Origin of the sequence: Rhizobium atlanticum (assembly GCF_030182485.1) — a bacterium.
Lineage (GTDB): Bacteria > Pseudomonadota > Alphaproteobacteria > Rhizobiales > Rhizobiaceae > Rhizobium.
Genome location: NZ_JAQJCJ010000011.1, coordinates 169,823 through 227,493, shown reverse-complemented (window position 1 = coordinate 227,493; position 57,671 = coordinate 169,823). Strand labels below are relative to the sequence as shown.

Annotated in this window: 51 protein-coding genes (1 of these 51 cut by a window edge); 31 read left to right on the top strand and 20 right to left on the bottom strand. The window is 61.7% G+C overall.

Translation table 11 applies throughout. The features are described from left to right. Nucleotides 1-5: 5 nt before the first annotated feature. The 6 genes from PH551_RS17940 to PH551_RS17915 all read right to left on the bottom strand — a co-directional run bounded on the left by PH551_RS17940 (nt 6) and on the right by PH551_RS17915 (nt 6,307). Nucleotides 6-932, bottom strand: a complete 927-nt coding sequence (locus PH551_RS17940) for a ribokinase (protein ID WP_285194031.1) — start codon at nt 930-932, stop codon at nt 6-8. After that, a complete protein-coding gene (locus PH551_RS17935; RefSeq protein ID WP_085780676.1) occupies nt 929-1,390 on the bottom strand; it encodes an RbsD/FucU family protein in 462 nt (153 codons plus the stop codon). The genes PH551_RS17940 and PH551_RS17935 overlap by 4 nt, the downstream gene beginning before the upstream one ends. Nucleotides 1,391-1,496: 106 nt before the next feature. Further along, nucleotides 1,497-2,546, bottom strand: coding sequence for a LacI family DNA-binding transcriptional regulator (locus tag PH551_RS17930; protein ID WP_285194027.1), 1,050 nt, complete (start codon nt 2,544-2,546; stop codon nt 1,497-1,499). Between the two features lie 17 nt (nt 2,547-2,563). Beyond that, complete coding sequence (locus tag PH551_RS17925; RefSeq protein WP_285194025.1) at nt 2,564-3,475, bottom strand: carbohydrate ABC transporter permease; 912 nt, start codon at nt 3,473-3,475, stop codon at nt 2,564-2,566. Beyond that, nucleotides 3,475-4,593, bottom strand: a complete 1,119-nt coding sequence (locus tag PH551_RS17920) for a carbohydrate ABC transporter permease (RefSeq protein WP_285194022.1) — start codon at nt 4,591-4,593, stop codon at nt 3,475-3,477. The genes PH551_RS17925 and PH551_RS17920 overlap by 1 nt, the downstream gene beginning before the upstream one ends. A 73-nt stretch (nt 4,594-4,666) precedes the next feature. Beyond that, on the bottom strand, nt 4,667-6,307 hold the full coding sequence (locus PH551_RS17915) for an extracellular solute-binding protein (protein WP_285194020.1): 1,641 nt from the start codon (nt 6,305-6,307) through the stop codon (nt 4,667-4,669). A gap of 331 nt (nt 6,308-6,638) precedes the next feature. Here PH551_RS17915 and PH551_RS17910 point away from each other — a divergent pair, with 331 nt between their 5' ends. Both PH551_RS17910 and PH551_RS17905 read left to right on the top strand, forming a co-directional pair. Continuing rightward, a complete protein-coding gene (locus PH551_RS17910; protein ID WP_285194019.1) occupies nt 6,639-7,706 on the top strand; it encodes an ABC transporter ATP-binding protein in 1,068 nt (355 codons plus the stop codon). Between the two features lie 191 nt (nt 7,707-7,897). Continuing rightward, nucleotides 7,898-8,200 carry a hypothetical protein gene (locus PH551_RS17905; RefSeq protein WP_184460002.1) on the top strand — a complete coding sequence of 101 codons (303 nt, stop codon included), beginning with the start codon at nt 7,898-7,900 and terminating at the stop codon, nt 8,198-8,200. 191 nt (nt 8,201-8,391) lie between these two features. Here PH551_RS17905 and PH551_RS17900 read toward each other — a convergent pair whose 3' ends face one another. Both PH551_RS17900 and PH551_RS17895 read right to left on the bottom strand, forming a co-directional pair. After that, nucleotides 8,392-8,976 (bottom strand): cysteine hydrolase family protein, encoded by a 585-nt coding sequence (locus PH551_RS17900; RefSeq protein ID WP_097599142.1) that lies wholly within the window; start codon nt 8,974-8,976, stop codon nt 8,392-8,394. 75 nt (nt 8,977-9,051) lie between these two features. Next, complete coding sequence (locus PH551_RS17895) at nt 9,052-11,421, bottom strand: putative bifunctional diguanylate cyclase/phosphodiesterase (RefSeq protein WP_285194017.1); 2,370 nt, start codon at nt 11,419-11,421, stop codon at nt 9,052-9,054. Between the two features lie 119 nt (nt 11,422-11,540). On the opposite strand from PH551_RS17895, the gene PH551_RS17890 reads away from it, so the two are divergent. After that, nucleotides 11,541-12,347, top strand: coding sequence for an ABC transporter substrate-binding protein (locus PH551_RS17890; RefSeq protein WP_285194016.1), 807 nt, complete (start codon nt 11,541-11,543; stop codon nt 12,345-12,347). Between the two features lie 79 nt (nt 12,348-12,426). Here the strand turns inward: PH551_RS17890 and fdhA are convergent, their stop codons facing one another. Beyond that, nucleotides 12,427-13,617: a formaldehyde dehydrogenase, glutathione-independent gene (gene fdhA / locus PH551_RS17885; RefSeq protein ID WP_097599176.1), complete on the bottom strand. Its 1,191-nt coding sequence runs from the start codon at nt 13,615-13,617 to the stop codon at nt 12,427-12,429. Nucleotides 13,618-14,335: 718 nt separating this feature from the next. Here fdhA and PH551_RS17880 point away from each other — a divergent pair. Then, nucleotides 14,336-14,770 (top strand): hypothetical protein, encoded by a 435-nt coding sequence (locus PH551_RS17880; RefSeq protein ID WP_285194014.1) that lies wholly within the window; start codon nt 14,336-14,338, stop codon nt 14,768-14,770. Nucleotides 14,771-14,924: 154 nt separating this feature from the next. On the opposite strand, the gene PH551_RS17875 is transcribed toward PH551_RS17880, so the two are convergent. Next, entirely contained in the window at nt 14,925-15,821 is an 897-nt protein-coding gene (locus tag PH551_RS17875; protein WP_097599139.1) for a DMT family transporter, read from the bottom strand. Nucleotides 15,822-15,931: 110 nt separating this feature from the next. On the opposite strand from PH551_RS17875, the gene PH551_RS17870 reads away from it, so the two are divergent. Beyond that, nucleotides 15,932-16,807 carry a LysR substrate-binding domain-containing protein gene (locus tag PH551_RS17870; RefSeq protein WP_285194011.1) on the top strand — a complete coding sequence of 292 codons (876 nt, stop codon included), beginning with the start codon at nt 15,932-15,934 and terminating at the stop codon, nt 16,805-16,807. On the opposite strand, the gene PH551_RS17865 is transcribed toward PH551_RS17870, so the two are convergent. Beyond that, nucleotides 16,782-17,780 carry a GlxA family transcriptional regulator gene (locus PH551_RS17865; protein WP_285194010.1) on the bottom strand — a complete coding sequence of 333 codons (999 nt, stop codon included), beginning with the start codon at nt 17,778-17,780 and terminating at the stop codon, nt 16,782-16,784. The two genes, PH551_RS17870 and PH551_RS17865, sit on opposite strands and share 26 nt — an antisense overlap. 97 nt (nt 17,781-17,877) lie before the next feature. Here PH551_RS17865 and bcoG point away from each other — a divergent pair, with 97 nt between their 5' ends. The 10 genes from bcoG to PH551_RS17815 all read left to right on the top strand — a co-directional run bounded on the left by bcoG (nt 17,878) and on the right by PH551_RS17815 (nt 31,578). Continuing rightward, a complete protein-coding gene (gene bcoG, locus PH551_RS17860; protein WP_085780692.1) occupies nt 17,878-18,780 on the top strand; it encodes a 3-dehydrocarnitine:acetyl-CoA trimethylamine transferase BcoG in 903 nt (300 codons plus the stop codon). A gap of 7 nt (nt 18,781-18,787) precedes the next feature. Beyond that, nucleotides 18,788-20,278, top strand: a complete 1,491-nt coding sequence (locus PH551_RS17855; RefSeq protein WP_285194009.1) for a carnitine 3-dehydrogenase — start codon at nt 18,788-18,790, stop codon at nt 20,276-20,278. Between the two features lie 10 nt (nt 20,279-20,288). Continuing rightward, nucleotides 20,289-21,449: an acyl-CoA dehydrogenase family protein gene (locus PH551_RS17850; RefSeq protein ID WP_285194039.1), complete on the top strand. Its 1,161-nt coding sequence runs from the start codon at nt 20,289-20,291 to the stop codon at nt 21,447-21,449. A 4-nt stretch (nt 21,450-21,453) separates the two neighbouring features. After that, the gene (locus PH551_RS17845; protein ID WP_285194008.1) at nt 21,454-23,508 is read left to right on the top strand and encodes an acetate--CoA ligase family protein; all 2,055 of its coding nucleotides are present in this window, start codon (nt 21,454-21,456) and stop codon (nt 23,506-23,508) included. Between the two features lie 7 nt (nt 23,509-23,515). Continuing rightward, a complete protein-coding gene (locus tag PH551_RS17840; RefSeq protein WP_085780696.1) occupies nt 23,516-24,298 on the top strand; it encodes a carnitinyl-CoA dehydratase in 783 nt (260 codons plus the stop codon). Between the two features lie 115 nt (nt 24,299-24,413). Further along, nucleotides 24,414-26,003 carry an ABC transporter substrate-binding protein gene (locus PH551_RS17835; RefSeq protein ID WP_085780697.1) on the top strand — a complete coding sequence of 530 codons (1,590 nt, stop codon included), beginning with the start codon at nt 24,414-24,416 and terminating at the stop codon, nt 26,001-26,003. Nucleotides 26,004-26,098: 95 nt separating this feature from the next. Then, on the top strand, nt 26,099-27,106 hold the full coding sequence (locus PH551_RS17830) for an ABC transporter permease (RefSeq protein ID WP_085780698.1): 1,008 nt from the start codon (nt 26,099-26,101) through the stop codon (nt 27,104-27,106). Further along, nucleotides 27,103-27,930 carry an ABC transporter permease gene (locus PH551_RS17825; RefSeq protein WP_085780699.1) on the top strand — a complete coding sequence of 276 codons (828 nt, stop codon included), beginning with the start codon at nt 27,103-27,105 and terminating at the stop codon, nt 27,928-27,930. Before PH551_RS17830 ends, PH551_RS17825 begins: the two co-directional genes overlap by 4 nt. Continuing rightward, nucleotides 27,923-29,554 (top strand): ABC transporter ATP-binding protein, encoded by a 1,632-nt coding sequence (locus PH551_RS17820; protein ID WP_285194007.1) that lies wholly within the window; start codon nt 27,923-27,925, stop codon nt 29,552-29,554. The genes PH551_RS17825 and PH551_RS17820 overlap by 8 nt, the downstream gene beginning before the upstream one ends. Nucleotides 29,555-29,574: 20 nt before the next feature. Then, a complete protein-coding gene (locus tag PH551_RS17815; protein WP_285194006.1) occupies nt 29,575-31,578 on the top strand; it encodes a CocE/NonD family hydrolase in 2,004 nt (667 codons plus the stop codon). Nucleotides 31,579-31,581: 3 nt separating this feature from the next. Here the strand turns inward: PH551_RS17815 and PH551_RS17810 are convergent, their stop codons facing one another. Then, nucleotides 31,582-32,493 (bottom strand): alpha/beta hydrolase, encoded by a 912-nt coding sequence (locus PH551_RS17810; protein ID WP_085780702.1) that lies wholly within the window; start codon nt 32,491-32,493, stop codon nt 31,582-31,584. 263 nt (nt 32,494-32,756) lie between these two features. Between PH551_RS17810 and PH551_RS17805 the strand changes: the two genes are divergently transcribed. After that, a complete protein-coding gene (locus PH551_RS17805; protein ID WP_085780703.1) occupies nt 32,757-33,281 on the top strand; it encodes an RNA polymerase sigma factor in 525 nt (174 codons plus the stop codon). Further along, entirely contained in the window at nt 33,278-35,389 is a 2,112-nt protein-coding gene (locus PH551_RS17800) for a vWA domain-containing protein (protein WP_285194005.1), read from the top strand. Before PH551_RS17805 ends, PH551_RS17800 begins: the two co-directional genes overlap by 4 nt. Before the next feature lie 56 nt (nt 35,390-35,445). On the opposite strand, the gene PH551_RS17795 is transcribed toward PH551_RS17800, so the two are convergent. Then, on the bottom strand, nt 35,446-36,372 hold the full coding sequence (locus tag PH551_RS17795; RefSeq protein ID WP_285194004.1) for an SMP-30/gluconolactonase/LRE family protein: 927 nt from the start codon (nt 36,370-36,372) through the stop codon (nt 35,446-35,448). A 220-nt stretch (nt 36,373-36,592) separates the two neighbouring features. Here PH551_RS17795 and PH551_RS17790 point away from each other — a divergent pair, with 220 nt between their 5' ends. Next, nucleotides 36,593-37,666: a LacI family DNA-binding transcriptional regulator gene (locus tag PH551_RS17790; protein WP_085780706.1), complete on the top strand. Its 1,074-nt coding sequence runs from the start codon at nt 36,593-36,595 to the stop codon at nt 37,664-37,666. 13 nt (nt 37,667-37,679) lie between these two features. Here PH551_RS17790 and PH551_RS17785 read toward each other — a convergent pair whose 3' ends face one another. Next, the gene (locus tag PH551_RS17785) at nt 37,680-38,711 is read right to left on the bottom strand and encodes an L-idonate 5-dehydrogenase (RefSeq protein ID WP_285194003.1); all 1,032 of its coding nucleotides are present in this window, start codon (nt 38,709-38,711) and stop codon (nt 37,680-37,682) included. Between the two features lie 10 nt (nt 38,712-38,721). Beyond that, a complete protein-coding gene (locus tag PH551_RS17780; protein ID WP_285194001.1) occupies nt 38,722-39,663 on the bottom strand; it encodes a 2-hydroxyacid dehydrogenase in 942 nt (313 codons plus the stop codon). Between the two features lie 135 nt (nt 39,664-39,798). On the opposite strand from PH551_RS17780, the gene PH551_RS17775 reads away from it, so the two are divergent. The 9 genes from PH551_RS17775 to PH551_RS17735 all read left to right on the top strand — a co-directional run bounded on the left by PH551_RS17775 (nt 39,799) and on the right by PH551_RS17735 (nt 50,255). After that, nucleotides 39,799-40,563: an SDR family oxidoreductase gene (locus tag PH551_RS17775; protein WP_285194000.1), complete on the top strand. Its 765-nt coding sequence runs from the start codon at nt 39,799-39,801 to the stop codon at nt 40,561-40,563. Nucleotides 40,564-40,576: 13 nt separating this feature from the next. Further along, nucleotides 40,577-41,134 carry a gluconokinase gene (locus PH551_RS17770; RefSeq protein WP_285193999.1) on the top strand — a complete coding sequence of 186 codons (558 nt, stop codon included), beginning with the start codon at nt 40,577-40,579 and terminating at the stop codon, nt 41,132-41,134. Further along, nucleotides 41,124-42,017: an NAD(P)-dependent oxidoreductase gene (locus PH551_RS17765; protein ID WP_085780710.1), complete on the top strand. Its 894-nt coding sequence runs from the start codon at nt 41,124-41,126 to the stop codon at nt 42,015-42,017. The genes PH551_RS17770 and PH551_RS17765 overlap by 11 nt, the downstream gene beginning before the upstream one ends. Nucleotides 42,018-42,114: 97 nt before the next feature. Next, nucleotides 42,115-43,611, top strand: coding sequence for a sugar ABC transporter ATP-binding protein (locus PH551_RS17760; RefSeq protein WP_285193998.1), 1,497 nt, complete (start codon nt 42,115-42,117; stop codon nt 43,609-43,611). A gap of 18 nt (nt 43,612-43,629) precedes the next feature. Continuing rightward, entirely contained in the window at nt 43,630-44,670 is a 1,041-nt protein-coding gene (locus PH551_RS17755; RefSeq protein WP_183699998.1) for an ABC transporter permease, read from the top strand. A gap of 50 nt (nt 44,671-44,720) precedes the next feature. Continuing rightward, complete coding sequence (locus tag PH551_RS17750) at nt 44,721-45,818, top strand: ABC transporter substrate-binding protein (protein ID WP_085780713.1); 1,098 nt, start codon at nt 44,721-44,723, stop codon at nt 45,816-45,818. Between the two features lie 95 nt (nt 45,819-45,913). After that, the gene (locus PH551_RS17745; RefSeq protein WP_085780714.1) at nt 45,914-46,252 is read left to right on the top strand and encodes a hypothetical protein; all 339 of its coding nucleotides are present in this window, start codon (nt 45,914-45,916) and stop codon (nt 46,250-46,252) included. 313 nt (nt 46,253-46,565) lie between these two features. Beyond that, nucleotides 46,566-47,636 (top strand): LLM class flavin-dependent oxidoreductase, encoded by a 1,071-nt coding sequence (locus PH551_RS17740; protein ID WP_285193995.1) that lies wholly within the window; start codon nt 46,566-46,568, stop codon nt 47,634-47,636. A gap of 645 nt (nt 47,637-48,281) precedes the next feature. Beyond that, nucleotides 48,282-50,255: a HAMP domain-containing methyl-accepting chemotaxis protein gene (locus PH551_RS17735; protein ID WP_285193994.1), complete on the top strand. Its 1,974-nt coding sequence runs from the start codon at nt 48,282-48,284 to the stop codon at nt 50,253-50,255. Nucleotides 50,256-50,333: 78 nt separating this feature from the next. On the opposite strand, the gene mctP is transcribed toward PH551_RS17735, so the two are convergent. The 5 genes from mctP to PH551_RS17710 all read right to left on the bottom strand — a co-directional run bounded on the left by mctP (nt 50,334) and on the right by PH551_RS17710 (nt 54,844). Further along, the gene (gene mctP, locus PH551_RS17730; RefSeq protein WP_285193992.1) at nt 50,334-51,809 is read right to left on the bottom strand and encodes a monocarboxylate uptake permease MctP; all 1,476 of its coding nucleotides are present in this window, start codon (nt 51,807-51,809) and stop codon (nt 50,334-50,336) included. Then, complete coding sequence (locus PH551_RS17725; protein ID WP_085780717.1) at nt 51,799-51,996, bottom strand: DUF3311 domain-containing protein; 198 nt, start codon at nt 51,994-51,996, stop codon at nt 51,799-51,801. Before PH551_RS17725 ends, mctP begins: the two co-directional genes overlap by 11 nt. A gap of 245 nt (nt 51,997-52,241) precedes the next feature. Next, complete coding sequence (gene mctR, locus PH551_RS17720; RefSeq protein ID WP_085780718.1) at nt 52,242-52,913, bottom strand: two-component system response regulator MctR; 672 nt, start codon at nt 52,911-52,913, stop codon at nt 52,242-52,244. Continuing rightward, nucleotides 52,910-54,295 (bottom strand): two-component system sensor histidine kinase MctS, encoded by a 1,386-nt coding sequence (gene mctS, locus PH551_RS17715; RefSeq protein ID WP_085780719.1) that lies wholly within the window; start codon nt 54,293-54,295, stop codon nt 52,910-52,912. Before mctS ends, mctR begins: the two co-directional genes overlap by 4 nt. Before the next feature lie 84 nt (nt 54,296-54,379). Continuing rightward, the gene (locus PH551_RS17710) at nt 54,380-54,844 is read right to left on the bottom strand and encodes an Lrp/AsnC family transcriptional regulator (RefSeq protein WP_064807195.1); all 465 of its coding nucleotides are present in this window, start codon (nt 54,842-54,844) and stop codon (nt 54,380-54,382) included. A 162-nt stretch (nt 54,845-55,006) separates the two neighbouring features. Here PH551_RS17710 and PH551_RS17705 point away from each other — a divergent pair, with 162 nt between their 5' ends. The 4 genes in view from PH551_RS17705 to PH551_RS17690 are tightly spaced (at most 49 nt apart) and all read left to right on the top strand, a layout consistent with a single transcriptional unit that may run on beyond the window. Next, nucleotides 55,007-55,786 carry an ABC transporter ATP-binding protein gene (locus PH551_RS17705; protein WP_085780720.1) on the top strand — a complete coding sequence of 260 codons (780 nt, stop codon included), beginning with the start codon at nt 55,007-55,009 and terminating at the stop codon, nt 55,784-55,786. Nucleotides 55,787-55,835: 49 nt separating this feature from the next. Beyond that, nucleotides 55,836-56,609, top strand: a complete 774-nt coding sequence (locus PH551_RS17700; RefSeq protein WP_285193990.1) for a transporter substrate-binding domain-containing protein — start codon at nt 55,836-55,838, stop codon at nt 56,607-56,609. Between the two features lie 12 nt (nt 56,610-56,621). Then, entirely contained in the window at nt 56,622-57,347 is a 726-nt protein-coding gene (locus tag PH551_RS17695) for an ABC transporter permease (RefSeq protein ID WP_085780722.1), read from the top strand. A 12-nt stretch (nt 57,348-57,359) separates the two neighbouring features. Further along, nucleotides 57,360-57,671, top strand: partial view of an ABC transporter permease gene (locus PH551_RS17690; RefSeq protein WP_085780723.1) — the 5' end (the start) only. 378 nt of this gene lie beyond the right edge of the window; only the first 312 of its 690 coding nucleotides appear in the window; its start codon is at nt 57,360-57,362; its stop codon lies off the right edge, out of view.

Sequence of the window (57,671 nt, the reverse complement as noted above, 5' to 3'; positions counted from 1 at the left end):
AAGCATCAGGAGCCGAGCAAGGCGGTGATCTCGGCGCGAGAAGGCATGGCGGGAGCCGTGCCCGGCCGTGTTACCGCAATTGCGGCGGTCGCGCAGCCGAAACGGACGGCCTGGATTGGCGCCTGGCCTTCCGAAATCGCCGTCGCGAACCCGCCAAGGAAGGCGTCGCCGGCCCCGGTTGTGTCGATGACATTTCCCGCCGAAAAGGCGGGCACGAATTCGCTCTGCCCGGCGGTGTGATAGAACGCGCCGCGGGCGCCGAGCGTGATGACCGCTGCTTTCGCACCCCGATCGACCAGGGTGCGTGCCGCTGCACGTGCCTGCTCATCGGTTTCGATCGCATGGCCCACCAATTCCGCTGCTTCAACTTCGTTCGGAACGATGAAATCGCACAGGCCATAGATGCTGTCCGGGATGGCGCTGGCCGGCGCCGGGTTGAAGATCGTTGTGGCCCCTGCCCCCTTGGCGATTGACAGGCCGTGCAAGGCCGCTTCCAGCGGTTGTTCGAGTTGTGTCATGAAAATAGCGGCGTTTTCGATCGCCGCCCGGTTCACCTCGACATCTTCGATGCCGATCAGCCCCGCGGCGCCCGGCACCACGATGATGGCGTTGTCGCCGCTTATCTCGTCGACGAAGATGAAGGCAGCGCCCGTTGAAACCCCTTCCATCTTCATCACATTGGCTGTCACACCCGCTTCGGCATAGGCCGCCAGCGCCATCGCGCCGAACGCATCGTTGCCAACCCGGGAAATGAAGGTCACCTTGCCGCCGGCCTTTGCCGCGGCGATCGCCTGGTTGGAACCCTTGCCTCCCGGCCCGAGGGTGAAACCAGACCCCATCAGCGTCTCGGCGATATGGGGCAGGCGTTTTGCCTTATATGCTGTGTCGGCAGCAAAAATTCCCAGGATGACGATCCCGCTTTTCTCGTTCATCGCACCGCCTCTTCCGCTGGAATGACGCCCTTGGTCAAAAGGAAGCATCCATAGAACCGCAATTCCCCGGTTGCGATTACGCAATAGGCCTTTTTGGCGATTTCGTAGAACGCCATGCGTTCGATGGGATACATCGGCGACGGCTTGCCTTCGGCGCGGTCGACGATCGCCTGTACTTCCTGTTGAATCGGCGGAATTTCATCCGGTTTGCCGATCACTTCCATGCGGCCGACCGAAGGCTGGATCGGCGTGTCCAAAGGCAAGACCGAAAGGACCGCGTCGATCGCCTGCGGTGCGGGAATATTTTCCATGGTCAGCAGTCTACCCAGGCGCGTCTGACGGGCGATCGAATCCGATGGAAAATTCATGTCGGAGATGACGAGATAATCGCCATGTCCCATGTTGCAAAGCGCTTGAAGAATGTCGCCGTTGAGTTCGGCCCGAATTCCCTTGAGCATTGATCTTCCATCCTTTCTCTGGCCGGAGCCCCGGCCGTGCTTCAATTTCTGTGTCCGGCGATATCCGCCTTGGAGTGCCCTGCGCGCTGTTCCGGACGCTTAGGATCTACGCATCGGGCTTTCCGACAACCGATTCCGATTTTCGGGCCGCTGCGCCAGGTTGCGGGCACGGGCCGCTCGAACCGCGCACGATCAGCGATCCGTCCACCATTTCGTCGCCCTTGCCCGGCGGTTCTTCGAGGAGAAGGCTGACCGCGCGCCGCGCCAACATGTCGGCCGGCTGGCGAATGGTTGTCAGCCGCGGCACCACCAGATTGGCAAGCGAGATGTCGTCGAACCCTGTGACGGAAAGTTTTCGCGGCACGTCGATCTTGAGGTCGCGGGCAGCGCGTAAAGCGCCGATCGCCTGCTGGTCGCTGGCGGCCGCAATCGCCGTTGGCCGGTTCTGCGGCGGGCGTGAAAGCAGCTCGCGGGCGATTCTTTCACCGGATTCGTAGTCGAACCTGCCATGGGCAATTTCCAGTTCGGCAGGCTCGCCGGTTTTGCCGAAGCCCTCCATGCGGCTGACAAAGGCCTCTTTGCGCATGCGCCCTGCTTCAGTGTCGGTCGGCCCGGTAATATAGGCGATGCGCCGGTGCCCTAGCCCATAGAGATGATCGGCAATCAGCGTGGCCGCCTGCGCATGGTTGGTCGACACCAGGGGAAAGGTGCCGAAGCGCCGGTCCAGCGATATGACCGGCACCGAGGCTGGCAGATCGAGACCTGAACCGTCGCTCGAAGCCACCACGATGATGCCGCGCACCGATCGGTCGAGAAAAGCCGAAACATGGCTCTGCTCCGCCTCGCTGTCGTTATGCGAGCTTGCCAGCATCAGGCTGTGACCGCATTCGAGCGCCGCGCGCTCGACGCTTGCCGCAAGCTGCGCAAAAAAAGGGTTGGTGATGTCGGGAACGACGAGGCCGATCACGTCGGTTCTGCTGGTGCGCAAGGCTCGTGCAGTCACGTTCGGCCGGTAACCGAGCGCCGAAATGGCGTCGTTGACCCTTTCACGGAGCATGGGTTTGACCGCGGCTTCGCCCGACAGAACACGCGAAACTGTGCCCACGGAGACGCCCGCATATTCGGCGACATCCTTGACTGTGGGCATCTTTGCCATGTTCAAACGTCCCGCGGCTATTTTACCGCTCCTGCGGTCATCCCGGCGATAATGTGCTTTTCCAACACGACGCCGACGATGACCAGCGGAAGGATACCGGCGGTGGAAAGGGCGGCCATCGACCACCAGTTGATGCCCTGGCTGCCTGTCTGGCTGGCAATCATCACCGGCAGCGTGTTCGTATTGGTGGAAGTCAGCAATGCGGCGAAGAAATATTCATTCCAGCACAGGATCAGCGCCAAAAGGAAGGCGGCAACCATGCCCGGCAGAACGAGCGGCACGATGATGCGGGCAAACGCTCCCCAGACCGACAGGCCGTCGACCAGCGCGGCTTCCTCGAGCTCGACCGGTATGGTGGCGAACTGGTCGCGCATGATCCAGACGACGATCGGCAGAACCATCAGCGTATAAACGGCGATCATGCCGGCATAGGTGTCGAGCAGCGCCAGTTCCTTGTAGAGAACCAGGAATGGCAGGGCGAGGACGACAGGCGGCATAATCAGCTGTGACAGGAAGAAGAAGGAAATGTCGGAATTGCGCATATGGCCGAATTTGTAGGAGAAGCGGCTGAGGCCGTAGGCGGCGAGCGACCCGAGCACGACCGCAAGTGCGGATGCCGTGACGGAGATGATGACGCTGTTCCAGAGCCTGCGCATGAACTCGTCACGCACGGTCGAGATCTGGGGAATCGTATCGGGAGAGAGGCCGAGCGAGCGCCAGCCGAGCCAGTTGGGCGCGAAATTGAACCAGGGGATCAGATTGCCCCGCATGACATCTGCGGCTGTCTTGAACGAGGTTGAAACCGTCCAAAACAGCGGGAAGACGCAGACACAGGCCCAAATGACGAGCAGGCCGTAAATGGCCAAACGCATGGCCCACCAGCGAATGCGTTGGCCCCGTCCATATTTTTCGAAATCGATGCGAACCATCAAAGCCTTCCTGTCATCCGCTTGACGATGCGGTCGGAGATCTTCATCAGCCCCGTCATGCCGAGGACGATGATCACCAGATAGACGAGCGCGAGCAGGGTTCCGTATCCGACATTCGAACGGTCTCGGTATTCGCGGTAGATGAAACTGGTGACGGAATCCGTCGCTCCGCCGGGCCCTCCCGATGTCACCGTGATGATGATATCGGCGAGCTTGAGCTTGAAGATGATGCGGATCATCACTGCCGTGACCGACACCGGCAGCATCAGCGGGAAAATCACCTGCCAGAAGCGCTGCCATTTGGTGGCGCCGTCGACTTCGGCTGCCTCCAGCACCTCCCTCGACAAGGCCTGCAATCCGGCGAGCAGCATGATCATCATGAAGGGAATGAAGGTCCAGGCGTCCATGATCATGATCGAAAGCCGCGCCGTCAGCGGATCGCCGAAAAAGGAGGGGTTTTCCCAGCCGAGCCAGCGGGCCATGCGCGCGATCGGGCCGAAACGGGTTTCCAGCATCGACTTGCCCACCATCCAGCTCACCGCGACCGGCGACAACATCAAGGGCACGAGGAAAGTAACCCGCCAGAACTTCCGGGCAATGATTTCCTGGTTGAGGAGCAGCGCCAGGCCGAAGGCGATCGCATATTCAACAGCAATCGCAAGGCAATAAAGGATCATGTTGAGCAAGGCATTGGCATAGAACGGATCGGCGATCATGCGGCGCACATTATCAAGCCCGTTGAAGCGCCGCCCGGCCGAAGAGGCGAGATTCCAGTCGGAGAAGCCGATCCAGAGCGCAAAGAGCAGCGGGAAGACTACCATCGATACGACGAAAAGTGCGGCCGGCAGAACAAAGAGCGCCTTCTTGCCGGCCTCGCCATATATGACGACGCGGGTGACGCAGAGAACCGCGGCCCAGATGAAATAGGCGTAGAGAACCGGCCGCCAGTTGGCAAAGCCCCAATCGGTCCAGCCAAGTTCGTGGACAGCCTGCAATACAAAGGATGCGATGAACCATGTGGCGCTCAGCCCCAGAACCGCGCGGCCCCAGAAACGGCGGCTCGCGGAAATGGAGCCGGCTTCGACCGTGTGGAGCAGGTCGCCTTCGACTGTCGACATTGATATTCCTCGCCCGGACAGGATGGGCGCCGGCGGAGCCTTTTCAGTCCGCCAGCGCGTTTATGCCAATCGATCAGAGCCCGAGGCTCGCCCGATAGAGTTTCAGCTGGCTATCACGGCCGATCTGGTCGGTGATCTTTTCCCAGGCGGCGGCAATTGCATCCGCGGTTTCCTGTGCCGACTTGTATTGTCCGGCAAAGCCCTTCGCCAATTCGTCCTCCGCAACGGAGTAGTATTGGAAGATGCCGGGGATGCGCGGTTCGATCGCAGCGTTCGGATGGTTGTAGCTGTCGGCGTTCGAACCCAGATAATCCTCGATGTAGGCGCGATCGTAACCTGCCTTTTCCCATTCGTCGTAGTTGAAGTGGGACTGACGATAGGGCTGGAAGCCGGACGGATAGGCCGACGTCCAAAGGGACAGATCCTTGCCGCCGAGATGGGCGGCAGCAGACCAGGCCGCCTTGCGTTTTTTCTCGTCACTGGAGACTCGCTTGGTGACGTAGATGCCCCAGCCGAGGTAGGCCATGTTGGGCGCTTCGTTATACTTGTCTTCCCATTGGCCGGACTTGCGGTTGTAGACGCGGTTGGAGCCGCGGTTGATGCCGAAGCCCACCACGTCGCCGACGACCGACGTATCCGAGGTGCGCGCGCTGGAGCCGACGTCGCCCCACCACATCAGCATGGCGCCGGTGCCTGCCAGGAACTGCGAGAAGGCTGTGGTGCCGGGGTCCGCATTGATCTGGTCGGCAGGATAGGCCTTGGCCGCGATCAGATCCAGCACATCCTGGATCGCCTGGACCCAGGCGGGGTTGTTGACCAGCGGCTTCATATTTTCGGGATCGAACAGCCAAGCCGGATCGCCCGGATATTTGGCATAGGCCGTCGCCCGGTTCTCGATGAAATAGAAGCCGAAGCCGCCCCAGCCCTTGAGCGGGTCGAGATAGCCGTAGGCCGGCTGGCTGGTCAAGGGATCGGTCTTGCCGATCAGCGCCTTGGACGCTGCGTTGACGTCCTGCCAGGTCTTCGGCGGCTCGGCCATGCCGCTGATCGAGCCTTCGCCGAAGTAGTCCTTGCGATAGGCGAAGGTGTGGCAGTCGCCATCGATCGTGACGCGATAGGTCTTGCCGTCCCAGGTGCCGACCGGCGGCTTCAGGTAGCTCACCAGGTCGTCGGCTTCGACCTGCTTTGCAGCCCAATCAGGCATCTCGTCGAGAAGCCCGCGTCCGGCGGTATCGCCTTCGAAAGGCGCACCCATTTCAAGGATGTCGAAATCGACAGTGCCGGTTGCGATCGACTGCTGAAGGCGGGCGTTGTAATCGGCCTGAGCAAGGTCGATCCAGTTGATCTTGGCGCCGGTATAGGCTTCCCAAGGCTTCAGGAAGCCGCGGAACAGGAAGTTGTGCAGATTCTGGTTGTTGAGCCCCATGAAGGTCAGCTCGACGCCGGCGAATTCGCCCTGCTTGACATTGGCCTTGGTCGGGCCGAGGCAGAGCTCGCCGACCTTCTGCCAGTCCGCGTCCGTCGGCGAACCCTTGCCGACGCCCGGGATCTGCAGGATCTGCGCGCGTAGGTCATCGGCGGCGAATGCGGTACCGGCAATTCCGCCCATCGCGCCGGACAGCCCGAGCAGAGCCGCCGCACTTGCCGTTCCGCGTAAAACGTCGCGGCGGCTTGCCTGACGGCGCATCAGTGCATCGTAAATTTCGACTTTCATGTCTTTCTCCTCCACGTTTGGTGCGCTGCCGCCAGCCATGTTCCGGATGGCCCGAATTTGGGACTGGTCTCGTGCAGAACTATCTGGTAAACAAGAAAATGAAACGTTTCATAATTCTTGTTTGAAACCGCTCCTCTCGGTCTCATCATTGAGCATTAGACGGGAAGCGGAAAAAGTCAATAAAAAATGAAACGTTTCATGGAGGAGGTTTTGAAGGTATTTCGGGTCGTGGCAGAGCGCGTTTTCGTTGTGCCTCATACGCTGGATACTGTCGAGAGATTCATCCCCTGGAATGTGTGCCTGGGGTGACCGGAAAGCGAGTGGGAGGCATATGGCTGAGGTCAATATTTCAGAGGCGCGGAAGGCATACGGCGCCTTAAACATCCTGCATGGGGTCAATATAGACATTCGCGACGGCGAGTTCGTGGTGCTCGTCGGCCCATCCGGCTGCGGCAAGTCGACCTTGCTGCGCATGGTCGCAGGGCTCGAGAGCATTACCGGCGGCACCATCTCGATCGGCGGAAAGATCGTCAACAATCTGCCGCCAAAGGACCGCGATATTGCGATGGTCTTCCAGAGCTATGCCCTCTATCCGCACAAGACCGTTGCCGAGAACATGGTCTTCGCGCTGCGCCTCCAGAAGCAGCCGGCCGATCTCATCAAGCAGCGCCTGCAGGCGGCGGCCGAAACACTCGACCTCGTGCCCTATCTCGACCGCTATCCGCGCCAGCTTTCGGGCGGCCAGCGGCAGCGCGTGGCGATGGGACGAGCCATTGTCCGATCGCCGCAGGTCTTCCTCTTCGACGAGCCACTGTCGAATCTCGACGCCAAGCTGCGCGTGCAGATGCGCAAGGAGATCAAGGAACTCCACCAAAGACTGAGAACCACGACGATCTACGTCACCCATGACCAAGTCGAAGCGATGACCATGGCGGACAAGATCGTGGTCATGCAGGGCGGCAAGATCGAACAGACGGGAACGCCGCTGGAACTCTACGACCGTCCGCGCAATACCTTCGTGGCCACCTTCATCGGCTCGCCGTCGATGAACCTGCTGAAAGGTCATTACAAGGCCGATGGAGCCGTCTTCGTCACGGAGACAGGCGATGAGATCGCGCTCGGTTTTACCCCGGAGGCGTCCGATGGCCAGGCCGTGCGTCTGGGCGTGCGGCCCGAACACCTGTCGCTCGCTCCGAGCGGCCTGAAGACGACCGTCAACGTCACCGAGCCCACCGGCCACGAGACGATGGTATTTCTGCGCTACGGATCCGGCGAGCTTGTCGCCGTGCTGTCCGAACGTCACGATTTCGAGCCGGGGCAGGCCGTAACGATCGCTGCCCGGCCGGGCAAGCTTCATCTGTTCGATGCGGAATCCGGTAAGACGCTGCGACGGGTTTGAGGAGCCGTCTCCCGATCAATGCAGCATTCCTCGGGGCTAAATACGAAAAGGCTGGCCGCCATGGCAGTCGATTCCTTGACCTCGTCAATGCGTGACCGATTTTCACCCTGTGGGCTGCTTGTTCGCTGACAGCAGCAGTCGCGGAGGGCATGCCGGAGAGCAACGGAACTCTATGGGCTTGGAGGCGATCAATGCTTTCGACAGACCGAGATTTGAAGCGGGGCGGCGAGCGGTTTCCCATTCCTTCGCAGGGTGAAGTCGAAGGCAGGCTTCTGATGTTTGAAGTGATTGCCGTCACCTGCCTGCAGGAGCTTCTCGCCAAGACGGAGTCGCGCCTGGTTTCCAAGCTTCGCCGGAGACTTATCCATAATCTGAAGGCGAGGTGTGCCCCATTGAAGTTATGCACGGATGACGAAAAAGCTGCAGAGGAATTCGCACTCCAACTTTTGAGCGCAGCTCTGGAAGAAGCCGAAGACGAAAGGCGAGCCGACTAGGCCGCGATCACCCCGGCAAGCGGGTCGCCTGCACGCCTTCACCATCCACCAAGGGTCGGCGGCAGAATTCGGATGCGCCCGTCGCGTTCGACGCCGCGGCGATCGAATTTCACGCAGGCGATCTCGCTGAATACACCGTATTCCCGAAGCCGGCTTTCGTCGCAGCGCGGCGGCGCGGCAGCCTCAGCTTCTCAGCCAAGGCCGCTCAAGAACTCCTCGGTCTCCATGAGTTCGAGCTGCACGGAAAAGCGGTCGTGGAGAAGTTCCAGCGAAGCGTCATAAGTATCGTCGGCGCTGCTGCAGACGGCATCCTTCAGTAGGATGACGCGATAGCCGAGATCGATGGCGCCGAGCGTCGCGGCAAGCACGCAGACGTCCGTTTCCCCACCGGTAATCACAAGGGTGTTGACCCGTTCCGATTGAAGAATCGTGTGAAGGCGACCGTCGATCCAGGGGGAATAGGTGCGTTTGTCGAAACATCTTGCCGGCGGAACATGCGAGGCGAGCGACGAAGTCAGCTCGACGAGGCCATGCGGAAGATGCTCACCTGTCATCATCCACCATTTCCGGTAATAATCGCGCCATTTTCCCGGCATCGCATCCGCATGCTGAGGCGGCATGAAACGGGTGAAGATCGTTCGGGACGGATAGCGGCCGGCGAGCTCCTCGACCTGAGGGGAGATCCGGGCCATCCATGGAACGTGCCACGGCGTGTCTTCGGCAAACATCCGCTGCATGTCGACGCAAAGGTGCCGCCACTCGCCGATCTCGCCCATCACATCCTCCATTCGTCTTGGGGCGTCAACCGCTGCCCGGGGCGAAAGTTCCTGATGCCGAAAGATCAAAGGGCGCTAGGCAATGGCTCCCGGAGCGATCGTCCGTGATGCGGGGCTGCTTTCGGATTTGCCGAAGCAGTCGAGTTCGCGAAGCGGAACCGGTTTGGAGAAGAAGTAGCCCTGGAGGTCGGTGCAGCCGAGGGCGGCCAGAAAGTCCCTTTGATATTCGGTTTCGACCCCTTCGGCCGTCGTCGAAATGCCGAGGTTGCGGCTGAGAGTGACGATGGCGCCGATGATGGCAGCGCCGTTGGCTTTTGCGCCCAGCTGAGAGACGAAGGAACGATCGATCTTGATGCGGTCTATGTCGAAGCGGACCAGGTGGCTGAGGCACGAAAAGCCGGTTCCAAAATCATCCAGCGAAATCTGAACTCCACGGCCACGCAGCGATTTTAGTACCGAATAGACATCCGAGCTATCCTCGATCAGCGAGGACTCGGTGAGTTCGAGCTCCAGGCGCGACGGCGGCAAGCCGGTCTCTTCGAGCACGGCGAAGACCTCCTCGGCGAAGTTGGGCCTTCTCAGCTGGGAGGGAGACACATTCACGGCCACAAAGGTGTCTTTCGGCCAGCTGCTGGCAGCCCTGCAGGCTTCGCGCAGCACCCAGAAACCGAGAGCGTCGATGAGGCCGCCTTCCTCGGCCGCCGGGATGAAGCTGGCAGGCGTCAACAGTCCGCGCTGGCTGTGGCGCCAGCGCACGAGAGCCTCCGCGCCTGACGCCGAGTATCCGCCCTCGGCGCGATGCACTGTCTGATAGTAGACCTCAAGCGATCCGAAGTCCGGTCTGTTGCCGATCGGACCGGGTTGTGGAGCGACGGCCGAGAAGGCCGTGCTCTTTGCCAGAACATCCCGCAATTCGTTCTTGAGGACGTCGCGTGCATTCCTGCCTCCGTCCATGGACGGCGAATAGACGCGCCACTGGCCTCTTCCGCCCATCTTGGCCTCGTAAAGCGCGACGTCGGCATAACGCATGAGATCGTCGGCATTGCGTCCGGCATCCGGCACCACGGTCACACCAATCGAGCCGCCGACCCGGGCGATCGCTTCGCCCCTCAAAAGCGGGAAGGGTCTGCCAAGTTCGGCAACGATCGCTTCGCAGATGGAGGGCAAGATTTTTTCATCTCTGATATTCCGGAGAAGCAGGGCAAACTCGTCCCCGCCGAGGCGGGCAAGCGTGTCCCCCGGACGAAGCAACGCGTGAACCCTCTCCGCAGCCAGCCTGATGAGCTCGTCGCCGGCAGCATGCCCGAACGTGTCGTTCACCGCCTTGAAGCGGTCGAGGTCAAGGAGCGCCACTGCCGACCGCTCGGCGGAATTGCGCGTGTCGGCCAAACACTCCTCTAAGCGCATCGCGAATAGGGCGCGGTTGGGAAGGCCGGTCAGCACGTCATGCAGGGCGAGCTGCCTGGCGTGCAGCTCGCTTTTCTTCAGTTCGCCGAGACTGCTTCGCAGGCGGACCAGCAGAACCGAAAACAGGACCGCGATCACCAGGGCGGCAATCGAAAGCGCCGGCATCAAGCGGCCGATCACCCTCGAACCAGGAAGATCAGGCCGCCATACAATAAAGCCGATCGGTTCGCCGTTTGCCGTTGCGTCGATCTGAAACGCAACCTCATTTTCGTCGGCGTCGGCCGTGCGCGCGAAGCGCGCGCCGTTGAGGCCTTGTTGCCGGCTCAACTCGTCGAGCGCCGCGCCGTCGAGAAACCGCACGACGATCAGGAATTGCCGCATCGGCTGCGGCTGCCGCTCGGCGGCTTCGTTGACGGCAACGACGCCCACGATCGTCGGCCGGCCTTCGAGCCGCATCAGATTGGCCAGTGCATGGTTCGAGCGAGCGGTATTGGCCGCTCGGCTATCCAATGACGATGGGATCCGTTCGCTGGAAGCGGTGCCGTGGTGCGCCGTCAGGCGCGCGTCTTTCAGGAGAGGCAGAAAGAGCGGTTTCATCCAGCGATAGCGCTTTTCGGTTTCGGCGTCGGTCAGCATGATCAGCTGCGCCTTGTCATCGACGACGAAGGCCTGATCATAGCCGAAGGCCGACATCGCAGTGTGGCTGATCGCACTCCCGGCCGCCGCCGTGAGAACAGTGTCGAGGCTGGAGGAAACTCCGGCTGCCCGGGAGGCCGGATAGACGCCGGAGAGGTAGCCATTGCCGAATTGACCAATGACATGCGCCACTTGATCGACCTGTTCCCTGAGGCGCGCATTGACAAGCTGACGTTGTCGATCGAGGGCTGCCGCGTCGCTCTCGGTTCCCGCCCAGAGTGCGGAAAGCACGACCAGTCCGATCGCTCCGAGCCCGCTGACAGCGATCAGGAATAGAATTCTCCCCGAAGCGATCCAGGATTGCTGAAACGAATTGGAGCTGGAAGGGACAACGATGTGCAAGCCTAAACCCCTGAACCCACCACGGGCGCATTCGTGGACGCTAACAAAGAAGCGTTCACGTAGAATTAAAGGCTGGGGCGCACTATGGCGGAGACTACGCCACACAAGGAGTTCCGACGATGTTGCGCCTATCCATTCAGACTATACTGCGCGGAGCGCTGATGGCGGGCGGATTGGGCCTCCTTCTCGCCGCCGCCTCGCCGCTGCAGCTGGCTGCGCAAGATCGCACGCCTCTGAGAGTTGCCGTCGAAGGAGCATTTCCGCCCTTCAACTATCTCGATGCAAATAACCAGCTGCAAGGCTTCGACATCGATATCGCCAACGCGCTTTGCGACGCCGGCAAGTTCGAATGTCAGTTCATCATCGAAAAGTGGGACGACATGATCCCCGATCTCGTCGCCGGCAAATACGACGCGATCATCTCGTCCATGTCGATGAGCCTGGAGCGCCGCCAGAAAGTCGCTTTTACCGAGAAATATTACACTAGCCCGTCGGTGTTCATCGCCCGGAAAGATTCGCCGATCAGCGACGTCAGCCCCGCCGCCCTCAGCGGCAAGAAACTCGGAGTGACATCGTCCACAGCGCAGGAATCCTATGCTAACCACCTCTATCCTGACCTGAAGAAGACGGTTTTCCGGTCTTCGCCGGAATTATACAAAGGCCTGTCGGACGGGCGGGTCGACATTATCCTTGAGGATAAACTCGCCATTTATGACTGGATCGCCAACACGAAGGCGGGAACCTGCTGCGAGTTCAAGGGGCCGGATCTGGTCGACGTCACCTATTTCGGCGAGGGTGCCGGCATCGCGTTGCGCCTGGATGACAAGGAGCGTCTTGCGCGCCTGAACGAAGGCTTGAGGGCCATCAAGGCCGACGGGACCTACGACATGATCAACGCTAAGTATTTCCCGTTCAGCATCCAGTAGTTTTGCCAAGTCAAAACTAAATAGCGCCGCGCTTCGAAAAGATGCGCGGCGCTGTCGGTTTGGTCTTCGGTCCTTCGCTTTATGCGGCTTTCGCGACGTCTCCATGTGGGTCGAGAACAAACTTCGTCGCCGCCCCATGATCGAAGCTCTCATAACCTTGGACGGCATCTTCGAGCGGGATGACCTTGGCGTTGACGATGTCGGCGATCGGCAGCCGGTCATGGAGGATCGCCTGCATGAGCTGGCGATTATATTTGAGCACCGGAGTCTGGCCGGTGTGGAAGGACTGCGCCTTTGCCCAGCCAAGACCGAAGCGAAGCGAGAGATTGCCGTGCTTGGCGGCATTGTCGACGGCGCCTGGATCCTCGGTCACGTAGAGGCCGGGAATGCCAATCGAGCCCGCGGCGCGGGTGATCTCCATCATCTGGTTCAGCACGATTGCCGGCTGTTCGCCGCCCGAATGGCCGCGTGCCTCGAAGCCGACCGCGTCGATGGCGCTGTCCACTTCGTTGCTGCCGACGACTTCAGCGATCATGTCGCCGAGACGGTCGCTCTTGGAGAGGTCGATGGGCTCAAAACCGACTTTCGCCGCATGTGCGAGGCGGTCCTTGTTGAAATCGCCGATCATGACGACCGCAGCACCGAGGATGCGAGCCGAAGCCGCAGCCGCTAAGCCGACAGGACCGGCACCGGCGACATAGACGGTCGAGCCGACGCCGACGCCTGCGCGCACTGCACCGTGAAAGCCGGTGGGCAGAATGTCGGAAAGCATGGTGAGATCGCGGATCTTCGCCATCGCCTTGTCCCGGTCCGGAATTTTCAGCAGGTTGAAATCGGCATAGGGAATGGTGACGTAGCGTGCCTGTCCGCCGATCCATCCGCCCATGTCGACATAGCCGTAAGCGCCGCCGGCGCGAGCCGGGTTTACGGTCAGGCAGACGCCGGTATCCTGAGATTTGCAGCAACGGCAACGGCCGCAGGCGACATTGAAGGGCACCGAGACGATATCGCCGATCTCGAGCATCTCGACATCGACGCCTTTCTCGATGATTTCGCCGGTGATTTCATGGCCGAGGATCAGGCCTGGCATTGCCGTCGTGCGGCCGCGGACCATGTGCTGGTCGGAGCCGCAGATATTGGTGGAGATCACCTTCAGGATCACGCCGTGTTCGATGCGGCGGCCGTCCGGCGCTTCCAGCTTCGGATCGTCGATATCGCGGACTTCGACCTTTCCCGGCCGGAGATAGACGACGCCTCTGTTCTTGCTCATGGATTCCTCCCATGTGTTGAATGCCTCGAGCTGCAACCGATGCAGTCGACGGCAAGCTTTCCTCCGGCCTGCCTCCTCTGCAGTCCGGTATTCACATCGCCGCATCGGGCGATATTCGAATTTCGCAGCTAGGCGGGGACAGGCTGGATCGAGGAGAGAGTGGCACGATAGGTCTGGCCTGTCGTTCCGCTCGTCATCGCCCGCCGCAATCCGGAGATCTGCTGCGCACAGAGCTGGTTCGGGCTCCAGAACCTCCTTTCGATCCGTCTCGATCTCTGGGTATCAAGCCAGCGACCGCCTTGAGGACTTCAGTTCTACCACCGCCGCGCGGCAGCGCGCCGGCCGCTGGCCAGCCTCGCATGTTCATGTCGCCAGCTTGCAAGGCAGCGCCGTAAACATGACCAGAAAACCATGCCTAGTCGAAAACAGCGCCCGAAAAAGCGACATGGGCGCACCTCCAGGCGACAGGCGGCAAAGCCGCAATCACTTTCCGTGGGGAACGACAGATTGATCTCGCGAATGCGGCAGTTTTCCGGATCGCTCCGGATGATGTGATCGCAACTGTCGGGCTTCGCACCGCTGAACATGTGGCACTTGTAATCACATCTTTCGGCCAGCAGCAGATGTCGTTTTCAATCGTGATTGGACTTCGGCTGTGACCTGAGCGAGGCTGTTTCTGGGAGCGGACCATCTATTTTTCCGGGGATAGGAGGCCGAAATGGAACAGCATGCACTCGAGCAATTGAAAACGATCGCTAAGGTCAGCCCGACCTATGAGCGCCTTGAAATGACGAGGCGCGAACGCCTAGAACGGTGGGCGGACATTCTGGAACGCAGCCCTAAGCCGTTTCTCAGAACGCTTCACGAGACAGAGTATCAGCCGATTGCCGATCGGCTCGCCTTGCGTGACGACGACACTCCGATCTCTGTTGCGTTCGCTGATCCCATTCTGCGGGCGGCAGGAATGGAAAACGACAGCTATGGCGAAGCCAGGCGGTTCTTCGAACTCAGTGATGAGCAATTGCATGACCTGGTCTGCTTTTGCCATTTCGGGGAACGCGTCAGCGCTGCGACACTAGCTCGCCGCGTACGAAAGATGGCGGCTCATAAACCAGGCGGGTTTTTCGCTCAGCTTCGTGCGTTCTTTGGCTAGTTGAGGCTGAGGCGGCCACCTGGAACTATCAAAGGGGGTGGCCCCACCGCCGGCTGAAACGGCCGTCACGGCAATCGCATGGTCGCTCATCGGCGCATGAGCGAACACGACAAGATTCGTCAGCGGAGCGGAGGACAGGCGGCAGCCAGCCGCCCTATGGCCGGCGGCCCCGATTGAAATCGACCGCCGTATGCCAGAACACGGCGCCGAGGATGATGGCGCCGCCAAAATAGGTGGCGACGGGCGGCTCTTCGGAAAATAGCAGCCAGACCCAGAAGGGCGTCAGCACGATTTCCATCGTGCCGATCAGCGCGGCTTCGGCCGGCGGCATTCGCTTTGCCCCGGCGAGGAAGAGTACCAGCGCCAGCGAGAAATTCGTCGCCCCGAAGGCGGCTAGCACGATCCAATTGTGCAGATCGAGCGAGCCGACCGAGCCGAAGGGCGCGAAGATGACAAGCGTCAGGAAAGCGCTGACCACGGTCGGCGGCAGGCTCGGCACGCCGGGATCGATGCGCGGAATAATGATGACGAGCGCGAAGGAGGCGGTCATGCCGAGCGCTAAGAGATCGCCCCAACCGGTGCCGCCGCCGATCGACGAGGCGACGATGATGCCGACGCCGAAGAGGGAGACGGCGCCGGCAATCATCGTTCGCCTAGCCACTCTCTCCTTGAGGATGAGCCAGCCGAACAGCGCCGCGATGAAGGGGGTCGTCGCGTAAATCATCGTCACATTGGCGACGGTGGTCATATAGAGCGCCCCGATGAAGCATCCCTGACTGAAGGTCTGGCATGCGATCATTGCAAGTCCGGACGGATGGAAAACGGAGTGCCATTGCCGCCGCGAGATGCCCCCTTCGAGGAAAAGGCAGGGGATCAGCAGAAACAGGCCTCCGAACAACGACCGCCAGGCGATCGCCGTCCATACGTCGGTCGTGAGCAGCCGCGAATAGACGCCGCTCGCACTCCAGGCGAGCGTCGCGGCAACAATGAGAAGCACACCCTTCTCGTGCTCGCTGCCTGCGAGGCGCGTGGTCGGATTGTCGATGGTCACCACAGATTCTCAAAGAAGGAAGTCGAACGCCGCCCATTCCTGCGCCAGGATTTGACATTAGACAAACGAATAGTAGAGATGACTATCATCGATTTTTTCTATGGCTGACCATGCACGAGCCAATCGAAAGCGACCTGTTGAGAACCTTCCTGGTCGTCGCCGAGACATCGAATTTCTCCGCGGCTGCCCAGCGGATCGGCCGGACGCAGTCCGCCGTCAGCACCCAGATCAAGAGGCTTGAGCAGACGATCGGCGAATGCCTCTTTGAGCGCGGCGCCCGCGGCGTGCTGCTGACGCGCCAGGGCATACAGCTGGTGCCTTACGCCCGCAGGGTCATTGATCTCCTGAACGAGGCGGCCGCGACGATCCGCAGAAAGCCGCTGGACGGGCCGGTGCGCATCGGAATTCCCGAGGAATACAGCCAGACAGTTTTGCCGGCAGCGCTTGCTGCTTTCGCTGTGCGTCACCCGGCTGTCGAGGTCACCGTGTCCTGTGATTATACATCACGCAACCTCGCCGCCCTGGAGCGGGACGAACTCGATCTCGCCGTCGTTTTCGACTGGAGCGACCAGACGAAAGGTGAGGTCATCTGCATCGATCCCACAGTCTGGGTCACCTCGATGGTCCACCGGCTGCACGATCTCGACCCCCTCCCCATTGCGACCTATCGCAACTCCACCTGGTCACGTGATTTTGCGCTCCGGTCGCTGGAGCAGATCGGCCGCAACTATCGCATTGCTTTCATTGCCGATACGGGTTCGGGACTGAAGAATGCGCTGACCGCAGGCCTTGCCGTGACAACGCTTTCGCGCAGCAGCATCCCGCCCGGCTGCCGGGAGCTGACCGCCGAAGACGGTTTCCCGCCGGTCGATTCCTCGAAGGTGGTGCTCCGCCGCAGCACCTACCGTTCCACCGAAGCCATCTGCGAGCTTGCCGAGATGATTCGGGACGCGTTCCAGCCTACGTCGCCGCTGCCGATGACGTGATGCGGCGGCGCAAGCGGCGCCTTGTCTCGGACGGGCTTTCGGAAAAACTCGCCCGGTAGCTTCTGGCAAAGGCCGAGGCCGAATTGAAACCGGTTGCCGCCGCGATATCGGCGAAGGAGGCCGTCGTCTCGATCACCTTGCGGCGCGCCGCATTCAGGCGCAGTGCGAGATAATGCACATGCGGCGGTGCGCCGATGCTCTGCTGGAAAAGATCCTGCAGATGCCTGGCGCTGATGCCGACCCTGCGGGCGATCCGAGTGAGGATCAGGGGCTGCTCGATATGTTCCTCCATCAGCCGCACCGCCTGCGCCACGCGGGGATCGTGCATGCTGAGCCCCGCCGAGGCTGCGGAAAGCGGTTCGTCGCCATGAAAGGAGGGCTGCTCGTAGCGGAACAGCCGGCTGACTTCGAGCGCCAGCGAATAACCTTGTCGCTGCCTGATGATCTCCAGCATCAGGTCGATGGTCGGCAGCGAACCCGATGTCGTCAGTCGCTTGCCGTCGATGACAAAACGATCCTTGACGGCCCGCACCTCAGGATAAGCAAGCGCAAAATCCTCGTAATCTTCCCAGTGAACGGTCGCTGGCTGCCCGTCGAGCAAGCTCGCCTCCGCGAGCAGCCAGGTGCCTGACTCAATGCCGGCGATCACCGTGCGGTGGCGGGCGGCCTGGGATAGCTGCATCTTCAGCGCCGGCGTGGCGCTGCCGCGCCAGTTGTAGCTCGCAAGCACGAAGAGCGGTCTATCCTCGGCCGTCGCCCGGAAGATCCCGTCCGCCGGAATGGCGATGTGGCTGGTGGTCGGAACCGGCGCTCCGTCCGGTGTCAGGAGCCGCCAGCGGTAGAGCTCGCTGCCGGAAATGCGATTGGCGCCGCGCAGCGGCTCGATGACCGACGCGATCAGGATCAGGTTCGTATCCGGAAGGACGAGAAGGTCGATATCGAGCCGCTCGGTCGATCGCTGTAGCAATGTCACCTCCATCGATTCCGATAATGTATCAAGAGCTTCTGAAAGCGTAAAGCATCTCTGTTCATGTTGTCGCGTAATGACCACAAGACGGGAGAACAAAACCATGCCTCTAGCGATGAACCGCGATGTCTTCATCACCTGCGCCGTGACCGGCGCCGGCGATACGGTTTCCAGATCCAGCCACGTTCCCATCACTCCCAAGCAGATCGCGGATTCAGCGATCGACGCCGCCAAGGCTGGGGCGGCCGTTGTTCACTGCCATGTCCGCGATCCGGAAACCGGGGCCGCCAGCCGCCGCAATGATCTCTACAGGGAGGTCACCGACCGCATCCGCTCGGCGGATATCGACGTCGTTCTCAACCTCACCGCCGGAATGGGCGGGGACCTGATCTTCGGGGATGTCGAAAGCCCCCTGCCCCTCAATGCAAAGGGCACCGATATGGCGGGCGCCAGCGAGCGTGTCAGCCACGTCGCCGAGTGTCTGCCGGAGATCTGCACCCTTGACTGCGGCACGATGAACTTCAACCTCGGCGACTATGTCATGACCAACACGCCGGCCATGCTGCGGGCGATGGCAAGCAAGATGACGGCTCTCGGGGTGCGGCCCGAAATCGAGGCCTTCGACACCGGTCACCTCTGGTTCGCCAAGCAGCTCGCCGAAGAGGGGTTGATCGAAGACCCCGTGTTGATCCAGCTCTGCATGGGCATTCCGTGGGGTGCTCCTGACGACCTCAACACGTTCATGGCGATGGTCAACAATGTGCCTGCGAGCTGGACCTTTTCGGCCTTCTCGATCGGCCGCAATGCCATGGCCTATCCGGCCGCGGCGGTTCTGGCGGGTGGCAATGTGCGTGTCGGCCTGGAGGACAACCTCTTCGTCGGCAAGGGCCAGCTCGCCACCAATGCGCAGCTCGTCGAAAAGGCCGTGCAGGTGGTGGAAGGCATGGGCGCGCGGATCATCGGTCCGGAAGACGTCCGCAAGAAACTCAAACTGACGAAGCGCTGAGGGCGGCATGACAGGGATCAGCAAGGCAGCTTGTATCGGCGGCGGCGTCATCGGCGGCGGATGGATCGCTCGTTTCCTGCTCGCCGGTATTGACGTCGATGTCTTCGACCCGCATCCGGAGGCCGAACGCATCGTCGGCGAAGTGATCGCCAATGCCGAAAAGGCCTATGCCATGCTGACCGGCGCACCGTTGCCGCCGCGCGGCCGGCTCACCTTCTGCAAGACATTGGAGGAAGCGGTCGCCGGCGCCGACTGGATCCAGGAAAGCGTGCCGGAACGGCTCGACCTCAAGCGCGGTGTCTTGACGCAGATCGATGCCGCGGCACGGCCGGATGCCCTGATCGGCTCATCCACATCAGGACTGCTGCCGACCGACCTGCAGCGGGACATGAAACATCCCGAACGGCTGTTTGTCGCCCATCCCTATAATCCGGTCTATCTGCTGCCACTGGTCGAAATCGTCGGTGGCGAGAAGACATCGGCGGTGACCATCAAGGCGGCGATGGACAAACTGCCGCCGATCGGCATGAAGGGCGTCCACATCGCCAAGGAGATCGAGGCCTTCGTCGGCGACCGGCTGCTCGAGGCGCTCTGGCGCGAGGCCCTATGGCTTATCCACGATGACATCTGCACCGTCGAGACGCTCGACGACGTCATCCGTTATTCCTTCGGCCTGCGCTGGGCGCAGATGGGCCTGTTCCAGACCTACCGCATCGCCGGGGGCGAGGCCGGGATGCGCCATTTCCTCGCCCAGTTCGGGCCGTGCCTCGCCTGGCCTTGGACCAAGCTCACCGATGTGGTGGATCTCGACGATGCGCTGATCGAAAAAATCGGCCGACAGTCCGACGAGCAGGCGGCGGGACTTTCGATCCGCGAGCTCGAGCGCATCCGCGACGAAAATCTTGTCGGCATCCTCCAGTCCCTCAAGGGCGGCCACAGCGGCAAAGGCTGGGGTGCCGGCAAGCTGCTTAAGGATTTTGAGCAGTCGCTTTGGGCGAAAGGAGGCGGCGCGGCAGCGCCTTTCGATCCGTCGAAGCCGCTGAGGCTCGTCGAAACCAAGGTCAGCCCCGCCTGGGTCGATTATAACGGCCACATGACCGAGCACCGCTACCTGCAGGTTTTCGGCGATACCTCGGACGCGCTGCTGCGTCTTGTCGGCGTCGATCTCGCCTATGTCGAGGCGGGCCACAGCTACTATACGGTCGAAAGCCACATCCGCCATCTCGGCGAGGCAAGGCTCGGGCAGGCGATCCACTCGACCTGTCAGGTGCTCGCCGTCGACGACAAACGGCTGCATGTCTTCCACACGCTGTACGATACGGCGACGGGCGAGGCTCTCGCCACCGCCGAGCACATGCTGCTGCATGTCGACAGCAAGATGGGTAAGGCGGCACCGGCGCCGGCCGCCGTGCTCGACAAGGTCAGGATGATCGCTGCGGCTCATTCGGAATTGGCGCTGCCCGAAGGCGCCGGCCGTTATGTCGGCCAGAAACGGTAAGAGGATCGGCATGGATTTCGGCCTCAGCGAAGAACAGCAAATGATCGTCGACACGGTTCGCGCCTTTGTCGAGACCGAAATCTATCCGCATGAGAGCGAGGTCGAGCGGACCGGCATCGTTCCACCGGAACTCGGCCGCGAGATCCAGCGCAAATGCATCGATCTCGGCTTCTACGCCTGCAACTTTCCGGAGGAGGTCGGCGGTGCGGGCCTCGATCATCTGACCTTCACGCTGGTCGAGCGGGAGCTCGGGCGCGGCTCGCTGGGTCTGACGGTTTTCTTCGGCCGGCCCTCCGGCATTCTGATGGCCTGTGAGGGCGAGCAGCGTGAGCGTTATCTCCTGCCCGCGGTGCGCGGCGAGAAGATCGACGCGCTTGCGATTACCGAGCCGGATGCCGGCTCCGATATGCGCGGCATGAAATGCGCTGCACGCCGCGACGGCGGCGACTTTATCCTGAACGGCACGAAACATTTCATCTCGCATGCCGATGTCGCCGATTTCGTCATCGTCTTCGCCGCGACCGGGGAGGAGGAAACGCCGAAAGGCATCAAGAAGAAGATCACCGCCTTCCTTGTGGATCGCGGCACGCCCGGGTTCGAAATCCTCAAAGGCTACGAGTCCGTTTCGCATCGCGGCTACCATAATTGTACACTCAGCTTTGAAGACTGCCGCATTCCCGAAGCCCAGGTGCTGGGCGAGGTGCATCGCGGCTTCGATATCGCCAACCAATGGCTTTACGGCACGCGGCTGACGGTTGCCGCCACCTGCGTCGGCCGGGCGCGGCGCGTCTTCGACCTGGCGCTCCCCTATGCCGCCGAGCGGAAGCAGTTCGGCAAGCCGATCGGCGCCAATCAGGGTGTGTCGTTCAAGCTTGCCGACATGATCACCGAGATCGATGCGGCCGACTGGCTAACGCTTGCCGCCGCCTGGCAGGTCGACGCCGGTCGTCCCGCCGACCGGCAGATCGCCTCCGCCAAGCTCTACGCCTCCGAGATGCTGGCTCGCGTCACCGACGAGGCGATCCAGATTTTCGGCGGCATGGGCCTGATGGACGACCTGCCGCTCGCCCGTTTCTGGCGCGACGCCCGCGTCGAGCGCATCTGGGACGGCACCTCCGAGATCCAGCGGCACATTATCAGCCGCGATCTGCTTCGGCCGCTGGGAGCATGAGCCGATGACCTCAAGACCGCTCGACCGCCTGCTCAGACCGCAAACGATCGCCGTCTTCGGCGGCCGTGAGGCACGCAGGGTGATCGAGCAGTGCGACCGCATGGGCTTTTCGGGCGAGATCTGGCCGGTTCATCCGAAACTCGACGAGGTGCTTGGGCGGCGCTGCTATCGCTCCCTCTCCGATCTGCCTGCGGCACCGGATGCCGCTTTCATCGGCGTCAACCGAACGCTCACCATCGACATCGTGCGCAGCCTTTCGCTGGCCGGCGCCGGCGGCGCCGTCTGTTATGCATCGGGCTTCAGCGAGGCGACGGCGGAACTTGCCGATGGCGCCGAACTGCAGCAGGCCCTTGTGGAAGCGGCCGGTGGCATGCCGATCCTCGGGCCGAACTGTTACGGGCTGATCAACGGCCTCGACGGCGCTTTGTTATGGCCTGATCAGCATGGCATGCAGCGCGTCGAACGCGGTGTCGCGATCCTTACGCAGTCCTCCAATATCGCCCTCAACCTGACCATGCAGACGCGCGGACTGCCGATCGCCTATGTGGTCACATCGGGCAACCAGGCGCAGACATCGCTTGCCGATGTCGCCTGCGCGCTCATTGAGGATCAACGCGTCACGGCGGTTGGCCTTCACGTCGAAGGGTTCGGCGACCTTGCCGGCCTGGAACGCCTTGCCGCTATGGCCCGTCGGTCGAAGAAGCCTGTCGTCGTGTTGAAGGTCGGCAGGTCCGAGCAGGCGAAACACGCGGCCGTGTCGCATACAGCTTCGCTTGCCGGCAGCGATGCGGTGGCCGATGCCGTGCTCGCCCGCCTCGGTCTCGGCCGCGTCCAGAGCCTGCCGGCGCTGCTCGAAACTCTGAAACTGCTGCATCTTGCCGGTCCTCTCCCAAGCTATTCGATTTCGTCCATGAGCTGCTCGGGCGGCGAGGCTTCCCTGATGGCGGATGCCGCCGTCGGCCGGAAAGTGGAATTCCCCGCCCTGCAGCCGCAGCAATTGCCGCGGCTGCGCGAGGTGCTCGGCGAGATGGTAGCGCTTGCAAACCCGCTCGACTACCACACCTTCGTCTGGGGCGATCTCGCGCGTCAGACGGAGGCATTCAGCGCCATGTTCAAAGGTGGCTGCGCACTCAATCTCGTGGTTCTAGATTTTCCCCGCGACGACCGGTGTGATTCATCCGAGTGGACGACGACGACAGACGCAGTCATCGCCGCAGCCTCCGCGACCGGTGCGCTGGCCGGCGTGCTCGCGACCCTTCCCGAGAACATGCCGGAGCCGGTTGCCGCTCGTCTGATGTCAAAGGGCATCGTCGCCTTCTCGGGTATCGACGAAGCCATCACCGCGGCGGAAGTTGCCGCTGGGATCGGCGAGGCCTGGGATCGTCCCCCTCCCCTGCCGCTCCTCAACGTCGTCCCCGTTGATGGCGAGCTCGATACGCTGTCGGAAGCCGATGCGAAGACCGAGCTTGCTGCCTGCGGCCTCCCTGTTCCCCGGGGGCTGCAGGCTTTTTCTCCTCGCGAAGCCGCAGAGCAGGCCGAGCGGCTCGGTTTTCCCGTCGTACTGAAGGGGCTCGGCATTGCGCACAAGACCGAGGCCGGCGCCGTCGTGCTCAACCTCAAAGATCCAGAGGCGGTCACGAATGCGGCGGCGGCGATGCGGCCGAATGGCGGTTATCTCGTCGAGAAAATGATCGATCCGCCAGTCGCCGAGCTCATTGTCGGCGCCAGCCGGGACCCGGTCTTCGGATTGTCGCTGACATTGGGAGCGGGCGGAATCTTCGTCGAACTGCTCGAAGATTCCGTCGTTCTGCCGCTTCCGGCGACGAAAGCCGATATTGGTGCGGCGATTTCATGTCTTAAAATCGCAAAGTTGATCCATGGCTATCGCGGGCGTCCGCGCGGCGATCTTGAAGCCACTATAGACGCCGTCGCAGCTACGGCAGAATATGTCGTAAAGAATGCGGTGCGCCTTGAGGAACTGGACATTAATCCCTTGATGGTTCTTCCCGAAGGGCGCGGTGTTGTTGCAGTTGATGCTCTCATACGGCGAAGGAGGTAGCGCAGGTTTGAGCGACTACATTCGTACACGAAGTGACGGCGGAATATTGGAAGTCGTCATCGACCGGCCGAAGGCGAACGCCATCGACCTCGCGACCAGCCGCGCCATGGGATTGATCTTCCGAAATTTCCGCGACGACCCCGACTTGCGCGTTGCCATCGTCACGGGTGCGAGCGAAAAGTTTTTCTGCGCCGGCTGGGATCTGAAGGCGGCTGCGTCGGGCGATGCGGTCGACGGCGACTATGGTGTGGGTGGCTTTGGCGGGCTGCAGGAACTGCGTGACCTCAACAAGCCCATCATCTCGGCGATCAACGGCATCTGTTGCGGCGGCGGACTGGAGATCGCGCTCTCGACCGACCTCATCATCGCCGCCGAGCATGCGACCTTTGCCCTGCCGGAAATCCGCTCGGGCACGGTCGCCGATGCGGCTTCGATCAAGCTGCCGAAGCGCATCCCCTATCATATCGCGATGGACATGCTTTTGACGGGCCGCTGGCTCGACGTCCACGAAGCGCATCGCTGGGGTTTCGTCAATGAAATCCTGCCCGCCGATCGCCTGATGGCGAGAGCCTGGGAGCTTGCCCGGCTGCTCGAAAGCGGGCCGCCGCTCGTCTATGCTGCAATCAAGGAAATCGTTCGCGAAGCGGAGGGTTCGACGTTCCAGACTGCCATGAACAAGATCACCAAGCGGCAGTTTGCGACCGTCGATCGGCTCTATTCGAGCGAAGACCAATTGGAAGGCGCGCGGGCTTTCGCGGAGAAGCGAAGCCCCATTTGGAAAGGACGATAAGGAGGCGGCAGCAACCGCGCATTTTCCCGCATGATGCGGGCACCGGAGGCGGAGAGGAAACCGCCTGCGATTCTGCCCGGAAGTTCTGTCAACGCACCAAAGAAGGAACAGGGGAATGAACGACTACACCAAATATCTCACAAGCCGCGTCACCGCCGGCGGGCTCAGCCGCCGCGAATTCATGGGACGCGCCATGGCGGCCGGCATCACACTTGCCGTTGCCGACAAACTCTTCACCGAAAGCGCAGAAGCCGCCGAACCGAAGCACGGTGGTCACCTGAAGCTCGGCCTCGAAGGCGGTGCCGCCACCGATTCCAAGGATCCGGCGAAATTTCTGTCGCAGTTCATGTTCTGCGTCGGCCGCTGCTGGGGCGATATGCTGGTCGAATCCGATCCGCTGACTGGGGCTGCCGTGCCGGCGCTCGCCGAATCCTGGGAGCCGTCAAAGGATGCGGTCACCTGGACCTTCAAGATCCGCAAGGGCGTCAAGTTCCACAACGGCAAGGAACTGACGATCGACGACGTCGTTGCAACGCTGAAGCGCCACACCGACAAAAGCTCGGAATCAGGCGCGCTGGGCGTTCTCGGCTCGATCAAGGAGATCAAGGCCGATGGCGGCAATCTCGTCCTGACGCTCAGTGAAGGCAATGCCGATATGCCGCTGCTGCTGTCGGATTACCATCTGGTGATCCAGCCGAATGGCGGCGTCGACGATCCCCTGGCCTCGATCGGTACCGGACCTTACAAGCTGACGAGCTTCGAGCCCGGCGTCCGCGCCACCTTCGAGAAGAACAAGGACGACTGGCGCACCGACCGCGGCTACGTCGATTCGATCGAGATCATCGGCATGAACGACGCCACCGCCCGCATCGCGGCCCTGTCGTCGGGCCAGGTGCACTACATCAACCGTGTCGACCCGAAGACGGTCAGCCTGTTGAAGCGCGCACCCAACGTCGAGATTCTCTCGACAGCCGGCCGCGGCCATTATGTCTTCATCATGCATTGCGATAAGGCGCCGTTCGACAATAACGACCTGCGCCTGGCGCTCAAATACGCCATGGACCGCGAAACCATGGTGCAGAAGATCCTTGGCGGTTACGGCAAGGTGGGCAACGATTTCCCGATCAACAGCACCTATGCGCTGTTCCCCGAGGGCATCGAGCAGCGCACCTACGATCCCGACAAGGCTGCCTTCCACTACAAGAAGTCAGGCCATAGCGGTTCGGTTCTCCTGCGCACCTCCGAAGTCGCCTTCCCCGGCGCCGTCGATGCGGCCGTCCTTTACCAGGAAAGCTGCAAGAAGGCGGGCATCGAGATCGAGGTCAAGCGCGAACCGGGTGACGGGTACTGGACCAATGTCTGGAACGTCCAGCCCTTCTCGACCTCCTACTGGGGCGGCCGCCCGACGCAGGACCAGATGTATTCCACCGCCTATCTCTCGACGGCGGACTGGAACGACACCAAGTTCAAGCGCCCTGACTTCGACAAGCTCCTGCTGCAGGCGCGCGCCGAGCTTGATGAAGCCAAACGCAAGGATATGTACCGCACCATGGCGATGATGGTGCGCGACGAGGGCGGCGTGATCCTGCCGATGTTCAACGACTTCGTGAACGCCTCCACCAAGCAGGTGAAGGGCTATGTCCATGACATCGGCAACGATATGTCGAACGGTTACGTCGCAACCCGTGTCTGGCTGGACGCCTAGCGGCGAAGGGCGCACGCCCTTCCGATCCCCAACGAAGCCGGGACCGTGGGATGAAACCCGCGGTCCTCCCGACGTTTCAGCGCTAGGTCTTCGCCATGACCAATCCTGCCCCAAGCAATGTCCTGCCCGGTCTCCGGTTCCGGCAGCGTTTTCCGCTGTTGGCCCTCATTCTCGAGCGCTTCGTGCTCAGCATTGTCCTGCTCTTTGCTGTGTCCGTCCTGATCTTCGGCGGGCTGGAAGCCCTTCCCGGCGATTTTGCCACCACCTATCTTGGCCAGTCGGCGACGCCGCAGGCGGTCGCCAATATCCGTCGGGACCTTGGGCTCGATCGCCCGGTGACGACGCGCTATGTTGAATGGCTCGGCAGTGCCGTTCAGGGTGACTTCGGCACCTCCTGGGCCAGCAAGAACTCGGTGAGCGAGCAGATTGGCAAGCGACTCGGCAATTCGCTCTTCCTGGCGGGTTTCGCGGCTGTCATTTCAGTGCCGCTCGCCGTCGGCCTCGGCATGCTGTCGGTGCATTTTCGCAATCGAATGCCCGACAAGATCATCAACGTTATCTCGCTCGCGGCGATCTCGCTGCCGGAATTCTTCATCGGCTACCTGCTGATCCTGTTTTTCGCTGTGAAGTTCGGCATGGCGACCTTCCCGGCGACGGTCTATGACAGCATGGGCTTGGTCGAGCGCTTGAAGGCGATCGCCCTGCCGACGGCGACCCTGGTTCTCGTCGTGCTCGCGCACATGATGCGCATGACGCGGGCAGCGATCCTCTCCGTCATGTCCTCGGCCTATATGGAGACCGCCGAACTGAAGGGTCTGAGCGCCTTCCGCGCCATCGTCAAACACGCCGCCCCGAATGCGCTGGCGCCGATCATCAACGTCGTCGCGTTGAACCTTGCCTATCTCGTGGTCGGCGTCGTCGTCGTCGAGGTGGTCTTCGTCTATCCCGGTATGGGGCAATATATGGTCGATGCGGTCACCGTACGCGACATGCCAGTCGTGCAGGCCTGTGGCCTGATCTTCGCGGCCGTCTACATCTTCCTCAACATGACGGCCGATATTCTGGCGATCATCGCCAATCCCAGGCTGAGGCATCCGAGATGAGAGCAAGAGACATCCCCATCACCGCCTGGATCGGCATGGCCGGCATCGCCCTCGCCTTCATCTTTGCGCTCTTTGCGCCCTGGATTGCTCCCTATGGCGAAACGCAGGTCGTCGGCGACGTCTGGCAACTGCCTGACGATAAGTATCTCTTCGGCCTCGACAACCTCGGTCGCGACATCCTCTCGCGGCTGATCTATGGCGCGCGCACGACGCTGCTGGTCGCCTCCGCCGCCACTATCATCTCCTTCTCGCTCGGCGTCATCCTGAGTTTTACGGCAGCGGTGTCGCGCGGGCTGATCGACACGGTCTTTTCGCGCTTCAACGACCTGATGATGTCGATCCCGACACTGATCTTCGCGCTCGTGGTGTTGGCGGTCCTGCCGCAGAACATAGTCGTCCTGATCCTCGTCATGGCCGTCCTGGATTCCACCCGCGTCTATCGTCTCGGCCGCGCCGTGGCGCTCGATGTGGCGGTGATGGAATTCGTCGAGGCGGCGAAGCTGCGTGGCGAAGGCAAGCTCTGGATCATCTTCCGCGAGATCCTGCCGAACACGCTGTCGCCGCTTTTGGCCGAGTTCGGGCTGCGCTTCGCCTTCTCGATCCTGTTCCTCTCGACGCTTTCCTTCCTCGGCCTCGGCATTCAGCCGCCCGCCGCCGATTGGGGTGGCATGGTCAAGGACAACAAGGATGGCATCATCTTCGGCATATCGGCCGCCCTCGTGCCGGGTACGGCGATCGCCGTGCTCGCCATCTGCGTCAATCTGGTCGTCGACTGGCTCCTGAAACGCACATCCAGCCTCAAGGGAGGGCGCGGCGATGCCTGAGCTTCTTTCCGTCCGCAATCTGAAGATCGAGGCAACCAGTTATCCGCCCGGCGAACCGCCGAAGCGCGTGACGATCGTTGATGGCGTCTCCTTCGATCTTCAGAAGGGCAAGGTTCTCGGCCTGATCGGGGAATCGGGTGCCGGCAAGTCGACAATCGGCCTCTCGGCACTGGCCTATGGCCGCGGCGGCGCCGAAATCACCGGAGGCGAGGTGCGGCTCGGCGGTACCGACATTCTGGCGCTCGGCAAGAACGGCATCCAGAAAATCCGCGGCGCCCGCGTCTGCTACGTTGCCCAATCGGCGGCGGCAGCCTTCAATCCGGCGCACAGGCTCGGCGATCAGGTGATCGAAGCGTCGGTCAAACATGGTCTGATGACCAAAGACGAGGCGCGCAAACGGGCGCTTTATTTGTTCCGTGTTCTCGGATTACCCAATCCCGAAAGCTTCGGTGAGCGCTTTGCCCATCAGGTTTCCGGCGGCCAGCTGCAGCGCGCAATGACCGCGATGGCGCTCTGCTCGAACCCCGAGCTTATCGTCTTCGACGAGCCGACGACGGCGCTTGACGTCACCACCCAGATCGACGTGCTGGCGGCGATCAAGCATGCCATCGAGGAAACGCATACGGCCGCGCTCTACATCACCCACGACCTTGCCGTCGTCGCCCAGATCTCCGACGACATCATGGTCCTGCGCCATGGCCGCCAAGTGGAATATGGCAGCGTTCAGCAGATCATCGAGGCGCCGCAACAAGACTATACACGCGCCCTCGTCAATGTCCGGCAAGCCTATCGCGAGGAAGCTTCAGACCAATCCGCGGCCCTTCTTAAAGTGGAAAATCTCAGCGCCGAATATTCCAACGGCTTCAAGGTGCTGCACGATGTTTCGCTGCACGTGCCGAGGGGGCAGACGCTTGCGGTCGTCGGCGAATCCGGCTCGGGTAAATCCAGTCTGGCTCGCGCGATTACCGGCCTTCTGCCGCCGAGCAGCGGGCGTATCGTCTTCGACGGCAAACCACTGATGCCCGATCTCAATAGCCGGCCGAACGAGGATCTGAGACGCATCCAACTGATTTATCAGATGGCCGACACGGCGATGAACCCGCGCCAGACGGTGCGCGACATCATTGGCCGCCCGCTGACTTTCTATTATGGCCTGAGAGGTGGCGAGAAGACCGCCAGAGTGAAGGAATTGCTCGATCAGATCGAAATGGGTAATGGCTTCATCGACCGCTATCCGGCTGAACTGTCGGGCGGTCAGAAGCAGCGCGTGGCGATCGCCAGAGCCCTTGCCGCCAAGCCGGAGCTCATCCTCTGCGACGAGCCGACCTCGGCGCTCGATCCACTGGTGGCCGAGGGTATCCTCAAGCTGCTGCTGCGCCTGCAGGGGGAAGAGCAGCTTTCCTATGTCTTCATCACCCACGACATCGCCATCGTCCGGGCGATCGCCGATAGCGTCGCGGTGATGCATCGCGGCAAGCTGGTGCGGTTCGGCCCGAAGTCGACGGCACTGTCGCCGCCCTTTGACGACTACACTGACCTGCTGTTGAAATCTGTGCCCGAAATGGAAATCGGCTGGCTGGAACGCGTGCTTGCGACACGCCGCATGGAAAGCGCCGGCAATTGAATGTGAATGAAGGAGTGAGCATGACATCCCGCGGCTTCACCACCATCGAGAATGAATGGATTGAGCTCAAGGATGGAACGCGGCTTGCCGCGCGCATCTGGATGCCCGACGGCGCGGAAGAAGATCCGGTTCCCGCCGTTTTCGAATTCCTGCCCTATCGCAAGCGCGACGGAACCAGCCCCCGCGACGAGTCGACCTATCCGGTGTTCGCGGCCGCAGGCATTGCCGGCGTGCGCGTCGATATCCGCGGATCCGGAGAATCCGAAGGCGTCATCGACGGCGAATATACCGAGCGCGAACTTGCCGATGCCTGCGAGCTGATCGCCTGGATTGCCGCGCAGCCATGGTCGAACGGTTCGGTCGGGATGATGGGCATCTCCTGGGGCGGCTTCAACAGCCTGCAGGTCGCAGCGCTACGCCCGCCGGCGCTCAAAGCCGTCATCTCGATCGCCTCGACCGTCGACCGTTACAACGACGACATCCACTATAAGAACGGCTGCCACCTCTCCGCCCAGCTCTCCTGGGCGGCGACCATGCTCGGCTACCAGTCGCGCCCGCCGGATCCTGCCCTGGTCGGCGACCGCTGGAAGGAAATGTGGCTGGAACGCCTTGCCGGCGAACCGTTCTTCATGGAGGAGTGGCTCACTCACCAGCGGCGCGACCATTTCTGGCGTCACGGCTCGATCTCAGAGAATTTTTCGAATGTGGATATCCCGGCGCTCGTCATTGCCGGCTGGGCGGACGGCTATCGCAACACGCCTCTGCTGGCGGTCGAAGGTCTCGGCGGAAAGGCGAAGGCCCTGATCGGCCCATGGGTCCACAAATATCCGCACTTCGCCTGGCCGAAGCCGCGCGTCGACTTCCACAGCGAAGCGATCGCCTGGTGGAACAAATGGCTGCGCGGCGACGACAATGGCATCGACCGACTGCCGCAGGCACGCGCCTATATTCTCGATGCCGTCAGGCCTGCCGCCCGACGCGACAGCGATCCAGGCTTCTGGATCGCCAAGGACATGTGGACGCCGCCGCGGATGCAATGCTTCTATGTCGAGCAATTCGGCCGGCTGACGCAAGGCATGCCGATCCCGCATGCGCCCGAGCATCCCGTCCATCTCCATTCTCCCCTCGACACCGGCACGGCGTCGGGAGAGTATTTTACGCTGAAGCCCGACGCCGAAATGGCCATCGACCAACGCTCAGACGATTCCGGCTCGCTGGTCTTCGACACGGTGCCGCTTGCAGAGGATCATGATTATCTCGGCCGGCCCGTCGTAACGGTTGCGTTGCGCCCCCACGCGACAGGCGGCAATCTCTGCGCCCGCCTGGTCGATGTCCATCCGGACGGCACGGCCACCCGTGTCGCCTTCGGCGTCGTCAATCTCACGCACCGCGATGGCAATGCCGATCCCAAGCCTCTCACGCCGGGCGAGAAAGTGCCGATCCGGCTGGTGCTCGATGCATGCGGCTATCGCTTCCGCAAGGGCCATCGAATCCGCCTTTCGCTTTCGACCGCCTATTGGCCGATGATCCTGCCGCCGCCCGATGATCAAGGGGTCGAGATTGATATCGCCTCGCTCGGCCTGGCGCTGCCCTTGCTCGGGGACCACCGGAAGATCGAAATCGATGAACCGGCCAATCCCGATCCCCTGCCCAAATATATCGAGCATGCGGGCGCCGCGACGAAGCGTCAGGCCGTCCGGGACCTCTCGGCCAACCGCACGGATTATCGCATCCACGAGGAGACCGGGCTTTACGAACACCCGGAAACCGGCCTGTCGACGCGGCAATTGCGCGAAGAGGTCTGGTCGATTTCGCCAGATGACCCGCTGTCGATGACCGGCACCTCGACCTGGACTTGCGACATGCACCGGCCCGGCTGGTTCGTGCGCACGGTCGCGACCGCGCGGATTGCCTGCACCGCGAGTGATTGGATCATCAGCGCCGTCGTCACCGCTTTCGAGGACGATGTGCAGATCTTCGAAAAGATCTTTGCCGAAAAGCGGATCGCGCGCGACCTGATGTGATCGTCAGGCTGATGCGAAATGCCGAACCGCCTCGCAGACGGCGTGAAAGCCGTCGCGCGCGCCTTCACTCATGTGACGGGCGCGAAGCCAGGCATGCACCATCTGCGGCTCCTCCCGAAAGGAGACCTCGACACCCTCCGCTGCAAGCCGGGCCGCATACTGGCGGCCGTCGTCTCTCAACGGGTCGAAATGCGCGACCGTGATGTAGGTGGGCGGCAGTTCGGCAAGTGAAGACGCATTCAGCGGCTCGGCGATCTCGCTGCCTGCCGGCGCCTGCAGGATCTCGCGATAATAGGCAACATCGGCCGTGGTCAGGCCAGGCGCCGCAGCCATCTCGACATAGGAGCCGGCGGACAGGTCTCCGCCGAGCGCCGGGTAGATCAGGACCTGACCGACGACGCCGGGTAGGCCTTCGTCGCGTGCCCGCAGTGCAAGGCCCGCCGCAAGATTGCCCCCGGCGCTATCGCCGATCAGCACGACCTTGTTGTTGGCCGAAAGCAGATGCTTCAGCACGGCAAAGGCGTCATCCGTCTGTGCCGGCCAGCGATATTCGGGAGCCAGGCGATAATCGACGGAAACGAGTTCTGCACCGGCAAAATCGGCAATCTCCGCGCAGATGGCATGATGGCTCTCCAGCGAACCGACGACGAAACCGCCGCCATGGAGATAGAGAAGTACCGTGCGCGTGCTGATCTTGCGGGGACGGTAGCGCCGGATCGGAATGCGCTGGACCACGCCGTCGGCAAAAATCATTTCCGGCGGCAGCGGGCGGTCGAATCGGGCGCAAAGGGCATCGTACCAGTTTCGCTGCTGCTCGACCGACGCTTCGACCGCGTCGGCGGGATACAAACTATCGCAAATCTCGAGAAACTGCAGGATGGCTTTTTCGGTAGGGACAGGCGATTGAGCGGACATGAAGAGTCCTTTCGATTTGGGACATGCAGATCCATGCCCTTGGCCGACTCTGCCATCATCATGCGCCTTCAAAACGGAGGCAATCTGTCTGGTCGCGACCCATGGATGTCGCGGCGTCCACTATTTTTGGCCTGCGGGGCGGAGACTTGCCGCCGCTTCAGAAAAAGCCATAATTTTTTTGCCGTCGACCCAAGGAACGCCATCGGAGAAACGTCTCAATGCCGAAATAGCATCTTGCTTGATAGCTTGGGGGTAGGTGCGCATTGGATGCGGAGCTCATAGAACGGGCGCAGCGCGGTGACCGGGAGGCCTTTGGGCAGTTGGTCTCGCGCCATTATGATTTCGTCCATGCGACGGCGTGGCGGTGGTCGGGCAGTTCCACCGATGCGGACGACATCGCCCAGGATGTCTGTGTCAAGCTCGGCGCGGCGATCCGCGGCTTTCGCGGCGCCAGTCGTTTCAGGACATGGCTCTACACCCTGACGCTGAACGCCGCCCGCGACCATAGGCGCAAGCTGGCTCGAGAAGAACAGACGTTCCGTGCTTATGCCGCCGAACCACTGCCCGATGCGCCCAGTAAGAATGACGATGAGATATCGAGCGAATTGTGGGCGGCCGTGCGCGCTTTGCCGGAAAGGCAATGCGACGCGGTGCTGCTCGTCTATGGCGAAGGCCTCAGCCATTCCGCTGCCGCCGATATTATGGGCTGCTCGGAAACAACCGTCTCCTGGCAGGTGCATGAAGCGCGCAAGAGACTGAAGGCCATGCTCGGCAAGGAAGAGGTATGACCGTGGACAAGAAACTGGAAAAACTCTCCCGCACCGCGCCGCCTGCAGCCGATCCGGAGGCGCGCACGCGTGCGCTTGCCGCCGCCATGCAGGCGTTCGACGACGCAGGAAATGATACTGCCGCAGCCCAAGGAAATCTGAAGGGCTGGCGTCAAAGCTCCGTCATCAACTGGATATGGAGCCCTGCCATGAACAAGAAATTCCTTGCCGGTTCAGCCCTTGCGACGCTGCTCGTCATTCCCGCTGCCGGTTATCTCGTGATAGCGCTGAATCACAACGGGCTGCCGATCGTCGATCAGGAAAAGATCGCGAGTGACGTCTCGCAAAATAATGCGCCAGAGCCGGCCGAACCCGTCGAGGTCGCACCTCAGCTTGCCCAAGCACCGGCGAAAGAGAAGCAGCCGGCAGCTCAATCATCGGCGGCTGATAGCACCCGAGGCTTGCAGGACGAGGAGCAGTCGGCCGCCGCTAAACCCGCTGCGCCTTCTGAATTCGATGCCGGCAAGATCGCCCCGCTGACGAAGTCCGAGGGCTCGGCTGCGGCGCTCGGCGCGGCCAAACGCGTCGCGCCGGCCGCTCCCGGCGCTCCCCAACCGCAATTGGCCGAACCGATGGCCGCCGCCCCCTCGCCTTTGCCGCCGGCGGAAGGGCGTGTGCAGATCCAGCCCGATGCCAATCGCGAGCGCTTTGCCAATGCTGCGGCAAATCCGGTCAAGAGCGTTGCAACCGACCCGGTTTCGACCTTCTCCGCCGATGTCGACAGCGCCTCCTATTCCTTTGTCCGCCGATCGTTGACGAGCGGGGCGATGCCCGATCCGCAATCGGTTCGCGTCGAGGAAATGATCAACTATTTCCCCTATGACTGGCCGCGTCCAGACAATGCCGATCAGCCTTTCAAGGCGACCGTAACGGTGATGCCGACACCGTGGAACCACGACACGCAATTGATGCATGTGGCGATCAAGGGCTATGATATCGCGCCGGCGACGACGCCGCGTGCCAATCTGGTTTTCCTGATCGACGTTTCGGGTTCGATGGACGAGCCGGACAAGCTGCCGCTGCTGAAGAGCGCCTTCCGTCTGCTGGTCAACAGGCTGAAGGCCGACGACACCGTCTCGATCGTTACCTATGCCAGCAATGCCGGCACGGTGCTTGAACCGACACGCGTGGCCGAAAAATCGAAAATCCTCTCGGCGATCGACAGACTGGAGCCCGGCGGCTCGACCGGCGGCGCCGAGGGCATCGAGGCGGCTTACGATCTTGCCAAACAGGCCTTCGTCAAGGGCGGCGTCAACCGCGTGATGCTGGCAACCGATGGCGACTTCAATGTAGGCCCGTCGAGCGACGAGGAGCTGAAACGCATCATCGAAGAGAAGCGCAAGGACGGCATCTTCCTGACCGTTCTCGGCTTCGGACGCGGCAATCTCAACGATTCCCTGATGCAGACGCTGGCGCAGAACGGCAATGGCAGCGCCGCCTATATCGACACCCTGGCGGAAGCGCAGAAGACGCTGGTCGAAGAGGCCGGATCGACACTGTTTCCGATTGCCAAGGATGTGAAGTTCCAGGTCGAGTTCAATCCGGAACGGATCGCCGAATATCGGCTGATCGGCTACGAGACGCGCGCCCTTAACCGCGAGGATTTCAACAATGACCGCGTCGATGCCGGCGATATCGGCTCAGGCCACAGCGTCACGGCGATCTATGAGATTACGCCCAAGGGAAGCCCCGCGGTCATGAACGACGACCTGCGTTATGGCGCAGCCGACAAGACGCCGGCCGAGACAGCGGACAGCGGGCGCCGGGGTGAGCTTGCCTTCGTCAAGATGCGCTACAAGCGGCCGGGCGAGGATAAGAGCGCCCTCATCACCACGCCCGTCGGCGACGGCAATGCGGTCGCCAGCGTCGATGCCGCGCCACAGGATGTCCGCTTCTCGGTGGCTGTCGCCGCCTTCGGCCAGAAACTGAGCCGCCTCCCCGCCCTCGACACTTATTCCTATCAGGCGGTTGCCGATCTGGCCGCGGCATCGCGGGGGGCGGATCCCTTCGGCTACAGGTCGGATTTCCTCGGGCTCATCAGGCTGGCCGACGGTCTCAGTCAACGGTGAGCTGCGAAGCACCCAGAAAGCGCGGCCGCCCGAGGCGCGGCCGCGCCTGCATGAGTTTACCCCGGTCTCGACCCATTGGCCGTGACATAAACGGCGTAGAGAGACGTAGTCCCGGTGATAAAGAGGCGGTTCAATTTCTCTCCGCCGAAAGTCACGTTGGAGACGAGCTCGGGAATATGGATCTTGCCCAGCAGCGTGCCATCCGGATCATAGGCGTGCACGCCGTCGGCCGCACTTGTCCAGATCCTGCCCTTCCGGTCCACGCGAAACCCATCGAACATGCCGACAGTACATTCTGCGAACACGCCGAGGTCGCTCACCGTCCCGTCGCCTGATACCGCGAGCTTTCGGATATGACGCGGACCACCCGGCAAGTGCGATGCACCGGTGTCGGCGACGTAGAGAACCGACTCGTCGGGCGAGAAAGCCAGACCGTTCGGCTTGATGAAATCCGACGTCATCTGATCGGTCACGCCAGTTTCCGGATCATGTCGGTAGACATGGCATCCGCCGATTTCCTCTTCGCCATAGTCGCCTTCATAGTCGTGAAGTATGCCGTAGCTCGGATCGGTAAACCAGATTGTGCCGTCGGACTTGACGGTCACATCATTCGGAGAATTGAGCCGCCTGCCCGCGATCCGGTCGGCGAGCACGCTGACCTTGCCGTCAAACTCCGTCCGGGTGACCCGGCGTGCCAGATGCTCGCAGGTGATCAGCCGGCCCTGATTATCGACGGTGTTGCCGTTCGAGTTGTTGCTGGGCGAGCGGAAGACGGAGGTATGTCCGCTGGTATCGTCGTAGCGCATCATGCGGTTGTTCGGGATATCCGAGAAGACCAGATAGCGTCCGGCGGCAAACCAGGCCGGTCCCTCCAGCCATCGGCCGCCCGTCCAGAGGCGTTCGACCCGAGCATGGCCGACGAAGCAGCTTTCAAAGCGCGGGTCGAGGACCTCGAACCCGGTACCTTCGATTTCACCGAACATAAGTCTTCCTCCGCAAGATTGTTATCGATATCATAATGCTCGGATTTCGGAGATTCGTATAGCCGGCAAGGCGCCGGTAACCTAGCAAATCCGGTAAGAAGCAGGCTTTTCCGGCTGTGGAGCCGCATACTTCCTGGATAAAATCGATTGTGCGATGATAGCGATAACTTTATCGTGTGCTGAATTATACAATTCCGGCGTTGTTTGAAAGCGGAGAGCAGTGAAAAACGACGATGAGCCAAAGGTCAAGCGCCTCAAGGCTGGAGACGCTCAAAAGCTGACGATGGCTGAGGTCGCCAAATATGTCGGCGTATCGGCCATGACCGTTTCGCGCGCCTTTCGCCAGGATGCAAGTGTTTCCGAAGAAACGCGAAAGCGCATCATGGAAGCCGTCGACGCGCTCGGCTACGTGCTGGATCTCTCCGCCGGCAGTCTTTCCTCGCGGCGCAGCGGCTTCATCGCGGCGCTGGTGCCCTCAATCAACAATTCGAATTTCTCCGACACCGCCCGTGGCATTACCGATGCACTGGAGAATACCGGCCTTCAGCTTCTTCTCGGCTATACCGACTATTCCGCCGAGAAAGAAGAAAAACTGATCGAGGCGATGCTGCGCCGGCGTCCCGAAGGCATCATCCTGACAGGCGGTTCGCATACCGACCGTGCGAGGCGCATGCTCGATAAGGCAGGCATTCCGGTGGTGGAAACCTGGGAGCTTCCGGAGGAGCCGATCAACCATGTCGTCGGCTTTTCCAATAGCGAGGCGATGTCGCTGCTAGTGCGGACGCTGGCCAGCCAGGGCTATCGGAGGTTCGGCTATATCGGCGGAACGACGGCGCGCGATACGCGCGGCAGCCAGCGGCGAAGCGGTTTCCTGAAGACGGTCGAGGAACTGGGCCTCGGGCCGGGCCGGGCGATTTCCTTCGGCGTACCGCCGATCACCATGGAACAGGGCGGTCAGGCGATTATGAGCCTGCTGGAGCGCTGGCCGGACACGGAAGTGGTTCTCTGCGTCTCCGACCTTTCCGCCTTCGGTGCGATCATGGAATGCAAGCGCAGGGGAATGAAGGTGCCGGGAGATATCGCCATTGCCGGCTTCGGCGACTACGAGATCTCGTCAGTCTGTCATCCCAGTATCACCACGATCAATGTCGACTGTTACGGCATCGGCCGGCAGGCCGCCGTCCGCCTGCTCGATGCGCTGCAAGGCAGCGGCGAGGCGACCGGCGACGAGATCACATTGACGAGCTACAGAGTCGTGCTGCGCGAAAGCACCGATCGCAGCGGTGCCTCATAGTTAGGCACCGGCGTTAGAAGGCGATCTGCACCTTCATCGACTTGCTGCGGTCGCTTGCCAGTTCGAAAGCGGCGACGGCCTCGTCGATTGCGAAGACGCCTGTCAGCAGCGGCTTCAGATCGGCGCGGCGCGCGTTGATCAGCTCGACGGCGAGCCCGAACTCCTCGTGAAAGCGGAATGTGCCGCGCATCTCGATTTCCTTTGCAACGATCATGTTTTGCGGAATGGAGACATCGCCGCCAAGGCCGAGTTGCACGAGAACGGCACGGGGCTTCAGCACCTCAAGGCCGGCGCGCACGGCCCGTTCATTGCCCGACGCCTCGAACATGACATCGAAATATCCCTTGTCGGCGCCGTAAGCGGCAAGGTCGGATGCATGCGTGGCAACGTTGATCGTGCGATCGGCGCCGCTGGTGCGGGCGATCGTCAGAACGCTGTCGGTGACGTCGGTCGCGGCGATTTCACGGGCGCCGAGAACGCGGGCGGCCACGATCGCCAGCATCCCGATCGGACCGCAGCCGGTGACCAGCACCCGCTTGCCGAGCAGCGATCCGGCGCGGCTTGCCGCATGCAGCGTGACGGCAAAGGGTTCGGCGAAGGCGGCCTCATGAATAGAAATGCCGTCGGCGACCTTGTGGCATTGCCAGCGCTCCGCCACCAGCCGCTGGCGGAAGCCGCCCTGAATGTGCGGCATGGGCATGGCGCTGCCGTAGAATCGCATGTTCAGGCAGTGGTTCTGCTGTCCCTTCAGGCAATATTGGCAATGGCTGCACGGCCGGCTCGGGGAAACCGCGACGCGGTCTCCAATGGCAAGGTCGCTCACGCCGGCACCCAGCGCCTTGACTGTGCCGGCGATTTCGTGGCCGAGGATCATCGGTTCGCGCAGCCGAACGGTGCCGAAGCCGCCGTGATTGTAATAATGCAGATCGGAACCGCAGATGCCGCCGGCTTCGATGGCAACCTCCACCTGCCCCGGTCCTGCAATCTCCGCTTCGCGCTCTTCGACCCTGAGGTCCTTTGCAGCGTGAATGACGATGGCTTTCATGTCGAACTCCTCACACGACCGGCGTCGGAAGCGCGCGACCGGCAAAATGCGCGGCGAGATTGTCTCTGGCCAGTTTGCCCATGGCCCTGCGGGTCTCGATGGTGCCGGAGCCGTGATGGGGCTGCAGCACGACGTTCGGCAGCGTCAGGAAGCGCGCATCGATTTTCGGCTCGTTGAGGAAAACGTCAAGGCCGGCGGCCTGGATGGTGCGGTTCTGAAGCGCTGCGATCAGCGCTTCCTCGTCGACGGTCGTTCCGCGCGAAACATTGATCAGCATGCCTTCCGGACCGAGCGCTTCCAGCACCTGGGCGTTGATGATCTTCATTGTCGCGGCCCCTCCGGGAACGATGACGATCAGGAAGTCGGCCCAATTGGCAAGCGCGACCAGATTGGCTTCATAGCCATAAGCGACATCCTGGTCCCTATTGCGGGCGAAATAAGAGATGTCGCAGCCGAAAGCGGCAGCCCGCTTGGCGATCGCCTTGCCGATCCGCCCCATGCCGACGATCCCGACCTTCTTGCCCGAAACCCGCGTTACCAGCGGCATGGGAACGTTGCCCCACTGACCGGTGCGGACGAAAACGTCGGCCTGCGGAATCTGGCGTGCCGTGGAAAGCAGCAGTCCGATGGCGATATCGGCGACGTCTTCGGTCAGCACGTCAGGTGTATTCGTCACGCGAATGCCGTTGGCGCGGGCATAGGAGAGGTCGATCGCGTCGGTGCCGACGCCGTAGCAGGAAACGATCTCCAGCTTCGGCAGTTGCTTCATCAGCTCGGCGGAAGCGCCGAGTTCGCCGCGCGTCGCGATGGCGCGGATATTGCTGCCGACTTTTGAAATCAGTTCCTGGCGATCCGCGGCTTCCCACAGGCGGTGGACGCGGTAGCTCGCCTCCAGATCGACCATGTCCCACTCTGGATAGGCCCCGGCCATCAAGATTTCTACGTCAGGCATTGCGTCTTCGTCTCGCATTTTGGCTGTTGATTATGTTATCGATAACATATAATTCGAGATAGGGATGTCAAGTGAGTTTCACCGCAAGTGGCGGTATAAGCCGTCATTCGCCGCGACACCGGAGGAGTGATTTGCATGAAGAACCTGTTTGATCTGACCGGGCAGCTTGCCCTGATCACCGGCTCGAGCCAGGGGATCGGTTTTGCGCTGGCCGAGGGCCTGGCGCAGCATGGCGCCGAGGTCGTCATCAACGGCCGCACGCCCGAAAGCGTCAAACGCGCAGTCGAAAGCCTCAAGGCTCAAGGTCTTTCTGCCCATGCGTCGATCTTCGACGTCACCAGCAAGGACGCTGCTGCGCAGGGTATCGCCGCGATCGAAGCCGATATCGGTCCGCTCGACATCCTGATCAACAATGCCGGCATGCAGTTCCGCACGCCGCTGGAAGATTTCCCGGCGGACAAATGGGAATTGCTCCTGACCACCAATATTTCCAGCGTGTTTTACGTCAGCCAGGCGGCCGCCAAAGCCATGATCGCCCGCGGGCATGGCAAGATCATCAACATCGCCTCGGTTCAGAGCGAGCTCGCCCGTCCGGGCATAGCTCCCTATACGGCGACCAAGGGCGCGGTGCGGAATCTGACCCGCGGTATGTGCGCCGACTGGGCCAAGCACGGCCTGCAGATCAACGCGATTGCGCCGGGCTATTTCAAGACGCCGCTCAACCAGGCGCTCGTCGATAATCCGGAATTCTCGTCCTGGCTCGAAAAGCGGACGCCGGCCGGACGCTGGGGCAATGTCGAGGAACTGGTAGGTGCCGCCGTCTTCCTTTCGGGACGCGGTTCGTCCTTCATCAACGGCCACACGCTTTATGTCGACGGCGGCATCACGACCTGCCTCTAAGGGAGGCGAGACGATGGACGTTGAGAAAGAGGCACTGCCCTTTGCCGTGGTTGTCATGGGCGTCAGCGGTTGCGGCAAATCTTCGGTTGGCGAGCGCCTCGCCGGTCGCAACGGCATGTTGTTTGTGGAAGGTGACCAGCTCCATCCCCCGCGCAATGTCGAGAAGATGGCGAAGGGCATACCGCTCACCGATGAAGATCGCCTGCCGTGGCTCGACCGGATCGGTGAGGAATTAAGGGCGGCGCAAAAGGCGTCGCAGGGATTGGTGATTTCCTGTTCGGCGCTGAAGAGAAGTTATCGGGATAGGCTGCGGCAGGCGGCAGATGGGCCCCTGGCCTTCATTTTCCTGGAGGGGTCGCGTGATCTGCTGTTGTCGCGGATGCAGGCCCGTCAGGGCCACTTCATGCCGGCTTCGCTGCTCGACAGCCAGCTGCAGACGCTGGACCCGCCGATCGGGGAGCCCGGTGTCGTGACGGTGGCGATCGATATGGCTTTGGATGATATGGTGGCGCTGGCTTGCGAGGGGCTGCGAGGCGTGGCCGTCAAGGGAGGAGATTATCATGCGGGATGACCACAGAGCAGATGTCGCCGTCATCGGCGCGGGCATCATGGGAGCGGCGATCGTCACGCGATTGATCGAAACCGGCCACAAAGTATCGGTTTTCGATCTCGATACTGAAAAGGTCGCGGCGTTGGCAGCCAAGGGCGCCCACGGGGCTGCTTCGGTGGAGGATGCGGTTTCGCGGTCGGAATTTTGCGTCCTCAGCCTCAATCATGCAAATATCGTCCGCGCCGTCGTCTTCGGCGAGAAGGGGGTTGCGGCGGCGGCAAGCGCTGACAAGCTGCTGATCGATATGTCTTCGATCGACCCCGCCGAAACCGCCGACATGGCGAAGCGGCTGCGGGGGGAAACGGGCATGGCATGGGTGGATTGCCCGCTTTCGGGCGGTGTGCCCGGTGCCCTCGGCGGAAAGCTGACGATCATGGCCGGTGGCAGCTCTGAGGATTTCGAGCGGGCGCGCGTGGTGATGCGGCATCTTGCCGCCAATTATACGCTGATGGGCGCATCCGGGGCCGGGCAGACCACCAAGCTGATCAACCAGCTGTTCTGCGCCGTGCTGTTCCAGTCGGTCGCTGAAGCCGTCAAGCTGGCGGAAGCCGGCGGTGTGGATCCCTCCGCCATACCGGCCGCCCTTGCCGGCGGCAGGGCGGACAGCCGGATATTGCAGGAGTTCATGGCGAAATTCGCCGCCCGGGATTTCTCGCCGACAGGCAGGATCGACAACATGCTGAAGGATTTGGACTCGCTTCAGGCCTTTGCACTGAGGACAAAAACGCCGCTGCCGATGACGGGCGCGGTGGTGGAAATTCATCGCCTGCTTTGCGCTGCCGGCCTTGGGCCGAAGGACTCTGCCGAGATGATGCGCCTGCTCGACGGATTTGCCGCCGACTGACCTCATTTCAGGCCTGGGAGATTGTCACTTTCCGCTTGACTAATAGGGCGATGTTATCGATAACATGAGGACAGCTGCAGCTTTGGGAGGAGCCACAGTGGAAGCCAAGAGACTGCTGGAGTTCCAATCGATCACCAAAAGCTTCGGCGGCACGCAGGCGCTGCGTGACGTCTCGATCGACCTGCGCGAGGGCGAGATCCTGGCGCTGCTCGGCGAAAACGGCGCCGGGAAATCGACGCTGATCAAGACCCTGGCCGGCATCTACAAGCCCGATAACGGCGACATCCTGTTTCGCGGGCAGAGCTACCATCATCGCCCGCCGAAGCCGAACGAGCGGCAGCCGGTGGCTTTTATCCATCAGGATCTCGGCTTGATCGAGTGGATGACGGTCGGCGAGAATATGGGCCTGTCGCAGGGCTTCTCGATGCGCCGGGGTCTGATCGACTGGAACAGGACGCAGGCGCGCGCGAAAGAGGCCTTGAAGCTGGTCGGCTGCGATTTCGATCCGACGACGCGGGTCTCGGCCCTGTCGCGCACCGAAAAATCCCTGGTCGCCATTGCCCGCGCGCTTGCCGTCGAAGCCGACGTTCTGGTGCTTGACGAGCCGACGGCGAGCTTGCCCGCCGACGAAGTCGATCGGCTGTTCAACGCGATCCGTCCCCTGAAGGAGCGCGGCGTCGGCATGATCTATGTCTCCCACAGGCTGGACGAGATTTTCCGCATCGCCGATCGCGTCGCCGTCCTGCGCGACGGATGCATGGTCGGGCAGAAGCCGGTCAGCGAGACCACTCCCGACGAACTCGTGATGATGATCATCGGCCGCAGCGGCGACAGTCTCTTTTCGAAGACCGAGATCAAGCCCGGCAAGGCGATCGTCAAGGTGCGCGATCTCGTCTGCGCCGGCACGAGCCCGATATCGTTCGATATAAGACAGGGCGAACTTCTGGGCCTCGCCGGCCTGCGCGGCGCCGGTCAGGAACGGATCGGCCGGGCGCTGTTCGGCTGCGAACCTTTCGGCGGCACGATCCTGCTGCATGACCAAACTCCGGACCTTTCGAGCCCGCTAAGCGCAATGGCGTCGGGCATCGGATTGATCGCCCGCGACCGGACGGAGGAATCCGTCGCGCTCTCGCTGTCCATTCGGGAAAATACCTATATCAACCCCGGCGCAGTCGGACGCGGGCTTTTTTCCTTCCTGTCTCCGCGCGGCGAAGCCGACCTTGCCCATGCGATCGGCCAGTCCGTCGGCCTCAGGCCGAACGATCCGGATCTGCCGGTGGAAGCTCTATCGGGCGGCAACCAGCAGAAGGTCGTCGTCGGCCGCTGGCTGGCGACCGGCCGGAAGCTGCTGATCGCCGAAGATCCGACCGCCGGAGTCGACATCGGCGCGCGTGCGGAAATCTACCGCCTGATCACGCAGGCGCTGGAAGCTGGTCTCGCAGTCGTCGTGGTCTCGACGGACTTCGAGGAAATCGCCCATATCTGCCACCGCGCGCTGGTTTTCTCGCGCGGCAAAATCGTCAGCGAACTGACTGGAAGCGCCCTGACGACGGAGGCGGTGATAACGGCCGCATCCGCATCGGAAGCTGCTTGAGCCATCGGGAGAACAGCCATGCAATCCATTGAATCCACCGCGCTGGAGCCGACCAAGAGCGAAATGGCCGGCTTGTCCGCCGGACAGAAGATCGGGCGCCTGATTCCGGTTTATGGTCTGGTGATCCTGACAGTCGGCCTGATCCTGCTCTTTTCGATCATGCTGCCGGATACGTTTCCGACGGTCCTGAATGTCCGCTCGATCGTCTCCGACAAGGCGATCATCGCGCTTCTGTCGCTGGCCGCGATGATCCCGATGGCCTCGGGCCGCATCGACCTGACCGTGGGTTACGGCATCGTGCTCTGGCACATTCTCGCCATCAGCCTGCAGACGGTCTACGGCCTTCCCTGGCCGGTCGCCGTCCTCATCGTTCTCGCGCTTGGCGTCCTCACCGGCTTCATCAACGGTCTGCTCGTCGAGGTCGCCAAGATCGACAGCTTCATCGCCACCCTCGGCACCGGTACGGTCCTTTATGCGCTTGCCCTTTGGCACACCGGCGGCCGGCAGGTGGTCGGCGTCCTGCCTGAAGGTTTCTACGCGCTGAACGGCACCATGCTGTTCGGCCTGCCAATTACCGGCTTCTACGTGCTGCTGATCGCGATCTGCATGTGGATCGTGCTCGAATACCTGCCGATCGGCCGTTATCTCTATGCCATCGGCGCCAATCCCAAGGCCGCGGCCCTCAACGGCATTCCCGTCCGCAAATTCGTGATGGGCGCATTCGTCACGTCAGGCCTGCTGGCGGCCCTGACCGGGGTCCTGCTGGCCTCGAAGCTGCGCATCGGCCAGGCGAGCGTCGGCCTCGAATATCTGCTGCCGGCTCTCGTCGGCGCTTTCCTTGGGTCGACGACGATCAAGCCGGGACGGGTGAATGTCTGGGGCACCTTGATCGGCGTCATCATCCTGGCGGTGGGGATATCTGGAATTCAGCAATTCGGCGGATCGTTCTTCGTCGAACCGCTGTTCAACGGCGTGACCCTGCTGATTGCCATCGGCATCGCAGGCTACGCCCAGCGCAAGCGCGGAGCTGTGAGGAGGATCACACCCGCATCCAAATGAGGATGCCGGCCCGGCCGGCATTTCATAACAAACAAAATGGAGGAGTGAACATGAAGCGCAGGACCTTATTGCAGGCAACGGTCGCAACCGTCGCCGTTATGCTGAGCATGCCGGCACTGGCCGATTCCATGGCCGACGCCAAAGCCGTGGTCGAGAAATATGCCTCCAAGGTGAGCGCATGGGATGGCCCGACGAGCGGCCCCAAAGGCGCCACCGGAAAGAACATCGTCATTCTTGCAGCCGATATGAAAAACGGCGGTATCCTCGGCGTCGCCAATGGCGTGCAGGAAGCGGCCAGCGCGCTCGGCTGGACGGTGAAAGTGCTCGACGGCGCTGGTTCGATCGGCGGCCGGACGGCGGCCTTCGGCCAAGCCATGGCGCTGAAGCCCGATGGTATCATCATCAACGGCTTTGACGCCGTCGAGCAGAAGCCGGCAATGGAATCGGCAAAGGCTGCCGGCATTCCGATGGTCTCCTGGCACGCCGCCTCGGCCGTCGGCCCGGTTCCCGAAGTCGGCGTCTTCGCCAACGTCACCACCGATGCGATGGAAGTATCGAAGTCCGCGGCCGATTGGGCCTTCGCCGATGCCGGCGGCAAGCCGGGTGTCATCATCTTCACCGACTCGACCTATGCGATCGCTATCGCCAAGGCCGACCGCATGAAGAAGGAGATCGAGGATCTCGGCGGCACGGTGCTCGAATATGTCGACACGCCGATCGCCGAAACCTCCCAGCGCATGCCGCAGCTGACCACGTCGCTTCTGCAGAAGTACGGCGCCAAGTGGACGCATTCGCTGGCGATCAACGACCTCTATTACGACTTCATGGGACCGTCGCTCGCCTCTGCCGGCATTCCAGGCGACGGAAAGCCGGTCAACGTCGCCGCGGGTGACGGTTCGGAGAGCGCCTATCAGCGCATTCGCGCCAAGCAGTATCAGGCCGTCACGGTCGCCGAGCCGCTCAACCTCCAGGGCTGGCAGCTCGTCGACGAACTGAACCGCGCTTTTGCGGGTGCGCCGTGGTCGGGCTACGTGTCGCCGCTGCACGTGGTGACCAGCGCGAACGTCGAATTCGACGGCGGGCCGAAGAACAGCTTCGATCCCGATAACGGCTATCGCGATCAATACAAGAAAATCTGGGGCAAATAAGCCTTCCCAAGGGCGTATCTGCGGATACGCCCTTACCCCCGCTGACACCACGCCAATATCGATCCAGCTCCGGCGAGTTTTGGAAAAGAGAACCCATGATCATTCGTTATGCTTTGTTTGAAGGCGAAATCCATCCCGGCCGAGAAGAGGAATTCCGCGCCTTTGTCAGGCAGCGGCTCGTCCCTCTCTGGACGAAATTTCCGGGCGCCGAGGAAGTCCGGGTGCTTGACGGAATGGAGCGCGACGAAGGCGCTCCTGTCTATGCCATGGCTCTCGCCATACGTTATCCCGATATGGATGCGGTCAATGCAGCGCTTCGCTCCCATGTGCGCTTCGAGAGCCGCGAGGTCACCGGCGAACTCCTGCAGCTCTTCACCGGCAAGGTGCATCACCACGTCTTCCAGGCCAACGAATACCCGCCGGCCATTGCCTGACCGCCGGGCATTTTCCGCGCCGACTGGAGCGACGGACGCTGCCCGGCCGTAAGATCGAGAACAGCGATCGAACAATTTTAAAGCGCCTGCGAACGAGCGTTCCAGGCGCTTTTCCTATTGGGACGCTGCCAAGCCCGCGGGCACCGGCCTTTGGCACAATTTTTCATCAGCGCCGCCATTATTAAATTAAATAGTCTACTGATTTAGTGGGCAATGCTCCATCTTACCCCGCATGGGCGCCACGGCGAGGCAGATAACCGCATGATTCGCCGGGAGGGCTTCTTCTTCCAACCACGTAGATCCGCAGCATCGCATGAGCAATAATTCCGAATTTCTCTGGTATATTCCAAACGATGTCAGGCCCGGCCATCGCGGCGATTCCGCCGTCGACAATCACAACAGCCTCGACACGCTGACCAGCCATGCGAAGGCGCTTGAGGAGCACGGCTGGAAGGGCGCGCTCATCGGCACCGGCTGGGGCCGTCCCGACACGTTCACCGTCGCGGCCTCGCTCGCGGCGCGCACCACCACCTTCGAGCCGCTGATTGCGATCCGCCCGGGTTATTGGCGGCCGGCAAATTTCGCGTCCGCAGCGGCGACGCTCGACCACCTCACGGGCGGTCGCGTGCGGATCAACATCGTCTCGGGCAAGGACAACCTGTCGGCTTACGGCGACAGCGAGGGCGATCAGGCGCATCGTTATAGCAGGACGAGGGAGTTCATGCGGCTGGTGCGCAGGTTATGGACCGAAGAAAACGTCACCTCCGCGGGAGAGCATTTCCGGGTTGCCGAATCCACCGTGGTGCCGCGCATCGAGGTTCGCGGCGACCGCCGGCACCCGAAACTCTATTTTGGTGGCGCATCCGAGGCGGCCGAACGGGTGGCGGCGGCCGAGGCCGATGTCCAGCTTTTCTGGGGCGAGCCGCTCGATGGTGTCCGCGAGCGGATAGATCGGCTCAAGGGACTGAGCCGGGACCTCGACCGCGACCTTCCACCGTTGGAATTCGGGCTGCGGATAACGACGCTGGTTCGGGACACGACGGATGAGGCATGGGCCGATGCCGAGGCGAAAGTCGCCGAGATGGCGAAGAACAAAGGCGCCGGCTGGCACGATCACCAGGGTGCACTTGCCGTGGGCCAGCAGCGGCTGCTCGCTCTTCACGAGCGCGGCGACGTGCTCGACGATAATCTCTACACCGCGCCGGGCAAGTTCGGCGGCGGCGGGGCCGGCACCACTTGGCTGGTCGGCTCGGCGGAAGAGGTCGCCCGCTCACTGCGCAAATATCAGGAACTGGGAATCACGCATTTCGTGCTTTCGGATACGCCTTACCTCTCCGAGATCAAGCGTCAGGGCGATCAGCTTCTGCCGCTGCTGCGTGGCTGACCCCGCTGATGGGCAATTCCATGAGCACACGATGTCGGATCGTTGCAGCACATTGTTGCGGCCGGAATTGTAGGCGACGTAGAGTCGGCGCCAAGCATCGTTTGCGCTGCCGCAGTGCATCCGAAGTGACTCGCGATTTCCGTCCGGCGTTCCCCGGATCATTGTCCGAGTGCAAGGCGGCGAAAGAGTTGAGCGCCGAATTTACAACAGCAGATGTCGGCCGTTGCTGTGAAACAACTTAGCATACTCTTCCCGCATGGCGGCGGTGCAAGAAATGCGCACAAGATATACGAAAAACGCAGCTTACTGGCTCTCTGCCGTCTCCGTTTACATTCTCTAAAATATATTCCCCTAAATTTTTAGGATATCGGGAAGGCGTTCTCAGGATCGTCACCTACGCCATGACGGCGAGCCGGGCTTCCGAAATCTTGCACGAAATCGACGATGTTACTTTCCGCGCTTCTGGGCATTGGCTCGGCCGCTCCCGGACAATGTGCAGTGCATGCGAAGTGGCATGTCGGGCGCGAACAGCGCCTCGGGACGCGTTCGGGTGGGGATCGAGGACCGCACGCTTGAATGAGGAGTCGCGAGCGATCCTGATGTCCCAGCGACTTTTGACAACCTCGCCAACCATGGAGAGTGCCAATGAACAGCATTAAGAATTTCGGGATCGCGGTGCGTCTCACCCTCGGCTTCAGCTTCCTGGTTCTGTTGATGGCCGGCCTGGCCATCTATTCGGCGGTCGAGGTCGCGAAGATCAACAGCGATCTTGAAACGATCAATGACGTCAACAGCGTCAAGCAACGCTTTGCCATCAACTATCGCGGCAGCGTGCATGATCGGGCGATCGCCATCCGCGACGTGACCCTGGTGACCTCGGCGGATGAACGCAAGGCCGCCGAGGCGCTGATCGACAAGCTCGCGGCCACTTATGCCGAGAATGAAAAGCGCATGGCCGACATGGTTGCATCCCCGGCAGGTGCCACGGATCAGGAAAAAGCCATTCTCAACGAGATTGCCGGCATTCAGGCGAAAACCAATCCTCTGGTCGCCGAGATCATCGCGCTGCAGGAGAAGGGCGACGGCGAGGCGGCGCGCAAGATCCTGCTCGAACAGGCCCGTCCGGCTTTCGTGCAGTGGCTCGGCGCCATCAATAAATTCATCGACTATCAGGAAGCGCTGAACAAAACGATCGGCGGTAAGGTTCGCAGTTCGGCAAGCGGGTTCAAGCCGATCGTGCTGACGGCGCTGGGGATCGCGGCTCTTCTCTCTATTTTCGCTGCCGTCATCACATCCCGTACGATCATCGGTCCGCTGGCAAAACTCCAGCTTTCGCTAAAAGCGATGGCGGAAGGCAATCTCGACGGCGACCGTCGCCTCGAAGCGCGCGGCGACGAGATCGGCAAGCTCGCGCGCGCCGTGGCCAGCTTGCGTGACGCGATTTCAGCGAAGGCGGAACGGCAAGCCGATGCGGAAAGCAAGCGGGCTGTCGCGGAGCGGCAACGCCTCGAGCAGGATGCCAGCGAACGCCGCACCCTTGCGGAGCAAACGGACCAGGCTGTCGGCCGGCTTGGGGACGCCTTGCAGGCCCTGGCAGACGGCGACCTCACGCAGCAGATCGACACGCCGTTCATTCCGTCCCTGGAAAAGCTCCGCGCCGATTTCAATGCCGCGGTCGAAAAGCTCCGTGCCGCCATGCAGAAGGTTTCTCAGAACGCCAGCGCCATCGCGGCCGGCGCACAGGAGATCCGGTCGGCCTCGGACGATCTCGCCAAGCGGACCGAACAGCAGGCCGCTTCCGTCGAGGAAACCGCCGCTGCTCTGGAAGAGATCACGACCACTGTCGCCGACTCAAGCCACAGGGCCCAGGAAGCCGGGGAGCTCGTCCGCAAGACCAAGGACAATGCGGAACGCTCGGGCAGCGTCGTTCGCGATGCGGTCGACGCCATGGGCAAGATCGAATCTTCCGCCACCGAGATCGGAAGCATCATCGGCGTCATCGACGAGATCGCCTTCCAGACCAACCTGCTGGCGCTGAATGCCGGCGTCGAAGCCGCCCGCGCCGGTGAAGCCGGCAAGGGCTTTGCCGTCGTCGCCCAGGAAGTGCGCGAATTGGCGCAGCGTTCCGCCAAGGCGGCAAAGGAGATCAAGGAACTGATCAACGCTTCGAACGGCCATGTGAAGAGCGGCGTCGCCCTCGTCGGCGAGACCGGAAAGGCCTTGCAGGAGATTGCCGCGCAGGTGCAGCAGGTCGACGGCAATGTCGGCGCGATCGTCGGCGCTTCGCAGGAACAGGCGACGGGGCTGAAAGAAATCAACGCCGCTGTCAACAGGATGGATCAGGGCACGCAGCAGAACGCCGCCATGGTGGAGGAAGCGACAGCTGCCGCCCATAACCTCGCCAAGGAAGCCGATGCGCTGTTCCAGTTGCTCAGCCAGTTCAATATCGGCGGAGCGGTGGCATCAAGGCGCATGACGCCGCCCGCCGCGGCAGCGCAGCACGCTCAACCTGTCGCCTCGCCCGCTCGGCAGATGATCGCGAAGATCGGCAAGTCGTTCCAGGGCGGCGCGGCGGTCCAGGGGAACGCGGCATTGGCGGGCGATTGGGAAGAATTCTGATCGCGGAAGCGCTCCTGCGCCCCTGCCATAATTTGAAATGAGGAAGGGCAGCGTTTGCTGCCCTTCGCGTTTTCGTGCCTACGCCCGAGCCGGGGCCCTGGCTGGAAGCAGGGCGTTGACCACGACTGCAACCGCGATGTTTGCCGCCAGCGCCAGCAGGCCGGTATAGACGGTGAAGGGTTCGCCGCCGAGGCTGATCAGATGCAGAGGCTTCCAGCCGGCATCCCAGACCAGGAAGGTGCCGCCGCAGAAGCCGACGAACCAGCCGGCAAGCAGGCCGGGTGCACGGAACCAGCCGGTGTAGAGACCGAAGACCAGCGCCGGGAGCGTCTGCAGGATCCAGATGCCGCCGAGCAGTTGCAGGTCGAGGGCAAACTGCGTCGGCAGGAAAAGGATGACGAGAAGCGCGCCGACCTTGACCACCAGCGATGTCACCTTAGCGACCTTGGCCTCGCCTGCATCGCTGACTTTGGGATCGACATAGGCCTTCCAGAAGTTGCGGGTGAAGAGATTGGCCGCGCCAATGCTCATCACCGCCGCCGGCACCAGTGCGCCGATGGCGATCGCGGCAAAGGCGAAGCCGGAGAACCAGCCCGAAAACAGCGTCTTGAACAGCGTGGGAACGACGTCGTTCGCACTGTCAAGCTTCAGGTTGGCGGCATGGCCCATATAGCCGAGCAGCGCCAGAAGGCCGAGCAGCAGCGTATAGGCCGGCAGCATGATCGCATTCTTGCGGATCGTCTTGCCGCTGTTGGAGGCAAAGATGCCTGTCAGCGTATGCGGATACATGAAGGCCGCAAGCGCCGAGCCCAGAGCGAGCGTGGCATAGGCGACGTACTGATTGCCGCCCAGCAGCAGGTTGCCGGAGCCCTTGGCCTGGAAGGCCGCATCGGCCGAGGCGAAGACATTGGCGTAGCCGCCGAGCTTCGACGGGATCAGCGCGACCGCGGCGATCACCACGATATAGATCATGATGTCCTTGACGAAGGCGATCAAGGCGGGCGCGCGCAGGCCCGCCGAGTAGGTATAGAGCGCCAGCACGATGAAGGCGATCGCCAGCGGCAATTCGCCATGCAGTCCGAGCGCCTTCAGGACCGCCGTCATGCCGACGAGCTGCAGGGCGATGTAAGGCATGGTGGCGATGACGCCGGTCGCCGCGACGGCAAGCTCGAGACCGCGCGATCCATATTGACCATGGACGACGTCGGCTGCCGTCACATAGCCGAAATCCTTGGCACGTTTCCACAGCACCGGCATAACCATGAACACGAAGGGGTAGACGACGATCGTATAGGGCAGCGCGAAGAAGCCGTAGGCGCCGACCGTGTAGACCAGCGCCGGGACGGCGATCACGGTATAGGCCGTATAGAAATCGCCGCCGACGAGGAACCAGGTAATCCAGGTACCGAAGTTGCGTCCGCCGAGACCCCATTCATCGATATGAGCCAGCGTCTCGGGCTTGCGCCAGCGGCTGGCGACGAAACCCATGACGGTGACGAGGGCGAAAAAGAAGATGAAGACGGCAAGCGCCGTGACGTTGATGTCAGTCGTCATGGCGAACACTCCGATAGGCGATCCAGGTCAGCGTCGCTGTGATCGGTACCCAGAGAAGCTGATACCAATAGAAGAAGGGAAAGCCGAAAAGCGACGGCTCGCGGAGATTGTAGAATGGCGGCCAGAGCAGCCCTATGTACGGGATGATAAGCAGCCAGAGCGCTGCCTTGCTATGTGGTCTTTCCATGTCGGGTACCTTTCAGGCGCCGCGGGGGGCGGTCGCCATGTTCCAGTTGTCGGCGTGGAAGGCGGGTCTGTCAGCCGCAGGCCGCGGCGAGCCCGGTTCGGATCGCTCGACCTTTCCAGCCGATCGAAAGCTAATGTAACGCATATGAATTCCTCCCAACGACTGACACTTGGCCAGCCGCGGATGGAGTCCTATGGCGTCGGTCTTGTCGTCACAAGATGGCCGCGGGGCGGAAATGCCGGCGTCTACCCAGAAGTGGGTAGGCTAGGGTTTCCGCTGACTTTTGAGACGATACCGTGGTCGAGCGCGTAACGGATGAGGCCGGCCGTGGTGGTGATGCCGAGCTTCTTCTTGAGGTTCTTTCGGTGCGTTTCCGCCGTGGCGGAGGTTATTCCGAGCGCTTCGGCAATCTTCCTGTTGCTCCTGCCGGCAACGATCAGTCCTAGAATGTCGCGCTCGCGAGGCGTCAGGGGATCGCTGCCCTCGTTTGCGCGTTCGCCCATCAGCGCGTCGAAGACCCCCGAGGAGAAATAGGTGCCTCCATCAGCCACGGTCTCGATGGCCGCAACGATCTCGTCCGTCGAAACATCTTTGAGCACGTAGCCGGCTGCTCCATGCATGACCGACGAGGATATATACTCCCGGCTGTCATGCATGGAGAGCATTACGACCCGGGCTTGGGGAAGCTCGTTCCTGAACAGTTCGATCGCATCGATGCCGCTGAGTTTCGGCATGTTGATATCCATCAACACCACCTGCGGCTGGATCTGCCGGGCGATTTCGAGACCCGTTTGCGCGAGCCCGGCGGTACCGGCGACTTCGATATGGTCGAATGTTTCCAACACCGCTTTCAACCCGTCCAGCACCAGCGGATGGTTGTCGACCAGGAGAACCCTGATTTTCGCGCGTTCATTCATGCGGCTTCCGCCTGCTTGCCGGCGGGCAGATTGGCCGATCTCGGCATCATCGCCGTCAGCGTCGTGCCGGACTCGCTGCTGTTGATGAGCAACAGCCCGCGGAAGTGGGCCATGCGCTCCTGCATGTTGCGCAGCCCGAGACCCGATCCGCCGGATCCGCCGTCCTTGCTGCCGTCGAAGCCGGTGCCGTTGTCCGAAATCGTCATGCGGGCGCGGCCGCCGTCGCTCCACAGCTTGACCGAAAGCTTCGAGGCGCCCGAGTGTCGCTCGACATTGTTGAAGGCCTCTTGGGCGACGCGGTAGAGGGCGGTGTTGGCTTCCGCCTTCAGCATGCCATTAAAGCCCGAGGCGTCGATATCAGCCTCGATCCCCGTCCGTTCGGCGAAGTGATGACAGAGAGCCTCGAGCGCCGCGGTCAGGCCGAGATCGTCGAGCACGCGGGGGCGCAGATCGTGCGAGAGCAGCCTTATTTCCTTGATGGCGCCGTTCAGCGCCTCGACGCCGCGCTCGATGGTCAGCGCCGCATCGTCGACATTGGTCCTGACCTTGCGGCCGGCGAAGTCCATTGCATATCGCACGCCGAGAAGGGTCTGCGAGATGCCGTCATGCAGCTCGCGCGCCAGCCGCGTGCGCTCCTCTTCCTGGGTGTCGATGACCCGCTGCGTCAGTTCCTTGAGGCGGCTGTCGGCCATGCGGCGCTCGTGGAAGGTCAGAAGCATGCAGGTCGTGAAGACGACGAGCACCGAGGGCACGGCAATCAGCGCGACGATGACGAAGGTTCGCCTGATGTTGGCGCGCATCACGGCGTTGGCGGCAGCACTCTGAGCAAAGACGTCGTCGAGATAGACGCCGGTTCCCACCACCCAGTGCCATTTGTCGAGGCTGACGACGAAGGAGAGCTTGTCGGCAATCTGTCCCGTGGAAGGTTTCTGCCATTTATATTGATGCAGGCCGCCGCCCGCCTTTGCCGTGGCGATAAGCTCGGCAATCACCTTGTCGCCGTCAGGATCGGTCAGGTCCAGCCAATTCTGGCCATGCCGGAAACTCTGGCGCGGATGGACGATATTGTTGCCGTCATAGTCGTAGACGAAGAAATAGCCATCCCTGCCATAGTCGAGAGAGGTCAGAATCCCAGCCACCCGCTGCTTGGCGGCTTCGTCGTCGGGGCCGGCTTTGTCGTAAATCGTCTGGATGGCGGACAAGGCAAGATTGGTCAGGTTGAGGATTTCGCCTTCCTTGGTCTTCAGCATGTTCTGTTCGAATGTGTCGATGCTGTTCTTGGCGAGATTTGCCGATTGCCAGGTGATGAAGGTGGTGATCGCAAGGATCGAAATGACGAGCGGGACGATCGCCAATGCGATGATCTGGTGTCGTAGGGTCAAGGCTCGTTCCTCCCGAAATGCGTCCGGAATTATGCCCTTTGTCCGACATGAGTCCAGCAGCTTGCCGGCGGTATGAGGTGATGGCTATTCCAGCGGCACGAACAGGCCGAGCTTGACGTCCCGCAGCACCACATTCGTATGCATGCGGCGGATCTGCGGATTGTCAGCCATAATCAGGGCGGCGATGTCGTCATAATGCTCGACGTCGCGGGCGGTCACGATCGCGATCAGATCTACCGCGCCCGTGACGTAATAGACCTGCTGGATATGATCCTGTTTTTCCGCCCAGACGCGGAACTTCGCCAAGGCGTCGTAATTGTCCCGCTCGATCTCCATCCCGACGATGAACACCATTGATGTCCCCGTCGCCTTCCGGTCGAGGACGGCGACCTCCGCCTTGATGATGCCCTCCTCGCGCAGCCGCTTCAGCCGCCGCTGCACGGCCGAGACCGACAAACCTACCCGCTCGGCGATCGTTTCGGCCTTCAGCTGGCAGTCGCGCTGAACGATATCGAGGATGTCACGGTCAAAACGATCCAGTTGTTCCATTATCCAGTCCATTTCGGCGTTTCGCGGCTCATGCGTTCTGCCTGATTCGCCGCATGAGAAAGATTATTTTGCACATTAAATGCAGAAGAGGCAGAAATTGCGCGAAAAAACCGCGCAACTTTATCATTATCCTTCGCAAACTCAGTTCAGCCGGACCCATGCATGTCGGATCAGCCCATTCCTGCTCTTCGCGTCGAAGATCTTCATAAAAGCTTCGGCTCGCAACAGGTTCTCAAGGGTATTTCGGCTGAGGCCCATAAGTCTGACGTCATCTCCATTATCGGCTCGTCTGGTTCTGGCAAGAGCACCTTCCTTAGATGCATCAATTTTCTGGAAACGCCGGATCGTGGCCGCATCGCCGTGAACGGTGAGGAGGTCGCTCTGAAAAGCGGCCGCGGCGGCCGGCTGCAGCCGCAGAGCTGGCGGCAGATCGAGCGGCTGCGAACCGGGCTCGGCATGGTTTTTCAGAGCTTCAATCTCTGGGCTCATCGGACCGTACTGGAAAACGTCATCGAGGCGCCGGTGCATGTCATGGGCGTTTCCAGGCGCGAAGCGATCGAAAAGGCGGAAGCCCTGCTGCACAAGGTCGGGCTCTTCGACAAGCGCGACGCCTATCCCGCCTTTCTCTCCGGCGGCCAGCAGCAGCGCGCGGCGATCGCAAGGGCGCTCTGCGTCGATCCCGCCGTCATGCTGTTCGATGAGCCGACATCGGCGCTCGACCCGGAGCTGGTCGGCGAGGTGCTGAAAGTCATTCGCGATCTGGCGGAAGAGGGCCGGACCATGCTGATCGTCACGCATGAAATGCGCTTCGCTCGCGATGTCTCGAGCCGCGTCCTCTTCCTGCACCAAGGGCGGATCGAGGAGGAAGGCCCGCCGGAACGCGTCTTCGGGGCCCCCGTCAGCGCCCGCTGCCGGGAGTTCACCCGCCTTAGCGCCCACTGATCACTGCATCGAGCCATTACCGACAACACGAACCAGGAGAATCCTGCGAATGAAACTGCTCCCCACGCTTCTCGCCGGCGTCGCATTTGCGCTTTCCGCAGTCGCGGCACAGGCCGAAGTCCGCTTCGGCGTCATGAACGAATCCTACCCGCCCTTCTTTGCCAAAGACGCCTCGGGCCAGTGGCAGGGATGGGAAATCGACCTGATGAATGCCGTCTGCGAAGAGATGAAGGAGAAGTGCTCGATCGTCGAGATCTCCTGGGACGGCCTCATTCCGGCTCTTGAGAGCAAGAAGTTCGACGTGATCTGGTCGTCGATGTCGAACACCGCGGAACGTTCGAAGGTGATCGACTTCACCGACAAATATTACAACACCCCGAGCACCCTAATCGGCCCCAAGGACCAGAAGCCGGGTGCCACGGCAGAGGATGTGAAGGGCAAGACCATCGGTATTCAAGTATCGACGATCCAGTCGGAATATTACAAGAAGTATTTTGCTGCCGTTGCCGAGGAAAAGACCTACCAGACGCTCGACGAAGCTTTCCAGGATCTCGCTTCCGGCCGCATCGACTATGTTTTCGGTGATTCCCTCGCGCTCGACGCTTTCCTGAAAAGCGATGCGGGCAAGGATTGCTGCGCCAATATGGGCGATGTCGCCGACGACAAGGAGATCCTGGGCGCTGGTGTTTCGGGTGGCCTGCGCAAGGAAGATACAGAGCTGAAAGCCAAGTTGAACAAGGCGATCGCTGCTGTTCGCGCCAACGGCCAATACGACGCAATCACCAAGAAATACTTCGATTTCGATATCTATGGCGCGAAGTAAGCGCTCCTAGAAATGGCGACCGGGCAACAAGGCATTCTGGACCTGCTCTCCCCCTATCCTCCGGGATGGGGCGGCGTTCTTCTGGCAGGTGCGGTCTCTACGGTCGCCATCTCCGCCTGCGCCTTCGCTGTCGGCCTGCTGCTTGGCACGGGCGGTGCGCTTGGAAAGCTTTCAGGCAATCCTGTGCTCCGCCTCGTGCTCGATCTCTATACGACGGTCATTCGCGCCGTTCCCGAGCTGATCCTGATCGTCGGACTTTATTATGCCGGCACCGATGGCCTCAACCGGCTGCTGGCGGCATTCAATCTGCCGCCGGTCGAGGTGAACGGTTTCGTCGCCGCCGTCGCAGTTCTCGGCTTCGTGCAGGGCGCCTATATGACCGAGGTGCTGCGCGGCGCGATCCTTGCCATTCCCGTCGGCCAGATCGAGGCCGCCAAGGCTTTCGGCATGGGGCCGGTGCTGCGCTTCCGTCGCGTCCACTTGCCGGCGCTGTTGCCGAATGCGCTGCCCGGCCTTGCCAATCTATGGATGTCGGTCACCAAGGACAGCGCGCTGGTCGCGGTCGTCGGCTATCAGGAACTGGCGCTCGCCACCCGCCTCGCCGGGGCAAGCACCAAACACTACTTCGTCTTTTTTCTTGCCTCGGCTCTTCTCTATCTCGCCATCACACTCGCTTCCAACGCCTTCTTCAAATTGATCGAAGGGCGGGTGCGGCGGGGACAGCCGCGTCTGGCCTGAAGAAAGCGCGCCATGAGTTTCACCTGGATCTCCTCCTATTGGCCGCTTCTTCTGACCGGCGCCTGGCAGACCGTAGCGTTGCTCCTCATTTCCGTGGTCTTCGGCTTCGTCATCGCCATCGGTCTCGCTTTCGCGCAGGTCACCGGCGGCAGGCTGACGCGACTCGCCGCCCGCGGCTACTGCACCTTCTTCCGTGGCACGCCGCTGTTGATCCAGCTTTGGCTCCTCTATTACGGGGTCGGCTCGCTGCTGCCCATGATCCCCGGCATCCGCCAGAGCCTGTTCTGGCCGATCCTGCGCGAGGGGTTTTTCTTCGCTTCCGTC

Excerpts from the sequence above, each read along its gene's own strand:
- PH551_RS17725 (WP_085780717.1), bottom strand. The coding sequence starts at position 51,996 with ATGGAAAGACCACATAGCAAGGCAGCGCTCTGGCTGCTTATCATCCCG.
- PH551_RS17785 (WP_285194003.1), bottom strand. The coding sequence starts at position 38,711 with ATGAAAGCCATCGTCATTCACGCTGCAAAGGACCTCAGGGTCGAAGAG.
- PH551_RS17775 (WP_285194000.1), top strand. The coding sequence starts at position 39,799 with ATGAAGAACCTGTTTGATCTGACCGGGCAGCTTGCCCTGATCACCGGC.
- PH551_RS17925 (WP_285194025.1), bottom strand. The coding sequence starts at position 3,475 with ATGGTTCGCATCGATTTCGAAAAATATGGACGGGGCCAACGCATTCGC.
- mctR (WP_085780718.1), bottom strand. The coding sequence starts at position 52,913 with ATGAATGAACGCGCGAAAATCAGGGTTCTCCTGGTCGACAACCATCCG.
- PH551_RS17765 (WP_085780710.1), top strand. The coding sequence starts at position 41,124 with ATGCGGGATGACCACAGAGCAGATGTCGCCGTCATCGGCGCGGGCATC.
- PH551_RS17745 (WP_085780714.1), top strand. The coding sequence starts at position 45,914 with ATGATCATTCGTTATGCTTTGTTTGAAGGCGAAATCCATCCCGGCCGA.
- PH551_RS17695 (WP_085780722.1), top strand. The coding sequence starts at position 56,622 with ATGGCGACCGGGCAACAAGGCATTCTGGACCTGCTCTCCCCCTATCCT.
- PH551_RS17735 (WP_285193994.1), top strand. The coding sequence starts at position 48,282 with ATGAACAGCATTAAGAATTTCGGGATCGCGGTGCGTCTCACCCTCGGC.
- PH551_RS17890 (WP_285194016.1), top strand. The coding sequence starts at position 11,541 with ATGTTGCGCCTATCCATTCAGACTATACTGCGCGGAGCGCTGATGGCG.
- PH551_RS17900 (WP_097599142.1), bottom strand. The coding sequence starts at position 8,976 with ATGGGCGAGATCGGCGAGTGGCGGCACCTTTGCGTCGACATGCAGCGG.
- PH551_RS17770 (WP_285193999.1), top strand. The coding sequence starts at position 40,577 with ATGGACGTTGAGAAAGAGGCACTGCCCTTTGCCGTGGTTGTCATGGGC.
- PH551_RS17870 (WP_285194011.1), top strand. The coding sequence starts at position 15,932 with ATGCACGAGCCAATCGAAAGCGACCTGTTGAGAACCTTCCTGGTCGTC.
- PH551_RS17825 (WP_085780699.1), top strand. The coding sequence starts at position 27,103 with ATGAGAGCAAGAGACATCCCCATCACCGCCTGGATCGGCATGGCCGGC.
- fdhA (WP_097599176.1), bottom strand. The coding sequence starts at position 13,617 with ATGAGCAAGAACAGAGGCGTCGTCTATCTCCGGCCGGGAAAGGTCGAA.
- PH551_RS17705 (WP_085780720.1), top strand. The coding sequence starts at position 55,007 with ATGTCGGATCAGCCCATTCCTGCTCTTCGCGTCGAAGATCTTCATAAA.
- PH551_RS17815 (WP_285194006.1), top strand. The coding sequence starts at position 29,575 with ATGACATCCCGCGGCTTCACCACCATCGAGAATGAATGGATTGAGCTC.
- PH551_RS17810 (WP_085780702.1), bottom strand. The coding sequence starts at position 32,493 with ATGTCCGCTCAATCGCCTGTCCCTACCGAAAAAGCCATCCTGCAGTTT.
- PH551_RS17700 (WP_285193990.1), top strand. The coding sequence starts at position 55,836 with ATGAAACTGCTCCCCACGCTTCTCGCCGGCGTCGCATTTGCGCTTTCC.
- PH551_RS17880 (WP_285194014.1), top strand. The coding sequence starts at position 14,336 with ATGGAACAGCATGCACTCGAGCAATTGAAAACGATCGCTAAGGTCAGC.
- PH551_RS17845 (WP_285194008.1), top strand. The coding sequence starts at position 21,454 with ATGACCTCAAGACCGCTCGACCGCCTGCTCAGACCGCAAACGATCGCC.
- mctP (WP_285193992.1), bottom strand. The coding sequence starts at position 51,809 with ATGACGACTGACATCAACGTCACGGCGCTTGCCGTCTTCATCTTCTTT.
- PH551_RS17750 (WP_085780713.1), top strand. The coding sequence starts at position 44,721 with ATGAAGCGCAGGACCTTATTGCAGGCAACGGTCGCAACCGTCGCCGTT.
- PH551_RS17920 (WP_285194022.1), bottom strand. The coding sequence starts at position 4,593 with ATGTCGACAGTCGAAGGCGACCTGCTCCACACGGTCGAAGCCGGCTCC.
- PH551_RS17710 (WP_064807195.1), bottom strand. The coding sequence starts at position 54,844 with ATGGAACAACTGGATCGTTTTGACCGTGACATCCTCGATATCGTTCAG.
- PH551_RS17755 (WP_183699998.1), top strand. The coding sequence starts at position 43,630 with ATGCAATCCATTGAATCCACCGCGCTGGAGCCGACCAAGAGCGAAATG.
- PH551_RS17780 (WP_285194001.1), bottom strand. The coding sequence starts at position 39,663 with ATGCCTGACGTAGAAATCTTGATGGCCGGGGCCTATCCAGAGTGGGAC.
- PH551_RS17795 (WP_285194004.1), bottom strand. The coding sequence starts at position 36,372 with ATGTTCGGTGAAATCGAAGGTACCGGGTTCGAGGTCCTCGACCCGCGC.
- PH551_RS17915 (WP_285194020.1), bottom strand. The coding sequence starts at position 6,307 with ATGAAAGTCGAAATTTACGATGCACTGATGCGCCGTCAGGCAAGCCGC.
- PH551_RS17830 (WP_085780698.1), top strand. The coding sequence starts at position 26,099 with ATGACCAATCCTGCCCCAAGCAATGTCCTGCCCGGTCTCCGGTTCCGG.
- PH551_RS17820 (WP_285194007.1), top strand. The coding sequence starts at position 27,923 with ATGCCTGAGCTTCTTTCCGTCCGCAATCTGAAGATCGAGGCAACCAGT.
- PH551_RS17850 (WP_285194039.1), top strand. The coding sequence starts at position 20,289 with ATGGATTTCGGCCTCAGCGAAGAACAGCAAATGATCGTCGACACGGTT.
- PH551_RS17940 (WP_285194031.1), bottom strand. The coding sequence starts at position 932 with ATGAACGAGAAAAGCGGGATCGTCATCCTGGGAATTTTTGCTGCCGAC.
- PH551_RS17910 (WP_285194019.1), top strand. The coding sequence starts at position 6,639 with ATGGCTGAGGTCAATATTTCAGAGGCGCGGAAGGCATACGGCGCCTTA.
- PH551_RS17800 (WP_285194005.1), top strand. The coding sequence starts at position 33,278 with ATGACCGTGGACAAGAAACTGGAAAAACTCTCCCGCACCGCGCCGCCT.
- PH551_RS17905 (WP_184460002.1), top strand. The coding sequence starts at position 7,898 with ATGCTTTCGACAGACCGAGATTTGAAGCGGGGCGGCGAGCGGTTTCCC.
- PH551_RS17835 (WP_085780697.1), top strand. The coding sequence starts at position 24,414 with ATGAACGACTACACCAAATATCTCACAAGCCGCGTCACCGCCGGCGGG.
- bcoG (WP_085780692.1), top strand. The coding sequence starts at position 17,878 with ATGCCTCTAGCGATGAACCGCGATGTCTTCATCACCTGCGCCGTGACC.
- PH551_RS17930 (WP_285194027.1), bottom strand. The coding sequence starts at position 2,546 with ATGGCAAAGATGCCCACAGTCAAGGATGTCGCCGAATATGCGGGCGTC.
- PH551_RS17935 (WP_085780676.1), bottom strand. The coding sequence starts at position 1,390 with ATGCTCAAGGGAATTCGGGCCGAACTCAACGGCGACATTCTTCAAGCG.
- PH551_RS17740 (WP_285193995.1), top strand. The coding sequence starts at position 46,566 with ATGAGCAATAATTCCGAATTTCTCTGGTATATTCCAAACGATGTCAGG.
- PH551_RS17855 (WP_285194009.1), top strand. The coding sequence starts at position 18,788 with ATGACAGGGATCAGCAAGGCAGCTTGTATCGGCGGCGGCGTCATCGGC.